Annotated in this window: 55 protein-coding genes (1 of these 55 running past the window's edge); 28 read left to right on the top strand and 27 right to left on the bottom strand. The window is 59.0% G+C overall.

The window, feature by feature from the left end; all coding sequences use genetic code 11:
* The 6 genes in view from PQR42_RS18605 to PQR42_RS18580 are tightly spaced (at most 45 nt apart) and all read left to right on the top strand, a layout consistent with a single transcriptional unit that may run on beyond the window.
* On the top strand, nt 1-1,374 hold the 3' portion of the coding sequence (locus PQR42_RS18605; RefSeq protein WP_408387138.1) for a feruloyl-CoA synthase. 507 nt of this gene lie to the left of the window's left edge; the window shows 1,374 of its 1,881 coding nt (coding positions 508-1,881); its start codon lies off the left edge, out of view; it ends in the stop codon at nt 1,372-1,374.
* A gap of 45 nt (nt 1,375-1,419) precedes the next feature.
* Nucleotides 1,420-2,559, top strand: coding sequence for an acyl-CoA dehydrogenase family protein (locus PQR42_RS18600; RefSeq protein WP_408208382.1), 1,140 nt, complete (start codon nt 1,420-1,422; stop codon nt 2,557-2,559).
* 30 nt (nt 2,560-2,589) lie between these two features.
* Nucleotides 2,590-3,774 carry a lipid-transfer protein gene (locus PQR42_RS18595; RefSeq protein ID WP_408208379.1) on the top strand — a complete coding sequence of 395 codons (1,185 nt, stop codon included), beginning with the start codon at nt 2,590-2,592 and terminating at the stop codon, nt 3,772-3,774.
* Between the two features lie 39 nt (nt 3,775-3,813).
* Nucleotides 3,814-4,254 (top strand): MaoC family dehydratase N-terminal domain-containing protein, encoded by a 441-nt coding sequence (locus PQR42_RS18590; RefSeq protein WP_408208376.1) that lies wholly within the window; start codon nt 3,814-3,816, stop codon nt 4,252-4,254.
* Nucleotides 4,255-4,266: 12 nt separating this feature from the next.
* Entirely contained in the window at nt 4,267-4,686 is a 420-nt protein-coding gene (locus PQR42_RS18585) for a MaoC family dehydratase (RefSeq protein ID WP_408387139.1), read from the top strand.
* Between the two features lie 23 nt (nt 4,687-4,709).
* On the top strand, nt 4,710-5,534 hold the full coding sequence (locus PQR42_RS18580; RefSeq protein WP_408387140.1) for an SDR family NAD(P)-dependent oxidoreductase: 825 nt from the start codon (nt 4,710-4,712) through the stop codon (nt 5,532-5,534).
* Between the two features lie 208 nt (nt 5,535-5,742).
* Here the strand turns inward: PQR42_RS18580 and PQR42_RS18575 are convergent, their stop codons facing one another.
* The 6 genes from PQR42_RS18575 to PQR42_RS18550 form a co-directional block, all read right to left on the bottom strand.
* The gene (locus tag PQR42_RS18575; protein ID WP_408387141.1) at nt 5,743-6,687 is read right to left on the bottom strand and encodes an electron transfer flavoprotein subunit alpha/FixB family protein; all 945 of its coding nucleotides are present in this window, start codon (nt 6,685-6,687) and stop codon (nt 5,743-5,745) included.
* A gap of 10 nt (nt 6,688-6,697) precedes the next feature.
* Nucleotides 6,698-7,447, bottom strand: a complete 750-nt coding sequence (locus tag PQR42_RS18570; protein WP_408387142.1) for an electron transfer flavoprotein subunit beta/FixA family protein — start codon at nt 7,445-7,447, stop codon at nt 6,698-6,700.
* Nucleotides 7,444-8,616 carry a CaiB/BaiF CoA transferase family protein gene (locus tag PQR42_RS18565; protein WP_408208362.1) on the bottom strand — a complete coding sequence of 391 codons (1,173 nt, stop codon included), beginning with the start codon at nt 8,614-8,616 and terminating at the stop codon, nt 7,444-7,446. Before PQR42_RS18565 ends, PQR42_RS18570 begins: the two co-directional genes overlap by 4 nt.
* Before the next feature lie 462 nt (nt 8,617-9,078).
* Nucleotides 9,079-11,652, bottom strand: a complete 2,574-nt coding sequence (locus PQR42_RS18560) for an ATP-binding response regulator (protein WP_408387143.1) — start codon at nt 11,650-11,652, stop codon at nt 9,079-9,081.
* A gap of 28 nt (nt 11,653-11,680) precedes the next feature.
* Nucleotides 11,681-12,652 carry a 3-oxoacyl-ACP synthase III family protein gene (locus tag PQR42_RS18555; protein ID WP_408208747.1) on the bottom strand — a complete coding sequence of 324 codons (972 nt, stop codon included), beginning with the start codon at nt 12,650-12,652 and terminating at the stop codon, nt 11,681-11,683.
* Nucleotides 12,653-13,013: 361 nt separating this feature from the next.
* Nucleotides 13,014-14,048: a PDDEXK nuclease domain-containing protein gene (locus PQR42_RS18550; RefSeq protein ID WP_408387144.1), complete on the bottom strand. Its 1,035-nt coding sequence runs from the start codon at nt 14,046-14,048 to the stop codon at nt 13,014-13,016.
* A 476-nt stretch (nt 14,049-14,524) separates the two neighbouring features.
* Between PQR42_RS18550 and PQR42_RS18545 the strand changes: the two genes are divergently transcribed.
* The 3 genes from PQR42_RS18545 (at nt 14,525) to PQR42_RS18535 (ending at nt 16,351) form a co-directional block, all read left to right on the top strand.
* A complete protein-coding gene (locus PQR42_RS18545; protein ID WP_408387145.1) occupies nt 14,525-15,466 on the top strand; it encodes a LysR family transcriptional regulator in 942 nt (313 codons plus the stop codon).
* A complete protein-coding gene (locus PQR42_RS18540; RefSeq protein ID WP_408493693.1) occupies nt 15,369-15,764 on the top strand; it encodes a helix-turn-helix domain-containing protein in 396 nt (131 codons plus the stop codon). The genes PQR42_RS18545 and PQR42_RS18540 overlap by 98 nt, the downstream gene beginning before the upstream one ends.
* Before the next feature lie 389 nt (nt 15,765-16,153).
* Nucleotides 16,154-16,351 carry a hypothetical protein gene (locus PQR42_RS18535; RefSeq protein ID WP_408387146.1) on the top strand — a complete coding sequence of 66 codons (198 nt, stop codon included), beginning with the start codon at nt 16,154-16,156 and terminating at the stop codon, nt 16,349-16,351.
* A 126-nt stretch (nt 16,352-16,477) separates the two neighbouring features.
* Here the strand turns inward: PQR42_RS18535 and PQR42_RS18530 are convergent, their stop codons facing one another.
* Nucleotides 16,478-16,663, bottom strand: a complete 186-nt coding sequence (locus PQR42_RS18530; RefSeq protein ID WP_408208344.1) for a hypothetical protein — start codon at nt 16,661-16,663, stop codon at nt 16,478-16,480.
* A gap of 810 nt (nt 16,664-17,473) precedes the next feature.
* Here PQR42_RS18530 and PQR42_RS18525 point away from each other — a divergent pair.
* The 3 genes from PQR42_RS18525 (at nt 17,474) to PQR42_RS18515 (ending at nt 20,816) form a co-directional block, all read left to right on the top strand.
* Nucleotides 17,474-18,544: a GlxA family transcriptional regulator gene (locus PQR42_RS18525; protein WP_408387147.1), complete on the top strand. Its 1,071-nt coding sequence runs from the start codon at nt 17,474-17,476 to the stop codon at nt 18,542-18,544.
* A gap of 534 nt (nt 18,545-19,078) precedes the next feature.
* Nucleotides 19,079-19,306 (top strand): hypothetical protein, encoded by a 228-nt coding sequence (locus PQR42_RS18520; protein WP_408208339.1) that lies wholly within the window; start codon nt 19,079-19,081, stop codon nt 19,304-19,306.
* Nucleotides 19,307-19,820: 514 nt separating this feature from the next.
* Nucleotides 19,821-20,816, top strand: a complete 996-nt coding sequence (locus PQR42_RS18515) for a GlxA family transcriptional regulator (protein WP_408387148.1) — start codon at nt 19,821-19,823, stop codon at nt 20,814-20,816.
* Nucleotides 20,817-20,856: 40 nt separating this feature from the next.
* Here the strand turns inward: PQR42_RS18515 and rfbD are convergent, their stop codons facing one another.
* The 12 genes from rfbD to PQR42_RS18455 all read right to left on the bottom strand — a co-directional run bounded on the left by rfbD (nt 20,857) and on the right by PQR42_RS18455 (nt 32,641).
* Nucleotides 20,857-21,777, bottom strand: a complete 921-nt coding sequence (gene rfbD / locus PQR42_RS18510; protein ID WP_408208333.1) for a dTDP-4-dehydrorhamnose reductase — start codon at nt 21,775-21,777, stop codon at nt 20,857-20,859.
* Complete coding sequence (rfbC, locus tag PQR42_RS18505; protein ID WP_408208330.1) at nt 21,777-22,325, bottom strand: dTDP-4-dehydrorhamnose 3,5-epimerase; 549 nt, start codon at nt 22,323-22,325, stop codon at nt 21,777-21,779. The genes rfbD and rfbC overlap by 1 nt, the downstream gene beginning before the upstream one ends.
* On the bottom strand, nt 22,322-23,209 hold the full coding sequence (gene rfbA, locus PQR42_RS18500; protein WP_408387149.1) for a glucose-1-phosphate thymidylyltransferase RfbA: 888 nt from the start codon (nt 23,207-23,209) through the stop codon (nt 22,322-22,324). Before rfbA ends, rfbC begins: the two co-directional genes overlap by 4 nt.
* 3 nt (nt 23,210-23,212) lie before the next feature.
* Complete coding sequence (gene rfbB, locus PQR42_RS18495; protein WP_408387150.1) at nt 23,213-24,274, bottom strand: dTDP-glucose 4,6-dehydratase; 1,062 nt, start codon at nt 24,272-24,274, stop codon at nt 23,213-23,215.
* 121 nt (nt 24,275-24,395) lie between these two features.
* Nucleotides 24,396-25,394 carry a helix-turn-helix domain-containing protein gene (locus PQR42_RS18490; RefSeq protein ID WP_408387151.1) on the bottom strand — a complete coding sequence of 333 codons (999 nt, stop codon included), beginning with the start codon at nt 25,392-25,394 and terminating at the stop codon, nt 24,396-24,398.
* A 219-nt stretch (nt 25,395-25,613) separates the two neighbouring features.
* The gene (locus tag PQR42_RS18485; protein ID WP_408208318.1) at nt 25,614-26,549 is read right to left on the bottom strand and encodes a KpsF/GutQ family sugar-phosphate isomerase; all 936 of its coding nucleotides are present in this window, start codon (nt 26,547-26,549) and stop codon (nt 25,614-25,616) included.
* Nucleotides 26,546-27,337: a 3-deoxy-manno-octulosonate cytidylyltransferase gene (kdsB, locus tag PQR42_RS18480; RefSeq protein ID WP_408208316.1), complete on the bottom strand. Its 792-nt coding sequence runs from the start codon at nt 27,335-27,337 to the stop codon at nt 26,546-26,548. Before kdsB ends, PQR42_RS18485 begins: the two co-directional genes overlap by 4 nt.
* Entirely contained in the window at nt 27,321-27,875 is a 555-nt protein-coding gene (locus PQR42_RS18475) for a KdsC family phosphatase (RefSeq protein ID WP_408387152.1), read from the bottom strand. The genes kdsB and PQR42_RS18475 overlap by 17 nt, the downstream gene beginning before the upstream one ends.
* On the bottom strand, nt 27,872-28,732 hold the full coding sequence (kdsA, locus tag PQR42_RS18470; protein WP_408208310.1) for a 3-deoxy-8-phosphooctulonate synthase: 861 nt from the start codon (nt 28,730-28,732) through the stop codon (nt 27,872-27,874). The genes PQR42_RS18475 and kdsA overlap by 4 nt, the downstream gene beginning before the upstream one ends.
* A gap of 112 nt (nt 28,733-28,844) precedes the next feature.
* On the bottom strand, nt 28,845-31,085 hold the full coding sequence (locus PQR42_RS18465; RefSeq protein WP_408208307.1) for a polysaccharide biosynthesis tyrosine autokinase: 2,241 nt from the start codon (nt 31,083-31,085) through the stop codon (nt 28,845-28,847).
* A gap of 42 nt (nt 31,086-31,127) precedes the next feature.
* A complete protein-coding gene (locus PQR42_RS18460) occupies nt 31,128-31,565 on the bottom strand; it encodes a low molecular weight protein-tyrosine-phosphatase (protein WP_408208304.1) in 438 nt (145 codons plus the stop codon).
* Between the two features lie 2 nt (nt 31,566-31,567).
* Nucleotides 31,568-32,641, bottom strand: a complete 1,074-nt coding sequence (locus tag PQR42_RS18455) for a polysaccharide biosynthesis/export family protein (protein ID WP_408208301.1) — start codon at nt 32,639-32,641, stop codon at nt 31,568-31,570.
* 570 nt (nt 32,642-33,211) lie between these two features.
* Between PQR42_RS18455 and PQR42_RS18450 the strand changes: the two genes are divergently transcribed.
* The 10 genes from PQR42_RS18450 to PQR42_RS18405 all read left to right on the top strand — a co-directional run bounded on the left by PQR42_RS18450 (nt 33,212) and on the right by PQR42_RS18405 (nt 45,409).
* Nucleotides 33,212-34,627, top strand: a complete 1,416-nt coding sequence (locus PQR42_RS18450) for an undecaprenyl-phosphate glucose phosphotransferase (protein ID WP_408208295.1) — start codon at nt 33,212-33,214, stop codon at nt 34,625-34,627.
* Between the two features lie 139 nt (nt 34,628-34,766).
* Entirely contained in the window at nt 34,767-35,906 is a 1,140-nt protein-coding gene (locus PQR42_RS18445; protein WP_408208292.1) for an NAD-dependent epimerase/dehydratase family protein, read from the top strand.
* Nucleotides 35,907-35,938: 32 nt separating this feature from the next.
* Complete coding sequence (locus tag PQR42_RS18440) at nt 35,939-36,805, top strand: glycosyltransferase family 2 protein (protein ID WP_408387154.1); 867 nt, start codon at nt 35,939-35,941, stop codon at nt 36,803-36,805.
* 48 nt (nt 36,806-36,853) lie between these two features.
* Nucleotides 36,854-38,134 (top strand): capsular polysaccharide export protein, LipB/KpsS family, encoded by a 1,281-nt coding sequence (locus PQR42_RS18435; protein WP_408387155.1) that lies wholly within the window; start codon nt 36,854-36,856, stop codon nt 38,132-38,134.
* 6 nt (nt 38,135-38,140) lie between these two features.
* On the top strand, nt 38,141-39,505 hold the full coding sequence (locus PQR42_RS18430) for a lipopolysaccharide biosynthesis protein (RefSeq protein ID WP_408387156.1): 1,365 nt from the start codon (nt 38,141-38,143) through the stop codon (nt 39,503-39,505).
* Nucleotides 39,506-39,509: 4 nt separating this feature from the next.
* Nucleotides 39,510-40,151, top strand: a complete 642-nt coding sequence (locus PQR42_RS18425) for an acyltransferase (RefSeq protein ID WP_408387157.1) — start codon at nt 39,510-39,512, stop codon at nt 40,149-40,151.
* The gene (locus PQR42_RS18420; RefSeq protein ID WP_408208277.1) at nt 40,144-41,325 is read left to right on the top strand and encodes a hypothetical protein; all 1,182 of its coding nucleotides are present in this window, start codon (nt 40,144-40,146) and stop codon (nt 41,323-41,325) included. The genes PQR42_RS18425 and PQR42_RS18420 overlap by 8 nt, the downstream gene beginning before the upstream one ends.
* Nucleotides 41,326-41,474: 149 nt before the next feature.
* The gene (locus PQR42_RS18415; protein ID WP_408387158.1) at nt 41,475-42,908 is read left to right on the top strand and encodes a mannose-1-phosphate guanylyltransferase/mannose-6-phosphate isomerase; all 1,434 of its coding nucleotides are present in this window, start codon (nt 41,475-41,477) and stop codon (nt 42,906-42,908) included.
* 188 nt (nt 42,909-43,096) lie between these two features.
* The gene (locus PQR42_RS18410; protein ID WP_408208271.1) at nt 43,097-43,876 is read left to right on the top strand and encodes a WecB/TagA/CpsF family glycosyltransferase; all 780 of its coding nucleotides are present in this window, start codon (nt 43,097-43,099) and stop codon (nt 43,874-43,876) included.
* Between the two features lie 132 nt (nt 43,877-44,008).
* Nucleotides 44,009-45,409, top strand: a complete 1,401-nt coding sequence (locus PQR42_RS18405; protein ID WP_408387159.1) for a glycosyl hydrolase family 28-related protein — start codon at nt 44,009-44,011, stop codon at nt 45,407-45,409.
* A gap of 171 nt (nt 45,410-45,580) precedes the next feature.
* On the opposite strand, the gene PQR42_RS18400 is transcribed toward PQR42_RS18405, so the two are convergent.
* The gene (locus PQR42_RS18400) at nt 45,581-45,754 is read right to left on the bottom strand and encodes a hypothetical protein (RefSeq protein WP_408387160.1); all 174 of its coding nucleotides are present in this window, start codon (nt 45,752-45,754) and stop codon (nt 45,581-45,583) included.
* 92 nt (nt 45,755-45,846) lie between these two features.
* Entirely contained in the window at nt 45,847-46,032 is a 186-nt protein-coding gene (locus PQR42_RS18395; RefSeq protein WP_408208261.1) for a hypothetical protein, read from the bottom strand.
* Nucleotides 46,033-46,569: 537 nt separating this feature from the next.
* Here PQR42_RS18395 and PQR42_RS18390 point away from each other — a divergent pair.
* From PQR42_RS18390 to PQR42_RS18370, 5 genes are all read left to right on the top strand, one after another.
* Nucleotides 46,570-47,562 (top strand): helix-turn-helix domain-containing protein, encoded by a 993-nt coding sequence (locus PQR42_RS18390; RefSeq protein ID WP_408208258.1) that lies wholly within the window; start codon nt 46,570-46,572, stop codon nt 47,560-47,562.
* A 430-nt stretch (nt 47,563-47,992) separates the two neighbouring features.
* Nucleotides 47,993-48,874 carry a UTP--glucose-1-phosphate uridylyltransferase GalU gene (galU, locus tag PQR42_RS18385; RefSeq protein ID WP_408387161.1) on the top strand — a complete coding sequence of 294 codons (882 nt, stop codon included), beginning with the start codon at nt 47,993-47,995 and terminating at the stop codon, nt 48,872-48,874.
* Between the two features lie 288 nt (nt 48,875-49,162).
* Nucleotides 49,163-49,471: a hypothetical protein gene (locus tag PQR42_RS18380; RefSeq protein ID WP_408387162.1), complete on the top strand. Its 309-nt coding sequence runs from the start codon at nt 49,163-49,165 to the stop codon at nt 49,469-49,471.
* Between the two features lie 77 nt (nt 49,472-49,548).
* Complete coding sequence (locus PQR42_RS18375; RefSeq protein WP_408387163.1) at nt 49,549-49,881, top strand: hypothetical protein; 333 nt, start codon at nt 49,549-49,551, stop codon at nt 49,879-49,881.
* A gap of 240 nt (nt 49,882-50,121) precedes the next feature.
* A complete protein-coding gene (locus tag PQR42_RS18370; RefSeq protein ID WP_408387164.1) occupies nt 50,122-50,475 on the top strand; it encodes a hypothetical protein in 354 nt (117 codons plus the stop codon).
* A 126-nt stretch (nt 50,476-50,601) separates the two neighbouring features.
* Here PQR42_RS18370 and PQR42_RS18365 read toward each other — a convergent pair whose 3' ends face one another.
* The 6 genes from PQR42_RS18365 to PQR42_RS18340 all read right to left on the bottom strand — a co-directional run bounded on the left by PQR42_RS18365 (nt 50,602) and on the right by PQR42_RS18340 (nt 56,813).
* A complete protein-coding gene (locus PQR42_RS18365) occupies nt 50,602-51,423 on the bottom strand; it encodes an alpha/beta fold hydrolase (protein ID WP_408387165.1) in 822 nt (273 codons plus the stop codon).
* A gap of 215 nt (nt 51,424-51,638) precedes the next feature.
* A complete protein-coding gene (locus tag PQR42_RS18360) occupies nt 51,639-52,034 on the bottom strand; it encodes a DUF3331 domain-containing protein (protein WP_408387166.1) in 396 nt (131 codons plus the stop codon).
* Nucleotides 52,035-52,092: 58 nt separating this feature from the next.
* Nucleotides 52,093-53,052, bottom strand: coding sequence for an AraC family transcriptional regulator (locus tag PQR42_RS18355; RefSeq protein WP_408387167.1), 960 nt, complete (start codon nt 53,050-53,052; stop codon nt 52,093-52,095).
* 290 nt (nt 53,053-53,342) lie between these two features.
* Nucleotides 53,343-54,017, bottom strand: a complete 675-nt coding sequence (locus tag PQR42_RS18350; protein WP_408493692.1) for a response regulator transcription factor — start codon at nt 54,015-54,017, stop codon at nt 53,343-53,345.
* Nucleotides 54,007-56,208 (bottom strand): sensor histidine kinase, encoded by a 2,202-nt coding sequence (locus PQR42_RS18345; RefSeq protein WP_408387169.1) that lies wholly within the window; start codon nt 56,206-56,208, stop codon nt 54,007-54,009. Before PQR42_RS18345 ends, PQR42_RS18350 begins: the two co-directional genes overlap by 11 nt.
* Nucleotides 56,209-56,429: 221 nt before the next feature.
* On the bottom strand, nt 56,430-56,813 hold the full coding sequence (locus PQR42_RS18340) for a response regulator transcription factor (protein WP_408387170.1): 384 nt from the start codon (nt 56,811-56,813) through the stop codon (nt 56,430-56,432).
* A 469-nt stretch (nt 56,814-57,282) separates the two neighbouring features.
* Between PQR42_RS18340 and PQR42_RS18335 the strand changes: the two genes are divergently transcribed.
* A complete protein-coding gene (locus PQR42_RS18335) occupies nt 57,283-57,537 on the top strand; it encodes an H-NS family nucleoid-associated regulatory protein (protein ID WP_408387171.1) in 255 nt (84 codons plus the stop codon).
* Nucleotides 57,538-57,671 lie beyond the last annotated feature (134 nt).

The following is a 57,671-nucleotide window of genomic DNA, read 5'->3' as shown; positions in this document are numbered from 1 at the left end:
GCGCTCGCGATCGCTGAACTGACCGCAACGCCGGTCATCGCTGTATGCAATCACCAACGCTCACAATGCGCATGGGCCGACCTGCTTGCCTGTGAGCTGACGCCGGCGCGCGCTGCCGCAGTGGCCGCCGCGCACGCGGCCATCCGCCACGACGACACCGTGCGCATCCTCTTCACATCGGGCTCGACTGGCACCCCGAAAGGCGTGCCGCTCGCCTACAGTAACTTCAGGGCGGTCGCCGCTTACTACGCCGACAATCTCGGCTGGCTGCAAGAATCGCAGCCGGTGTTTCTCGACTGGCTGCCCTGGCACCACGGCCTCGGCGGCGTCCTGAACATCGGCCGCTCGATACAATTCGGCGCGACTCACTATATCGACGACGGCCGGCCACTGCCTGGCCTGATCGAGCGCACCGTGCGTAATCTCCGTGAAGTCTCGCCGACCATCTTCACCAGCGTGCCCTCAGCATGGGCCGTGCTGGCGGGCGAACTCGAGCGCGACCCCGTGCTCGCCCAGAGCCTGTTCGCCAACGTGCAGTATTTCGGCTACGGCGGAGCAAGTCTGCCGACGGACGTATGGCATCGCATTCAGCGCGTAGCCGTCGACACGATCGGCAAGCGCATCGTGTTCTCGACGGGCCTTGCCTGCACCGAGACGAGTGGAATGGGCACTTACTGCGGCTGGCCCGCGACCGATCTCGGCAACATCGGCGGACCGGTGCCGGGCTCGGAGGTCAAGCTCCTGCCGCTCGAAGGCGGCGATGGCCGCTACGAAATCCGCATGCGCGGCGCAAATGTGTTTGCCGGCTACATCGGCAATCCCACACTGACCGCCGCCGCTTTCGACGACGAAGGTTACTTCCGGCTGGGCGACGCCGTGCGCCTCGCGAATCCCGACGATCCGGGCCAAGGCCTGCTGTTCGCCGGCCGGGTGGTCGAGGACTTCAAGTTGACGAGCGGCACCTGGGTGCGAACCGGCGCGGTGCGGCTCGGCTTGCTCGACCTGTGCGCCCCGCTGATCTCCGACGCCGTGATCTGCGGCCACGACCGCGACTTTCTCGCCGCGCTCGCGTGGCCGAATGTGGCCGCCTGCCGGCGTCTCGCCCCCGAGCTCGCCGAGCTCGACGCGGCGGCGCTGGTCGAGCATCCGGTCGTGGTCACCGCGCTGCGCGAACGGCTTGCCGGTCACCAGGGCGGCGGCGCCAGCCGGACCATCGAGCGCCTGATGCTGATGGCCGAACCGCCTTCGATCGACGCCAACGAGATCGCCGAAAAAGGTTACGTCAACCAGGCCGTGACCCGCGCGCGCCGCGCGCATCTAGTCGAGCAGCTTTACCACTCCGAACCTGCCGCGCATATCGCCTGCGCGGGATAACTCCACTCACGGACTCACGCCGCGTCCATTTTCAGGAATTTAGTTATGCAAATTACACGCACCGTTTTTCGTGACGATCATGAAATGCTGCGCACCACGGTGCGTCGCTTCCTGGAGCGGGAGTGCACGCCCAAGCAGGCCGAGTGGGACAAGGCCGGCCGTGTCGACCGCGAGACATGGTTGAAGGCGGGCCGCGAAGGTCTGCTGTGTCTCACGTTGGCCACGGAATATGGTGGCGGCGGCGGCGACTTCGGCCACGCGGCGGTCCTCAACGAGGAAGTGAATCGCGCCGGCTTGAGCGGTCTTGGCTTCGGCGTGCACTCCGACATCATCGCCCCGTACATTGCCCGCATCGGCAATGAAGAGCAGAAACAGAAATGGCTGCCCAAGACATGCACCGGCGAATCCATCCTCGCGATCGGCATGACGGAGCCGGGCACCGGCAGCGACCTGAAGGCAATCCGGACCACGGCCCTGCGCGACGGCGACGAGTACGTCATCAACGGCAGCAAGACCTTCATCAGCAACGGCCTGAACGCCGACCTCATCATTCTCGTTTGCAAGACCGATCCGAGTGCGGGCTCCAAGGGCGTGAGCCTGATCGTCGTCGAGGCGACGCGTGAGGGATTCCGCCGTGGCCGCAAGCTCGACAAAGTCGGAATGCACTCGCAGGACACCGCCGAGCTGTTCTTCGACAACGTGCGCGTGCCCGTGAGCAATCGCCTCGGTGAAGAGGGCAAGGGCTTCGCCTATCTGATGGGCGAACTGCCGCAGGAACGGCTCTCGATCGCCGTCGGCGCTGCTGCCAAACTGGAGGCCTGCCTCGAGCACACGATCAACTACGTCAAGGACCGCAGGGCGTTCAATCAGACCGTGTGGGACTTTCAGAACACCAAGTTCAAGCTGGCCGACATCAAGGCGCAAGCAACCGCCGTGCGTGTCCTCGTCGATCACTACCTCGCCGAACACGTGCGCCGGCGTCTCACGCTGGAAGAAGCTGCGATCGCCAAACTTTTCGCCACCGAATCGCTCGGCAAGGCGCTCGACGACATGGTGCAGCTGCACGGCGGCTACGGCTACATGCTGGAGTACCCGGTGGCCCGGGCGTTCGCCGACGCGCGCGTCACTCGTATCTATGGCGGCACGAGCGAGGTCATGCGTGACCTCATCTCCCGCAAGTTGTAATCCGAACATCCCATACCAAGGAGCAGTGATATGACTCGTCAAGTCTTCGTAGCCGGCGTCGGCATGATTCCGTTCAAGAAGCCGGGCACCAGCGATCCCTACGACGTGATGGGCGCGGGCGCCGTGCGCGAGGCGCTGGCCGATGCCGGCATCGATTACGCGGACGTTCAGCAAGCCTACGCCGGCTATGTGTACGGCGATTCGACCTGTGGTCAGAAGGCGCTTTATCACGTGGGCATGACCGGCATTCCTGTCATCAACGTGAACAACAACTGCGCGACGGGTTCGTCCGCGCTGTTCCTCGCGCGGCAGGCCGTGCAAAGCGGTGCGGTCGACTGTGCGCTCGCGGTGGGCTTCGAATTCATGCAGCCGGGCGCGCTGTCGTCGAAGTGGAGTGACCGTGCGCCGGCGCTCGAACGTGCGATCAATCTGGTCGACGAACTGGTGGACCGCACCGATCTGCCGAATGCGATTCGCCAGTTCAGCGGCGCCGGCCGCGCCCACATGGAGAAGTACGGCACCAAGCTCGCCACGTTCGCGAAGATTCGCGCGAAGGCGAGCCAGCATGCCGCGCGCAATCCGCTGGCGGTGTTCCGCACCGTCGTGACGCCGGAAGAAGTGCTCGCCTCGCCGATGATCTGGGAGGGCGTGCTGACGCGTCTGATGGCCTGCCCGCCGACTTGCGGCGCGGCGGCGGCTATCGTGGTGTCGGAGGAATTCGCCCGCAAGCGCGGCTTGCGCACCGACGTGCTGATCGCCGGCCAGTCCCTGACCACCGACCAGCCGAGCACCTACGACACGCGCGACATGATCCGCGTGGTCGGCTTCGACATGACGCGCGCCGGCGCTGCACTCGCCTATGAGCAGGCTGGCGTCGGTCCGGAAGACATCGACGTGATCGAACTGCACGACTGCTTCGCGCAGAACGAACTGCTGACCTACGAAGGGCTCGGTTTGTGCGGTGAAGGCGAAGCGGAAAAGCTCGTCAACGACGGTGACAACACCTATGGCGGAAAGTGGGTGGTCAACCCGTCGGGCGGCCTGCTGTCGAAGGGACATCCTTTGGGCGCCACCGGTCTCGCGCAGTGCTATGAGCTGACGCATCAATTGCGCGGCACGGCCGAGCAGCGCCAGGTCGAAGGCGCGAAGGTCGCGCTGGCACACAACCTGGGGCTCGGCGGCGCGTGCGTCACGACCGTATACAAGGCCGCTTGATGCACCGACTTATGTGCAGCTTCCGACGGAGTGTCCGACATGATCGATAAAAAACACATCGGCAAAGTCATTCCCGCGTTTCGCACGGTGGCCGAAGCGGGCCGGTTGCGCTTTTTCGCCCAGACAATCGGCGAAACCAATCCGGTCTACTTCGACGAATCCGCCGCGCGCGACGCGGGCCACCCTAACCTGCCGCTGCCGCCGACCTTCCTGTTTTCATTGGAGCTGGAACAGCCGGACAAAAGCTGGCGCGACGAGATCGGCATCCAGGTCGCCCGCATCCTGCACGGCGAGCAGTCGTTCACCTATCACCGGATGGCCTACGCCGGTGACGTGCTGCTGTTCGAATGCCACATCGCCGACATCTACGACAAGAAAGGTGGCGCACTCGATTTCGTGGTGCGCGAAACGCGCGTGACGAACCAGAAAGGCGAGCACGTGGCCGATCTGCGCAGCGTGCTGGTTCATCGCAATGGCTGAGGAGGAATACGAATGAGCACATTGAGCTTTGACGCCGTCAAGGTCGGCGACACGCTGCCGCCGCTGACGCTCGCGCCCATCGATCGCACCACGCTGGCGCTGTTTGCCGGCGCCTCGGGCGATCACAACGCGGTCCACATCGACCTCGACTTCGCGCGCCGCGCCCGCATGCCCGACGTATTCGCGCACGGCATGCTGTCGATGGCCTACCTCGGCCGTCTCTTGAGCGGCTGGGTCGACCAGCGGCAACTGCGTCAATTCGGCGTGCGCTTTGTCGGCATCACGCATCTCGGCCACCGGATCACGTGCAGTGGCCGCGTAGTCGAGAAGTTCGAGGCCGACGGCGAACGCCGCGTGAAAGTGGAAATTCAAACGGCGAATCAATACGGCGAACCGCGCGTGCTCGGCGACGCCGTGATCGCCCTGTCATGAGCATCAAACAAGGAGACGGAAACATGGGAAAGCTTGACGGCAAAGTGGCGCTCGTCACCGGATCGGGTCGCGGCATCGGCCGCGCGATCGCCGAGAAACTGGCGAGCGAAGGCGCACGCCTCGTCATCAACGACCTCGACGCCGACCCGGCGCACGAAACGGTCGAAGTCTTGAAGAAGATGGGCGCGGACGCCGTGGCCTGCGTCGGCAACGTGGGCGCGCCGGACTTCGCCGACCGTTTCATCAATACGGCGATGAGCACGTACAAGGGCATCGACATCATCGTCAACAATGCCGGTTACACGTGGGACGACGTGATCCAGAAGATGACCGACGAGCAGTGGTACGCGATCATCGATTGCCATATGACCGCGCCGTTTCGCATCCTGCGGGCCGCCTATCCGCACGTGAAGGCGCTCCACGCCGCCGACAAGGAAGCCGGCCGCGACGTGTATCGCAAGATCGTCAACATCTCGTCGACGTCCGCGCTCAATGGCAACGCGGGGCAAATGAATTACTCGTCGGCCAAGGCCGGCGTGATCGGCATGACCCGCGCGCTGAGCCGCGAATGGGGGCGCTTCAACGTCAACGTGAATTGCGTGGCGTTCGGTCTGATCCACACACGCATGACGACGGCCGACGCTCACGCGGGTGCGACTGTGAAGATCGAAGGACGCGATATTCGGGTGGGCCTCAATCCCGAGATGCTCAAGACGCACGCGCAGCGCAATCCGCTCGGACGCGGCGGCACGCCGGAAGAAGCGGCAGGCGGCGTGTACCTGTTCTGCTCGCCCGAGTCGAACTACATTACCGGGCAGACCATCGCAGTGGCCGGCAATCTGCAGTAATCCAAGGAGTCCCGGCGGTGAACCGGGACGCCACCTTCGCCGGCCTGCGTCGAAACGCACGCCGGCGTTTTTTCGGCTAGCGTGGCGAAGTTCAAGGTGAGCTTCGCGATGACGGGACGAACCCGTATTCGCTGGTGTCGTAGCAAATGCGAAGGGGTATCGCTACGTGATACATGCGATACCCCTTTTTTTACTGCGTTGAAACACCTCAGATGGCACTAACCAGCTGCGGCACCGCATCGAACAGATCGGCCTCAAGCCCATAATCCGCGATACTGAAGATCGGCGCCTCCGGATCCTTGTTGATCGCGACGATCACCTTCGAATCTTTCATGCCGGCCAGATGCTGAATCGCGCCCGAGATGCCACACGCCACATACAGTTGCGGCGCGACGATCTTGCCTGTCTGACCGACTTGCCAGTCGTTCGGCGCAAAGCCCGCATCGACCGCCGCGCGGCTCGCCCCAAGCGCCGCGCCGAGTTTGTCGGCGAGCGGCATGAGGACATCGGCGAATTTCTCGCTGCTGCCGAGCGCACGGCCGCCGCTCACGACGATCTGCGCGTCGCCGAGTTCCGGCCGGTCGCTTTTCGCCACCACGCGCTCGACGAAGCTGGACAAGCCGCTGTCCGCTACCGCATCGATCGTGTCGATCCGCGCCGCACCGCCTTCGGCCGCCACGGCATCGAATCCCGTCACACGCACGGTGAGCACCTTCACCGGATCGCTGCTTTGCACCGTCACCAAGGCATTGCCCGCGTAGATCGGACGCTGGAACGTGTCCGGGCTCAGCACACGGACGATATCGGAAACCTGCGCGACGTCGAGCAGCGCCGCGACGCGCGGCGCGACGTTCTTGCCTGCACTGGTGGCGGGAAACAGGATATGGCCGTAACCTGCGGCGAGCGCGACAACCTGAGCCGCGACGTTTTCCGCGAGGCCGTCGGCTAGATGTGGCGCGTCCGCATGCAGCACGCGCGTGACGCCTTTGATCGCGGCGGCGGCTCTTGCCGCGCCGGCCGCCTCCTGCCCGGCCACGAGCACATGAACCTCAGCGCCGCATTGCAGCGCCGCCGCTACCGTGTTCAGCGTGGCGGTTCGGATCGAACCGTGGTCGTGTTCAGCCACGACCAGCACTTGATTGGATGCACTCATATCGATTCCCTCAGATGACTTTGGCTTCGTTCTTGAGCTTCGCGACCAGCGCCGCGACGTCGGGCACCTTTATGCCCGCGCCGCGTCCGGCCGGCTCAGTCGTGCTGAGCGCCTTCAGACGCGGCGCGATATCCACGCCGAGTTGTTCCGGCGTGACGACATCCAGCGGCTTTTTCTTCGCCTTCATGATGTTGGGCAACGTCGCGTAGCGCGGCTCATTCAGGCGCAGGTCGCTCGTGACTACCGCCGGCAGCGTCAGCCGAAGCGTCTCCAGGCCGCCGTCGATTTCACGTGTGACGGTCGCGCAATTGTCAGCCAGCTCGATCCGGCTCGCGAATGTGGCCTGCGCAAAACTCGCGAGTGCCGCCAGCATCTGCCCGGTCTGGTTGCAGTCGTTATCGATGGCCTGCTTGCCGAGAATCACCAGTTGCGGTTGCTCCTTGTCGACCAGCGCCTTCAACAGTTTGGCAACGGCGAGCGGCTGTAACTCCGCATCGGTCTCGACCAGAATGCCGCGATCCGCGCCGATCGCCATTGCCGTGCGCAAGGTTTCCTGGCAAGCCTGGGTGCCGCACGATACCGCGATCACTTCGCTCACCACGCCCTTTTCCCGCAGGCGCACCGCTTCTTCGACGGCGATTTCATCGAACGGATTGATGCTCATCTTGACATTCGCCAGCTCGACGCCGGAGCCATCCGACTTGACTCGAACCTTGACGTTGAAATCCACCACGCGTTTCACCGCGACCAATACTTTCATTTGTTTGTCTCCGCCTCAGCTTGATAACCCAACCCATGTTCACGCATACGTTCTACGGCGGCTTCATCGAACCCCCAGTCGCGCAAGGCAGCGAGCCCATGCTCGCCGCGCTGCGGCGCCGGCTTCGCGATTGCCGACGGCGTCGCGGAAAAACGCGGCGCGGGCGCCGGCTGGACCACGCCCGCCACCTCGACAAAACTGCCGCGGGCGCGATGCTGTGGATGCGCAGGCGCTTCCGAGAAACTCAGCACCGGCGCGACACATGCATCGCTGCCTTCGAACACCGCACACCACTCGTCGCGCGAACGCGTGAGAAATGCCGCCGCGAATCGCTCGCGCAGCACGGGCCAGCCGCTGCGGTCATGCTGGGCCGGCAGCCCCGCATCCGCGAGGCCGAGCTTCGACAGCAATTCCGCATAGAAGCGCGACTCGACCGCGCCGACCGCCATGTACCCACCATCCCGTGTGCGATAGCTGTCGTACCAAGGCGTTCCGCCATCCAGCAGATTGCTGGCGCGCTCTTCCCGCCAGTTACCCGACGCAAGCAGCCCCCAGATCACCGAGCCCAATTGCGCCGCGCCTTCGATCATCGCGGCGTCGATCACCTGGCCTTCCCCGCCACGCTGGACGTTGAACAACGCCGCCACCACGCCCAACGCGAGCAGCATGCCGCCGCCGCCGTAGTCGCCCACGAGGTTTAGCGGCGGCACGGGCGGCCCGTCGGCGCGGCCGATGCCCGACAGCACGCCGGACAGCGCGATGTAGTTGAGATCGTGGCCTGCCCGCTCCGCGAGTGGCCCTGTTTGTCCCCAGCCCGTCATGCGGCCATACACGAGGCGTGGATTGCGAGCCAACGCGGCTTGCGGCCCAAGCCCAAGACGCTCCATCGTGCCGGGGCGAAAACCTTCGATCACGACATCGGCGCGCGACATCAGATCCAATGCGGCCGCGACCGCCTGCGGCTGCTTCAGATCGAGCGTGACCGAGCGACGCCCACGGCCCGTGACGTCCGCACGCTTGCCGTTCGTCTTCGGTCCCAGATCCTGAGGTGGAAGCGGCCGGTCGATACGCAATACGTCCGCGCCCATGTCGGCGAGCAACATGGCGCCAAACGGACCCGGACCGATGGCCTCGAATTCCAGCACGCGAATACCGCTCAAAACACCCATTGTTCCTCCACTCTCCGTTTTGCATGACGGCGCGCCTGGCACACCGCTGTTCGTCGGCATGAATTCTTCAATCGCCATTGCCTGAGTCGAAGTAAGCCAGAATGCGCGGCAAACCGGACCACCCCGCGCGGGTGGCGCCGCTGGTGAGCTAATGGCTAGTTAATGGCGCGCGGTGCGCCGGGCTTGCACACGACGACCGTGTGCACGGCCTCGCCCCACGTGTCGTGTGTCCAGCTTCATCGTGGTTCGAAGGCGAGTTGGCCGAAACGCTCGGACACGCTTCAGTCATGCTATAAGAATGCGCGAACTCGATGCCGGGCAAGCATTCGATCACTCGGCCCAGTTGCTCCGCCCTACCGAGCGGCGCTTAACGCCCGACCCGGTCACTACGATAACGACGGTTTTTCCCGACTCCACAAGCCGAATGCAAACCATTGACGCCGGGTAGCCCTACGACGCCCATCAATCGCTCAGCGCGTCCCCATGATCGCCACGCGCTTTGGCCAAAGCGAAATACGTCTGTAAGGCAGGGGCCGAGTCGTCGCTCAACGAGCAGATTCGCGCCAGCCAGTCGGCCTCCGCGGGCCACTCGCCTTCCACCACGCGCGGATAGATCTGCCGCACGAACTGATGCAGCGCCTTTGCGCCGATATTGCCGCTGATGCCGAGAAGAACGTGTAAGGCTCCGTGCGTCGATTCGAGGTCGCGTGCCGCCACGCTGGCAGCGAGTTGTGCCACAGTCGAACGGATTTGCTCGATGCCGTTGAGGAACGTCTGGTCCAGCAAATCGAGCGCCACCAGTTCTTCAAGGTGCTTCTCGTCGAGCAGCGGGCCATCCTTGACCGGCGCAGGCTTGCCGGCTTGCACCGCGGGCGTCCGCGCTGGCTCTGCTTTCGCCGGTACATGTGAGGCACGCTGCTGAGCAAACTGCCTCGCAAGGGAAGCATAGAGGGAGCCGATCTGCACGGGCTTGATCATGACCTCGTTCATGCCCGCCGCGAGGCAGGCCTGCACGGCTTTCATGTCGGATTGGCCGGTCAACGCGATGATAGGGATCTGGGCATACGCGTCGGCACGGGCGCGAATCAACGCCGTCGTTTCCACGCCGCCCATTCCCGGCATGTTCATGTCCGTGACGATGGCATCGATGACGACCTTCTCCTCCAACCTCGCCAGCACGGCCGGCCCATGTTCGGCCTCGACGACGCGTGCGCCGCATCGCTCCAGGTAACCTTTGGCAATCCGCCTGCTGTAGGTGTCGTCGTCCGCCACCAGAATCGTTTTGCCGGCGAACCCGTCGAATGGATGGCCGTGAACATGCCGATTGCCGCTTTCGAAGAGCGTCTGGAGCGCCGTGATCAGTTCCACCGCGCTGACGGATTTGCTGATCATGTCGTCCATGCCGGCGCGACGGGCGAGCACACGCGTCACATTGGCCGGCTCCGCCGTATGGGCGGCGATCAGCACGTTCCAGTTCGGGTATTGATGGTCGGCGCGGATTTTCTCGGCGGTGGTGTAGCCGTCCATGACCGGCATATTGATGTCCATCAGCACGAGGTCGTACGGCGTAGACTGTTGAAGCGCGCTCAACGCCACTTCGCCGTTTTCCGCCTCGCTCACGTCCGCGCCCACCTTCGACAGCGCGCGACGGCTTCGCGCTCGCTGAACGGCGTCGTCGTCCACGACGAGAATGTGCTTGCCGGTGAAAAACGGCGTGGCGCGCTCGAAAATCTTCTGCTCATGCTCTCCCACTTCTCTGCTGGAGACGACGGGGAATTGCAGCGTGAACTGGGTAAATTTCCCGACTTCCGAGCGGCAAGCGATCGTGCCGCCGAAGGCGCGCATCGCGCGCTGGCAATAGGCAAGGCCGAGCCCCGTACCCGCTGAATTACCCGCGGTCCGAAAAGGCTCGAACAGATGCGGCAGGAGGTCGGGCGCAATGCCGGGGCCGGTGTCATGAACCAGCACCGTTTGGCGGTCGACCGTCAGCGTAAGCGTCGCCAAGGGATGCGCGGCAATGTGATGGAGCGCGTTCTTGATCAGATTGAACAGCGTGAACAGATAGACGGTTTCGTCGACCTTGAAGATGAAATCTTCCAGCACCGCGAGTCGGACCTTGGCGCGCTCCTTCTGATCGCCGAAACCGTATTCGTCCAGCGCTTTACGCGTGGTGGCCGCCGCGCTCAGATAGGTGAAATGTTCCGAGCGGATGGGTTTCGCACTGACTTCGTCCAGCGTCATGGCGATAATGCGCAGACCCCGATCGATCGACAATTGGCCGTGCGCGAGATGCCGATAAAGCAACGCCGCCCTGTCATGCGACAAAGCCGGCGACGGGTTGACATCCGTCACCGCGGGCAGCGCCTCTTCCATGCGATCCAGTACGTGTCTCAGTTGGCTGAGAGGATTGCGCATTTCATGAGCGATCGAGCCGGCGAGCGCGCGAAACGCCACATTTTTCGCCTGCGCGACGATGCCCTTCAGGTTGCTGTAACTGAACGTAAGGCCGGCGAAAATGCCGAATGTAAAAACCGGCAGATACGTGTAGAGAAAGAGCTGCCCATCCACGTGGAGGGATTGCGGAATAACGATCCTGGCACACAGGACGGCAACACCAATACCCAGAATCAGATTGAGTGCTAACGCAACGAATGACGGAAAGATGGCGATCAGGAAAAACACCATGCCCAGCTCGGCCATTGACCAGAGCATCGAATAGTGACCGGCAATCAGGTAATAAGTGAAAAAGAACGGTAGCGTATAGGCTACCGTTACGAAGTAATACCACGGCAGGAAGCGCGCGGCCGAAGCGGGCCAGAAACGGCGCAAAAGCAGCAGCGCACAGGCGGCTGTGCCGAAAGCACGCATCAGCAGGCTTTCATTGGGCTGAGGATCGATGTACGTCCACCACAGCCAGTACAGCGGATGTCCGATCGTACCGATTACGCCAACAGCCAACACGCTGTAGTCCGACACCTTGGCCGAGTCATGAACCACTCGGTTGAGGTAACGGATGCTCCCTGAAATGGCTCTCATGTCGTGCTTTGTCTTTATTTATCCAGCCTCAGAATTTGAAGCTGCTGACGTTGAATGACATGCCGGCGCTGCCGACCCAGCACAGCACTCTGTCACCTCTCTTCAACTGCCCGCCGTCCTTTGCCAGTGAAATGGCAGCCGGGATCGAAGCCGAAACGAGGTTTCCGGTTTCCGGATAGATGTGATACATCTTGTCGTCGATCCCCACCTTGGCGCCATAACCTTGCCACGCCGCCTTGGAGGATGCGTGGGTAAAGACGATGTCGATGTCTTTCTTCGGAACAGGCAGTTTAGTCAATACCGCGGACAACTCGTCCGAATTCTTGTGAAGCTCATGGCCGAATGAAGTGAAACGCATGTCGCCGTTTTTCCCGATCCGCTCGGTCGGGTGGCAATACCCTTCGTAGCCGGGAATCGGGATGGTGCACAGGTCCGACACTTCCGGCTTCGCGCGGAAAGCGAAAGTGAAGTTATCCGGCTCTTTTGCGACGAGCAACGTAGCGGTCGCCGCCTCGCCTATCGTGAACGACGGCAAGGTATATTCAATCTGAGCCTGGTTCTTCAACGCAAAATTCCCCGGATAGAGTGGACCGCCTGCAAGCATATTGAACTCGGCATTCACAATCATAGCGTTTCTGTACTGACCCGACTTGAAAAGGCTGTCGATAATCGCCATGGCTCGAGTCCAGCTCATGCAGGCGTCGACCACATCGAAACATTCCGCATTGACGAAGCCAAGCGTGCTGGCCATCATGTGGCTGTTGCCGGGTTCGAGGAACCCTCTTCCAATACCGACATAAATAAACAGCTCGATATGTTCCGGCTTCAGATACGTTTCCGATAGCGCCTTGCGCGTCGCCATCGCGACATGATCGATAGGCGACTCGTGGCTTTCGCACCAGCGCCGGTTGACCAGTCCGCTTCTGTCGAGCAACGTCTTGATGGTGCGCATCCCCCTGTCGATGTCGCCCTCGTACTCCTTGGAATGGAATCGAATCATATCGATCACTTCCTCGTTCGTAACGATCCTGGAGGGCAAGCTGACTGCTACGTTCTTAATAAGCATAAAGAATCCATGAAAAAATATTAACGCGGTGGGTAGAAGTACGTTTTGCGCCTATGGCGGCGAGTATCTGGGACGCCCGATACCCGGCCTCGCGGCGCTGGTACATTAACGCGTCCACCGCGATTCATGAAAAAAGTCCCGTTCTGGCGTGTTGCCGACGGGGGTGGGGAACTGGGGAGGAGGCTCGGGGCGCCGAGAGGGGCGTTAGCGGGTCGTGCCCGGGAGGGGGCCTGGAGGTATGCGAGTGACAAAAGCTGGTTGGGCGCCAGCCAGGAAAAACGTCGGCACCTGGACTTCAGGTTTTTTGCTGCTCTTGCAGGCGCGCCCTTGCCGACGCGATCGATTGCTGCAGCTTGGCCTGCAACGCCTCACGCGGCGGTAACACGGTGAGGTATTCGGCAACATGGATGCCGCTTTTGTCGAGTTCGAGCAATTCGATCTGTTCCTGCTTCTTGCCGGCACACAGAATAATCCCAAGTGGGGGCTGCTCGTCGGGCTCCTGTTCGTACTTCGCGAGCCAGCGCAGATACAGTTCCATCTGACTCTTGTACTCGGCCTTGAAGGCGCCTAGTTTCAGTTCGATAGCCACGAGACGTTTGAGCTTGCGGTTGTAGAACAGCAGGTCGATGTAGAAATCGTCATGATCGATCTGTACGCGCTTCTGGCGCGCCACGAAAGTGAAACCGGCACCGAGCTCGAGGAGGAACTGCTCCATCTCCCTCAGGATGGCGTCCTCCAGATCCTTCTCCAGATAGCGGTCGTTAAGCCCGAGGAAATCCAGCACATAGGGGTCCTTGAGCAGCACGTCCGGCGACACGCGTTGTTCTTGCCGTAGCTGCGCAAGATCGTGTTGCACTGTTTCTGCGGGTTTCCGTGAAAGTGCACTTCGCTCGAACAACATCGAGTTGATCCGCTCTTGCAACTGCCGTGACGACCAGCGCTCGAGTCGGCATAGCTCGAGATAGAAATCACGCTTAAGGGGATCGTCGATATACAGTAGCGTCTTGAGATGGGTCCAGCTCAATTCTCTCCGCACCGCGGAGAGAATTCCTTCATCCGGAAAAACCTCGGCGGCGCGAACGCAATGGCGAAGCTGCTGGCCGCTCCAGCCACGACCATACTCAGCGGTCAGTCGGCGGGCAAGTGAAGCGACGACCTGTTGGCCGTACTCGGCGCGCGCACCGCGCAGCAACTCTGCGCGGATGCAACGGCCCACCTGCCAGTACAGCAGGGTCAGCTCGGCGTTCACTGCAGTGGCCACGCGCTCACGCGCCGACTCAATTAGCAGCCGGACCTCGTCCAACAGCGGCAAGGGCGTAAGGTCACTCATTCGGTCATACACGCAAGTAACGGACTATTGGAGTTTGCCATCGCTGACAACTCGAACGATGCGTGCCACTCTCGGGCCTGGCGAGCCGCGCCGCGATGTTGAATCGCTGGTCCCCGGCTTCGTCGTCCCGCCATGCAGAGAGTCGGCGTTACGCCGATGCCCACGAGCCGGACGCCGTCGGAACCTTTCCACATGTGCATTGGCTCCGGAGTGCCCGGAAAGCGGTTTCCTGCTTTCATCGTGATTCTCATGGTGCGGCGGCCAGACGTCTTCAACGGCGTGGATGGACAAGTTGCTGACCTGTGAGCGAAGATGCCAGGACGGGCGGCGTATCCACATCCTCGTCAAACTTCGCCGGCGGCGGCAATTGTGTCAGCGTCGGCGGTCGCGCTGTTCCATACATTGATGGATCGAGGGCGGTCGTTTGTCGAGCATCGCGCTGGGGTGCCGGGAAATTCATCGCAGGGAAAGGGTCAATGGACACGCTACAAATGATGCGAATATTTGTTCGCATTGCAGAAGAGGGCAGCTTCACGGAGGCAGCCCAACGTCTGAATATCACCAACGCCAACGCGTCGCGGTCGATCGCGCAACTTGAGGCGCATCTGCGCACGCGTCTGCTCAACCGCAGCACGCGCCGCGTCGCGCTCACCGAGGCCGGGCAACGCTATCTGGAGCGATGCGAGCGGATTCTCGCCTATGTCGATGAAGCCGAGGCCGAAGCCGCGGATGCGCAGGCTCGGCCGTCCGGAAAACTGCAGGTGCACGCGACGTCGAGCTTCGGTCAGATATACGTCTTACCGGCAATCTTGCGCTATCGGGAACACAATCCCGCGGTATCCGTCGAGCTGACGTTGTCGCAACACGTGCCAGACCTCCTCGACGAGGGCTACGACGTGTCGCTTCAATTGAGTATGTTCGATCTGCCCGATTCGGGGTTCGTATCGCATCGTCTCGGCGACGTGCACAGCGTGCTATGCGCAGCGCCGGCCTATCTAAGCGAGCGCGGCGTGCCACGCTCGGTACAGGAGCTGCGCGGGCATGCCTGCCTGCAAATCGTCTCGTCTGTGTTTCCGCGCGATCGCTGGCATCTGGAAGGACCCAATGGCCGGGAAACGTTTGAATTTCCCCCGGCAGACTTCCAGGTGAACGCTATCGAAGCGCTGAACGTTGCGCTGCGGGAGGGCGCTGGCATCGGCTCGCTGCCCATGGCGACGGCGTTGCCGGCGCTGCGCAGCGGTGCGCTGGTCCGTGTGCTGCCCGATTATCAGTTGCAGAAGCTGACCGCCTACGTACTGTACCCGTCGCGTCAGTACCTCGATGCGAAGATCAGGACCTTCGTCGATTTCCTTCGGGAATTCGTCCCGCAGGCGCTCGCGGCCGACAAGTCGGCATTGTCGATGTATTGCCAGCCGTGATCCGGTGCATCGGCAGGTCGCTCGTTCCGGGGCGCGGCTGTCGGTGATTTCGGTAGCTAGCTCGCAACTTCCCTCGCTCGCATGGTTCGCGCGCATTGCGCATCACCGCCGCTTTACCGAGGCCGCGGCTGAGATGGGCGTGTCGCGGGCGGCGCAGTCGCAGAATCTGAAGGCGCTCGAGCGGCAACTGGACGTCAAGCTGCTTTATCGGACTACTCGGGATGTCGCTCACCAAAGACGGACAGCGGCTGTTCGAGTCGCTGCGGCCGGCATGTCTGGACTGACTCTACCGGGATGAGCCCTTTTTCATGTCCTGTTCCGTCAAGAGTATGACCCCATCCGCCGCGTGCGTCCGCCGCCTGCTTCGAACGACTAAACTCGGCTTCGGTCTTTCGAGGGGGCGCTTCTCATAGGCGAACCCCACCCCTCGATCTTACAGCCTGCCGCTCCCTCGGGCGGCAGGCTCTTTTTCGTGGACCTCTTCAAATTCAGGCAATAAGGATGTCGTCGGGAACCACCGGTGTGACGGTTTGCGAAACACTGGGATATCGTCGCTCGTGACCTGGGAGGATCAGGCCAATGCATGTCGCCCCAGGTTCATCCACGATCGAGACTATTGTCCTCACCCGTGGGTCAAAGACGATCACAGTTCCAACTGGAAAACCGTGAGACGCTTTCGAGGAAAGCATGCAGCTACCGAACGTAGATAATTTCATCAAGGACTCGCAACACGGCGTCACCTACAACATTTGCGCCTACCGCAAGCTTTCCGTTCAAGAAATGACACGCGCGATGCAAGTCTTCATGCAACAACAGGGCGAGCGCCAACCGAAGCAAGGATCGGTCGTCAAGATCTTTTCCCTGGTCGGGCTTGGGGATCAGTAGCCGTGGTGAAGTCCTGGACGCCGCTTGACGGACGTTGGACACGCTCGCCATTGCGCGCGTGCCAACATGCTGCGGGTGGATTCGAGGCATGCTGCACGGCAAGATAGACAGTGTCGACGACGGCGTCTAATCGAACACTGACAGCAGATCGGCGATGTTCGTGTTAGGCAATCGCTTCGCGACCATGTCCCAGAAGATCACATCGCGCATCGCACTGGCATCTTCCGCCGTCTTCCACTCGCGCGCACCGACGATGGAATCGGCCGTTTCGCGAGCTGCGGATACGATTGTCTGAATGTCTTGTTTGTGCATGAATCCGTTAACGGTCGCGCGCAGAGCTTATTTAGCCCCACGCGCAATCGTTTGCTTAAAAATTTCTACCGTCTGCTCTCCCGCCTGGGACAATGCCTGCAGAAAGGTAATAGACCGCATACGCCAAAATCCCCCTGGCCGCCGGCTTCCGGCGTGACCGAGAAGTCGACTCGGCTCGCGAGTTGTCGCATTGAACTGGTGTGCAGATGCGCCGTGTCCCGGGACGCACCGTGCCCCAGCATCGTCGAAACCGGGACAAGGCGGCCGAGCAAAATTCTACCTCTTCCGGTGTGCCGCACCGTTTTGCGGCGGTTATCGGAAAACTTAAGTCCGAAAGGACCACACCGTTGGGCCGCATCACGAATGACCTGAGGCACATATTTTCCCAACATCGGCCATGGCGCTGTGTGGCAGCGCCCGACGCGGCGCAGCGAATGCGCCACCTTTGATCAACTTGTCGGGTATGCAATTCACCACAAGATATTTGGCCGCTATTGGACTATGCACCGTTATTGAGCACAATTACCCCAAAATCGATATAAATTGATAAAAGGATGCAGTATGCATCCCGTCCCAGTTTGTAGAGATATACGATAACCCTTTCTAAATCTTACCTTAATCATGGTTAGAATCAGACGCCCAAAGGCTGCTCGCCATTTCGCCGCTCAGCGTCCGTAACAGCCAATGTGTTGGTTAATTCGGACATGAAATACTGACAAGAGAATCACATGTATAGCATGCTCTAATAAGAAAAAAGACGGAGTCTTGGGGAGAAGTCTCTGCCGACCACACATTTCCGGGGAAAAATAAATGGATTTGGTACATTCTCTGCCGCGCAGTTCGCGGCACAGTGCCGTGCCGATGCAAACGAATGCGCTGACTCGCGTCGACATCGCGCTGTTCAACGGATTCGCATTGCCTACGGTCGCGGCACTCATCGAGATTTTCCAGAGGGCTAACTCGCTAGTAGACGCACCGCAATCGGGCCGCGCACGTTACGACGTCTCACTGCTTTCCGCTGCGGGCGGCCGCATCGCCAGTTCGTCATCGGTATTTGTCTGGACCGACGATGTCCAGTCGCATCGAGGCACGAATGAGACGCACCTGTTGTTCATTGCAGGCGGCGCGGGCGTGCAGCAAGCATGTCGCGACGAGCGGTTGAGCAACTGGCTGCGCCGCCGACATCCGTTCAGCGAGATCGTGCATCCGATCGCGGAAGGCCAACTGCTGCTCCAGGCAGCCGGGCTGCCCAGTCGCTACTGCCCCCTTCTTTATGGAGGTAGCGAAGCACACGGCCTGCATCCGGCGCGGTTGACAGAAGCGCCGGGTGCCGTATCGACGGCGCTACGTATCGTCGAAGAGGATCTCGGTGCCGATCTGGCACAACGGGTTGCCGAGTCGATTGCGCCGCAACCCAAGACGCCTTTCAGCTCGTCGATCACGCTAGACGTGACGCCGCAGATCAGCGAGAAGATCCTGGCGTCGGCACGCTGGCTGGAAGCGAACGTCGATCGTCCCATCTCGATCGACGACGCGGCGCAGGTCGCGGCAATGAGCGAGCGCAACTTCCTGCGCCGCTTCAAGAGCGAGATCGGCATGACGCCCTCCGACTACCTGCTTCGCGCACGTCTGAATATGAGTTGCCGGATGCTCGTTGAATCGCGTCTGCCAGTCGACAAGATCGCGCGTCGCTGCGGTATCGGCAGCGGCGGGCAGTTGTCGAAGCTGTTCAGAAAATATCTCGAGACGACGCCGACGGACTATCGGATGCGCAATCATGTGGCACAGCAGAAGCCCCGAGCACAAGTACCGGATCAACGGCGTGAGTTCGATCCGGGCGCTCTGACCGAAGTTGACTACGCGAATCAAGTCGAAGCGTAAAACAGAACCCGGCGGTACATCGCTGCCGCCGGGAAGATGAGCACGACCGGTCGCCACTCGAGTGCTACGTTCGACTGGATAACGGTTTTCACGACACGCCAATTCCATTCCAACAAACCGGCAAGTCGGTCGTGGCGTTGGAAAACGCGACGGCCAACTTCCGGGTAGTCGCTCGCGTTCCACACCATGGGTCAGCCACACGGGTCTATGCGCCCTCGAAATACCTGGATGATCAGACCGCAACGAGCCCATCTTATGTCATGTTCAGTCAACAACGTGACGCAATCCGCCGCTTGCGTCCGGTGTTTATTTCGAGCGAATAAACTTGGCGTCGGCCTTTCGAGGGGCGCTTCTCTCAGTCAACCCCGACCCCCTCGATTTTTCTAGCCTGCCGCTCCCTCGGGCGGCAGGTTCCTTTTTTTCTCCCTCATATTCAGGTTCCAGTCGCGTGTCCAACTACACGTTACGCATCGTCTCGCGAGACACCTGCATCAACGTCCTCGATTCATACGAATACTCCCGAACGGAGCACACATGGATGAGAAAGTGACTTTTGTGTACGAGTACACGGGTGGTTTTGGTACTTACCGTACTACCGGAAAAAGGCTCGCATATCATCTTCCCCTTGTTGGCGACAATGTAGTCATGAAGGTCGATGAACTGGGATTCGATGATGTTTTCAAAGTGAAGTCACGCCTCTTCGAGTACGACAAAGCTGGATCGTTGACTGTTACATTGACTTTATCTCATACCGTAACGTAGGAATACTATATATCTATAATAAATAGTATTCTTCGCAATGATGCGCCTGGATGCATGGTTCTGTAGCCCTCCCCACGCCTCCCAACCGACGAATCGCTGAGCTGATTGAGCTCAACCCGGTGCCGGCGGATACAGACAACACATGCGGGAAACTGACGGCGCGGGCCAGACATCGAGACCGGAAACCCGACGACAACGTTCAGTTATTTTCATAAGCGTGCGTTGGTGCTTCCGGAACTATCTTTGCTCGATATATTTTATCGCAACCACTCCGATAGATCGAATTTAATTCACACATGAAAATTCAATCGCACCTTTACCTTAAACACATCAATTATTCAACGGTTAATTCCCCGGCCCGCAAAACCACACCATGAATTTGGCAATTCTGGCCAACACCTTGGCAAATTCGGCCAGTCATTAATGCAGCGCAACAACGTTATGTAGCATTCGATCAAACAATTAAAAGCGGCTTAGAGACGGCCGGCAAGTCACTCATTTCCGGGAAAGTACGATGGAGTTTCTTTGCAACGTGAAGCATAAGAATGCACTTCAAGCACGCGCTTTGCCACAGACCGCCGGCGTAAACCACATCGGTATTGCATTGTTCAACGGATTTGCTCTACCAGATGTGGCGTCCATCATCGAGATATTCCAGTCGGCGAATGCCCTGAATGACGCAGGCGAGCCCCGCCGTACGCGCTACGAGGTCTCGCTGTTGTCGGCGTCCGGTGGACGTATCGCCAGTTCCTCCTCGGTGTTCGTGTGGACCGACAGTGTCGAATCGCACGGGCACGACGATGACTTCCGCGCGCTGTTCATTGCAGGCGGCACCGGCGCAACGAATGCGTTCCGCGACGATCGTCTGATTGTGTGGCTCCGGCAGGCGTTTCCGAGAAGCGGTATCGTCCATGCGATCGCTGAGGGACGCTTGATGCTCGAAGCGGCGGGTTTCTCAAACGCCCACGGTGCGCGTGTTGAGAAGGACGGCCACGCGCGAGGCGTATTCCCAACCCGACCGCTTGTCGACTCGCCAAGCCCGCTGCGAACCGCCTTGCGTATCGTTGGCGACGATCTCGGGCCGGAAGTCGCGCAACAGGTCGCCGATTGGGTTGCGCCGCAAGGCGAAACGCAGTTCAGCGCAATCCTGCGTACCAAAACGGCATCGCACATCAGCGACAAAATCCAGGCGTCCGCGCAATGGCTTGAGGCCAACGGCGCTCGTCCGATTTCGATCGACGATGCCGCACAGATCGCCGCGATGAGCGAACGGAATTTCCTGCGTCGCTTCAAGAGCGAAATGGGCGTAACCCCGTCGGAATACCTGCTTTACGTGCGGCTCGACATGAGCTGCCGCCTTCTCGCCAAAACAAGCTTGCCCGTCGACAAGATCGCACGTCGATGCGGCATTGGCAGCGGTGGACGGCTTGCCAAGCTGTTCCGGAAGCACCTGCTCACCACGCCGACGGAGTATCGAACCAGCAAGCAAGGTACCCGCAGAACATCCTGACGCGCGCCGGCAGCAAATCCACGGTTTCTTTCCAAACGCCTCAGCGAATCTGGAACGCTTGAGCGGTACGCTCAAACCGCTCATCTAGCGTTTGCGCAAGCGCGTCCCACCAATGGGGCCGCGCAAGTCCGAATCGTTCACTAAAGCGGTCGTTGTTAAGAGCCGAATTGCGCGGCCGCGCCGCACGCGTCGGAAACGCCTCGCTCGGTACGGCTTCGATATGTTTGACGCGTACCCGGCCTGACGGCGCGAGATTGCGTGCATAGTCGATGATCGCGGAAGCATAGCCGTGCCAACTGGTCACGCCTTGCGATGTCAAATGAAAGAGTCCGCTTTGGAAGCGTCCTTCCCGACGCTCGCGCATCGCTTGCGAAATAGCATGAGCGGTCACGTTGGCAAGCATCTTCGCCGAAGTCGGTGCGCCAACCTGGTCGTCGACGATCTTGAGCTCTTCACGCTCCCCGGCGAGCCGAAGCATCGTCAGCATGAAGTTTGCCCCGCGCGTCGCGTAGACCCAGGAGGTCCGGAAGATCAGATGATCGCATTCGGACGCAATGATCGCGAGCTCTCCGTCGCGCTTGGTCGCGCCGTACACGTTCAGCGGCGACGTCACGCAATCTTCCGAGTAAGGATCCGCCGACTTTCCGTCGAATACGTAATCAGTCGAGAAATGAACGAACAATGCACCCGCACGTTTTGCCGCGCGGGCTATCACGTCGACCGATTCGGTATTGACGAGCCGTGCGATTACGCAATCGTCTTCCGCCCTATCGACCGCCGTATAGGCCGCGGCGTTGACAACAACGTCCGGACGGTAAAACCTCATCAAGCCGTCAAGCAGCACCGGCTTGCTGAGATCCGCAAGCTCCCGGTCCCAATGAATCACCTCGCCGAGCGGCGAAAGCGAGCGTGCGAGCTCCCAGCCGAGTTGCCCGCGCACGCCTGTGACCGCGATTCTCATCAGTAAACCTCAGCCTCGTTGAAGCGGCTACCGGCGGCGTCTTTCGATGAAACGAACGGAACACCATTCAGTTCCCATTCGACGGCGATGTCCGGATCGTCCCAACGCAACGTACGTTCGTGTTCCGGGTGCCAGAATGCAGTGGCTTTATAAAGGAACTCAGCGACATCCGACAGTACGACAAAGCCGTGCGCAAATCCCGGCGGAATCCATAGCTGCCGCCTGTTCGACGCGGACAACCGCACGCCAACCCATCGCCCGAACGTGGACGACCAGCGCCGCAGATCGACCGCGACATCGAACACTTCACCCACGACAACCCGAACCAGCTTGCCTTGCGGATGCTGGATCTGGTAATGCAGGCCTCGCAGAACCCCTTGCGCCGAAATCGAATGATTGTCTTGCACGAACGTATAGCCGCGCGCCACTTTTTCTTCGAACTCGGCCTGATTGAATGTCTCGAGGAATGCACCGCGTGAGTCTCCAAACACGTGTGGCTCGATGAGCTTCACGTCGGGAATCGCGGTATGTCGAACTTGAATGGTCATGAGTGGATGGTCGAAATGAGAGACGACAGATATCGGCCGTAGTCAGTCTTTTGCAAAGGTGCAGCAAGGCGGCCCAGCTGCTCGGCGTCGATCCAGCCGCGCCGGAATGCGACTTCCTCGGGGCTTGCAACAAGCAAGCCCTGCCTCTGTTGTAGCGTCGCGATAAATGTCGCCGCATTGATCAGCGATTCGTGCGTGCCCGTATCGAACCAGGCAAAGCCTCTACCCAGCGTCTCCAGATGAAGTGCTTCGCGCTCCAGGTAGTGCCGATTCACATCCGTGATTTCCAACTCACCGCGTGCGGATGGCTCGATGTTCGCAGCAATATCGCAGACGTCGCCGTCATAGAAATAAAGGCCTGTAACGGCGAAATTCGAGCGCGGCTTCACGGGCTTTTCCTCGATCGTCAGCACCTTACCCCGCGTGTCGGTCTCCACCACGCCGTAACGTTGCGGGTCGTGCACGTGATACCCGAAAACGGTCGCGCCTTTGGTTCTTGAATGCGCATTGCCAAGATGCGTACCCAGGTCCGCGCCGTAGAAAATGTTGTCGCCCAGAATCAGCGCCGACGGCTTCCCATCGACGAATTCCCGGCCAAGTATGAACGCTTGAGCCAGCCCATCCGGTGACGGCTGCACCGCATACGTGATCTGCATACCCCATTGGCTGCCGTCGCCGAACATCGTCGCGAAGCGCGGTGTGTCATCCGGCGTCGAGATCAGCAGGACCTCGCGGATGCCCGACATCATCAGCGTGGACAGCGGATAGTAAATCATCGGCTTGTCGTAGATCGGCAGCATCTGCTTGGAAATAACGCGCGTGATCGGGTATAGCCGCGTACCAGACCCGCCGGCGAGAATAATGCCTTTACGGCTCGAGTCCATCGTTTACGCCCTCTCTAGTTCGCTTTCGGGTTTCCAGCGCCGATACGCGCCAGAGCGGATTTCTTCGAGCCATGCGCCGTTTTCAACGTACCACTGCACCGTCATCGCCAAGCCGCTCGCAAACGTCTCGCGCGGCACCCAGCCGAGCTCGCTACGCAGCTTCGTTGCATTGATCGCATAGCGCCGGTCGTGTCCCTTTCGATCCGAGACGAAAGTAATCTGGTCGCGATAACTACCGCTCCCGCGCGGCTTGATCGCATCGAGCAGATCGCAAATGAAATGAACGACCTCGACGTTGGTTTTCTCGTTATCGCCACCAATGTTATATGTCTCCCCCGGCACCCCACGGGCGAGAACCGTACGGATCGCCTCACAATGGTCGCGTACATACAGCCAGTCACGCACATTGCCACCATCGCCGTAGACCGGTAGTGCGTCGCCGCTCAATGCCCGTTGAATCATCAAAGGAATCAGCTTCTCCGGGAACTGGAAAGGCCCATAGTTGTTAGAACAGTTCGTGGTCAGCGTAGGCAATCCATAGGTGTGATGGTATGCGCGGACGATATGATCCGAACTGGCTTTAGATGCTGCATAGGGGCTGTTTGGCGCGTACGGTGTCGTCTCCGTAAATGCGGCATCGATGGCCGATAGCGATCCGTATACTTCGTCCGTTGACACATGCAGGAAGCGAAACGAATCACGTTCCACGCCGCTTAGTCGCTCCCAATACAGCCGCGCAACATCGAGCAGTTCACCGGTGCCCGTCACATTTGCATCGATAAACTCGCGTGGACGGTCGATCGAGCGATCCACGTGACTCTCCGCTGCAAAGTGCACCAGGGCACGCGGCCGATGTTGTTCAAAGATAGCGCTCATGGCTGCGCGATCGCCGATATCTCGGCATACGAACACATGACGAGGATCGTCGTGCAGCTCTCGCAGCGTGCCGTAATTACCGGCATATGTCAGTTTGTCGATATTGAGTATCGGCTCATCGTGGCAGGCAAGCCAGTCGATGACAAAATTTGCGCCGATAAAGCCGGCGCCTCCCGTTACGAAGATCATTTGAAGTTCTCTTGGATGACGGCTCTTACACTTTGCATCGTAAAGGGACGACTATTTTCCTATCGGCCATATAGTTGGCGCATTCAGACATTCGCCGGCCTCCTGCTTAAACCTCACCAATTCATTCAAAGCGATCTTGCGACTCCTCGAATCTATTTCCCCGGCGATTGGCATCGCGAAATTCGCTCGGCGTGAGCGAGAGGCGACGTCTGAATATTTTTGCAAGTCGCTCGCCACTGCCCATTCCGCAACGTCGCGCGATCGTATCGATCGGCAATCTGGTCCGCTTGAGTAAGCTGCACACGACACCCAATCGAATCTCGAGCAAATACTCTGACGGTGTCATTGACGTCTCCGCCCTGAAACGACGAAAAAACGTTCGTTCACTCATATTCGCGACCTCAGCCGCATGCGCAATTGAGATCGGGTGCATGTAGTTCTCTCGTAGCCAGTTCGCCCCCGCTCTAATCGGCGTCGTCCATTCCGCCGATGACGTGTCAACGGTTTGCGCGTCACCACTATTAGCCGACGTCCACAGACTCGCGTCTTTTCTCACAGCACTGCGCGACGAGGTGAGATAAACCAGAATCTGCGACTCGATCTGTTTTCGCGCATGCGCGTTGGCCAACGCCAACGCCGCGACAAACGAAACCCCTGCTTCCGTCATGGACGGCGCCAGTCTCGAGCGTGCCCGGGCACCACCCAATCGTCGCCCGCGTTGTGCAGCACTCGTTGGCGCCATCACGAATCGATACAACGAGCTATCGCTATCCCACACGACGACATCGGCACGCGCCACCAAGGCCGACACGAAACGCAACACGTCCGGGTCGTCGACCGCATCCAACCCGCACTGCGCACCGACCACAAACACCCCGTCAAATTTCTCCGATAAACGAGGTTCGATCGGATCCGTCCAGATCCGGATCGACAGCGAGTCAGCAACGTAGCCGCCTTCAATCGACAGTAACGACACTTTGAATATCAGGCCAAGTGGCGGCACGCCCTCCTGCACGGCGTCGTCGGCGTGAGTACCGCTAAAGATGTCCGCAAGCGCATCGACCTCCTTGATGGAGAACCCCGCGAATACGACTATCGCAATCTTTACTTCCGATTCCATGGAAGGTGCCGCGACGTTATCGGAGAATGCGCCTTTAGCTCTTGTGCGGTTTGTGTACGGGTGCATGTTCCTGTTTCCGCGACCAGCGCTGGCTTTGTCACATATCTTGACTGCCAATATTACTTACGGCGTGCTGTCGACAACGATCGCTGGCTCCCGGTGCCATGGATTTGTCCGAAATAACGCCAGCCTTGTGCCAACCGCGCCGAGCATGCACATTTACTTCTTGAAAACACCGACAATGTGATGGTGTTCGAGTACCAGTAGCGACGTAATCCGTCGTTCATCGAGCAATGCCAACGCGTCCTGCACGCGAGTCGCGGGTGACACCATCGTGGGTTCTCTGGACATGAAGTCTTGCGCGCATTTCTCGAATGCATGAGGACCGTGGACCTCGATCAAACGGCGAACGTCACCGTCGGTAATCAGGCCCCAGCCCGTTTCGTCCCGAATGATCGCAATCCCAAGACTGCCGCGCGTCATCTCGCTGACGATTTCCATGACCTTCGCATCGGGCCCGACGAACGGAAGCTTGTCGCGGACCATCTCATCGCCCACTGTGCTCAGCAGTCGCCGCCCAAGCGATCCTCCAGGATGAAAACGGGCAAAGCCCTCAGGCTTGAAATCGCGTGCCTCCATCAACGTCACGGCGAGCGCATCGCCCATTGCCAGCGTCGCAGTCGTCGAAGCGGTCGGCGCCAGTTGAAGTGGACACGCCTCTTTCTCGACACCGATATCCAGATGACAATGCGCCGCGCGGGCAAGCGTCGACTCACGATTACCCGTCATTGCGATCACGAAGTTGTGATTGTTTCGCAGAAATGGGAGCAGTTGCACCACCTCGTGGGTCTCGCCCGAATTTGAAATGGCGAGAAACACGTCGTCGCTGGTGACCATCCCGAGGTCACCGTGATACGCCTCGCCGGGATGCATGAAAAACGCCGGCGTGCCGGTGCTCGCGAAGGTCGCGGCGATCTTCTTACCTATGATTCCCGACTTGCCCATGCCGCATACAATCACACGGCCGCGCGTTTCGAGAATGCGCGCTATCGCTTGGGCATAGTCGTCGTTCAAAGCGAACGCGAGCGCGGCGACGGCGCTGGACTCCAAAGCGAAAACCCGCTTCGCCGACGAGATGTAGTCGTGGGACGTCATGATCTCCCCAATGCGTTCACAAAAAGTATTTCCCTTACTCGCGCGACATCCTCTTTCGTATCGACACCGGGCGGCGGCGGCTCCGGCCACTCAAATACGCGAATCGGCATACCTAGCCAGATCGCGCGCATCTGTTCCAGCCTTTCGAGCTCTTCAAGTTCGCATGAAGGTGTCTCCGTCAGCCGGCAAAGCGCCGAGCATTGATAGGCGTAGATACCGACATGACGCGAGTACGCGGACAACGGCCAGTCGTCCTGCGGAAGATCGCGGCAAAACGGAATCGCGGAACGTGAGAACACGATTGCCTGCCCCTGCGCGCCGACCATCAGTTTGACGACGTTTGGATCGGTCAAATGGGACACTTCGGTCAGAGGCACCGCAACAGTCGCCATGTCGAAAGACTGTGCTTTCGCGCAGAATTGCACGAACGAAGCGAGCAACGCCTGCGGAACGAGCGGCTCGTCGCCTTGCACATTGACGACCAGATCGTTTGGGCTCCAGCCCAATTCACGCGCGACCTGCGCACAGCGATCAGTTCCGGACTGGTGTTCGGGGTCGGTCATCCGGACGGGAATCCGGTACGCCTCCAGACTGCCGATAATCCGTTCGTCGTCGGTGGCCACCACAATGTCTACCGTCTCGGGCAATGCCGCTCGAACGGCTTCATAGACACGTACGATCATCGGTTCGCCCGCCAGATCAATGAGCGGCTTACCGGGCAAGCGAGTCGACCCAAAGCGTGCCGGAATCACTACGTGAATCGAAGCAAGGTCACTGGACGATCGCACTGCGCACCTCCCCGGTCAAAAACGATTGATAGATCTCATCCAGCGTCATCCCGTCGGCCAGCAACACGTTCTCGGCAACTTCGCGGGCGACACCGTGGCCGCCACGCGCGCGCGTGACATGGTCCGCATGACGCAATACAAGCACGTGTGCATCGCCGGGAGCGAACGCACGCCCCACACGCAACATCACCGGCAAATCAATCACGTCGTCACCGACGTAGACGATCTGCTCGTCCTGCAATCCCCGCTCCTGCTTGATCGCCTCGTACACAGACAACTTGTCGCGGCTGCCGGTAACGACCACGTCAAAACCGAGTTCTTTTACGCGACGCATCAGCGGCGCACTCGATCGACCCGACAACACGCCGGTCGCAATCCCGTATTCCCGCAACAGTCCGATCGCCAGGCCGTCGCGTACGCTAAAAGACTTGAGGTACTCGCCGTCGCCATTGAAATGCAGCGAGCCATCTGTCAGTACGCCGTCCACATCGAATAGAACCAGCCGGATTTTTCCCCCGTACTCTCTTGGCCTGCTCATTGAATATCCAGCGCCGGCAAGCTCTTGATCAGATCGTCAAGGTCCTTCATTTGCTGGAGAAACGGCTCGAGCACGGCAAGCGGAAGCGCGCTCGGACCATCACAGCGCGCGCGATCGGGATCTGCATGTGCTTCCAGAAAAAGTCCGCTCAGGCCGACCGCGAGACCGGCACGCGCAAGCTCGACGACCTGGCGGCGCCGGCCACCTGAAGCCGCGCCACCAGGATCGCGGTATTGCAGGCTATGCGTGACGTCAAAGATCGCCGGCGCTCCGTCCGATGCTTCGATCATCTGCCGAAAGCCGAGCATATCAACGACCAGATTGTCGTAGCCGAACGAACTACCGCGCTCGCAGAGAATGACGTTGTCGTTGCCGACTTCACGGCACTTGCCGACAATGTGCGCGACCTGCGAAGGGCTCATGAATTGCGGCTTCTTGATGTTGACCACACGGCCCGTCCTGGCAATAGCCACCACGAGGTCCGTCTGCCGCGCGAGAAATGCCGGCACCTGGAGCACGTCAATGACCTCCGCAAGACGTGCGGCCTGCTCGACCTCGTGTACATCGGTGATGACCGGCACGCCGAACTCACGTTTGACCGCTTCGAAAATCCTCAGACCTTCATCGATACCGACCCCACGGTAAGAGTGAATCGACGAACGATTCGCCTTGTCGAACGAAGCCTTGAAGACGAACGGAATGTCCAACTTCGTCGTTGTGTCGACATAGTGGCGGCAGGCATTCAGTGTGGAGTCGAGATCTTCGAGAACATTGATGCCGCCGAACAATACAAACGGCAGACGGTTCGAGACCGTTACCGCACCTGTGATTTCTACCGCACGATCGTTTGTCTTCATCGCTCACACCTACGCCAGAAAGAGTTAGAACAGTCGACCCTGACCGCTGTACCCGGAATATCCGAGCGCCGTGGTCTTCGGTCTTTAGTCTCATGCACTACACGCGTTGATGTTAGCTGCGCGTCTCGCTTCCGTATTCATAGGCTGCATAGCGATATGAGCCGTATTTGGAGCCATAGCCATACCGTGCATGCGCCAGATTCAGTCCGTTAAAGAGTACGCCATTTGCGTCGACGCCGTTTTGTGCAAGCCGCTTGACCGCCTCTGCGATCTCGCCTGCTTTCGTCACCGCCGCCCGGGCGACGAGGAACACGGTGCCGGCATTCGGCGCGAGAATTCCGGCGTCGGCAGCTGCGAGTGTAGGCGCCGTGTCAATCAACACGATGTCGTACATCTTCGACAGGTCTTCGATATACGACGCCACTCGGTCACCCAACAACAGCTCCGCGGGGTTTCGCGGCAGCGTCCCAGTCGAAACGAAGTCCAGTCGCGAGATTAGATCGCGCCGCACGACCTGATCGAATGTCGAGAGTCCTGACACCAGCTCTGAAAATCCGCTGCCGCGTTCAAGTCCGAATGATTGATGCAAATGGCCCTTGCGCAAGTCACCATCGATCAGCAGCACTTTCTTACCCCCAGCCGCGAGCACCGCCGCGAAATTCACCGACACGAACGACTTGCCGACAGCCGGCGCTGATCCTGTCAGCAGTACAACGTTGTTTCGCGCATTGACCATCGCAAACTGCAACGCAGTTCTTAAGCTGCGTAAGCTTTCGATAGCCGGATCGCTGGGCGAATCGGCTGCGAGGACGTGCGTACCCGCTTTCTTTGCGCTCGACGTCCTGCTTAGCTCCTGTTGACGCTTGCTCAACGGAATCGTCGCGTACACATGCAGCCCCGTGCGACGTTCCAACTCGGTCGGATCGCTAATGCCGCGGAACAGCATGTTGCGTACGAAGGCGAGCACCGCGCCTGCAAACAAGCCGACAACCAGCGATCCGGCCAGGACGATCACCTTTTTCGGCTTGACCGGCTTCTCAGGAACCGCTGCCGTGTCGACAAGCCGCACATTCCCCGTCTTACCCGCCTTGACGAGTTGCAATTGCTGAAAGTTGTTCAGGAGCGACGTGTATAGATCCGTATTGACCTGGACGTCGAGTTGCAACTGAACAATCTGCTGCTGTACGTCGGGCAACTGCTTGATTTTGGAGGATGCCGCGTCGCTGTATTGACGCAACGTCGCGATCTGCGCGTCGATGGTGCGGATCGCCGGATGGTGCCCATTGAAACGTGCCGCCAGCCCTTGGCGTTGCTCCTCGAGCTCAAGCAGCTTGGTCTTTGCATCGACGGACTGCTGCAACACCACCTTCGCTTCTTCAGTCAGATCGACGCTGCCGAGTTTGTTCCGCGCCGCCGTATACCGTTGCTGGGCCTGGTCGAGGCGCTGCTTGATAACCGGCAGTTGCGAGTTCAAAAACTCCAGAGACTGCGCAGCTTCGGCGGATTTTCGCTCGACGTTTTGCCGGATGTACTGCTCGCCAACCGCATTCAACTCGGCCGCCACGCGCACCGGGTCGGTATCGAGCAGACTCGCAATCAATACGCCCGATTGCTTCACCTTCTCCTCAACGTCGAGGTTAGTCTGCAAGTCGGTAATACTCTTCATCCGCGAATGGCGTCGAAGCACGAACTGCGTATCCGGCAGACCTCGAATGGATTTCACCCAGAGAAGGATCTTTCCGCAACACGACGGTACGGACTCGACCCGCCCCACCTGCCCGACAAACGGCTCAGAGAGATCGTCGCCAGTCAACCGGTAGTGTGTGGCGTCGATCACCGTCAGGCGGAATTTGTCGTCCTCGAGCGATACCGGTACGTCGAACTGACCCACATCGATATGCTCGTTTCCCCATGCATAACCACCCATGCCGAACAGGCCTGGCGTGGAAAGCTCCTGGTTGCGACGCGCTATCCAGTTCCCGATCAACGGAAAGTAGCGCGGCTGTGCGTCGATAAACAGTTTGAGATTGTCGACCGCCCGCGTAACGACAAGGCGCGACGCCAGAATCTGGCTTTCGGCAGCGGCCGTCGATTTCACGTCGAATAACGATGAAACATCGCCTAAAAGGCCCTTCTCCGCCGAGCTTTCCGGGCTGTCTTCGACCTGTATGAGGAGATCGGCCTCATAGACCGGATTACTCAGAAACGCGTAGAGCGTGCCGGCCACGACGAAGAAGGCCACGACAATGCCAATCAGCCAACGGCTTTCGATCAGCACGTCGAGGATCGTCACGAAATCCAGTTCTTCTTCGCTATCGGGTGCCCCCGTGGGAGGCAATTTAGTTTGCGTCATCAAATAGGTGCCAAGGTAGCGAGGGGACGAATGTCCGTTCGGTTAAGCCACAATTTTGAGTCGCTCGACCCAGTCTTCGATCGCGCGGTCAATCAAGGTGAGGCACGCCTGGAAATCTGAACGCTCGCCTCCGTAAGGGTCGAAAATATCCTGATCAATGAACTCGCCCAACCGAAATACTTTTCCACGCGTGGTCGGATAACGATCGACCACGCTCTGTTTTTGTTTTGCGTCCATCACGAAAATAACGTCTGACTGCGCGCATAAAGGCGCCGATAGTGGCCGTGCACGGTGATCGTCGATCATGATGTCGCGCTCGCGCATCAACTCGCGCGCGATCGCATCCGCAGGGTGGCCGATGAGCGCGCCCAGCCCTGCGGACTCCACCCGAACATTGCGCAGCCGTGTGCGCAAAAGCCCCACCGCCATCGGGCTTCGGCAGATGTTGCCGATACAGACCACGAGAACCGATTGGACCATGTTCAGTTACCCGATGCAGTTCGTTGCAGGTAATACGCTCCCGTCGCACTGCCCACCAGCGGTGTCACGACGCGGTACCACCTGATCACGCCTGGCGCGTCCACATACACGACGTCGTCCGGCTTCATTTCAAAACCTGCGGCAAGCACCATTCCGGTCGGCGATTTGCTGTCGAGGTGAAATATCTTCGGCAATCCATCGTCCGATTTCGCCCGCACCACATAGATTTCACTCGCGTCGCCGCTCAACTGACTGACACCGCCCGCATCGCCAAGCGCGTCGCTTAGCGTCAGGTGACCATTCGTCTTGAACACCACGGGCCCCGGCTTCACGACTTCGCCGGAGACCACGACCCGATGTTCCATCAAAGGCGGAACCCGGATCGCGTCCTGGTCACGGATCGCAATGTCCTTCGGATTGAGCCCACGCTTCAGCATCTCAGGAAGGTTGATCCAATGCGTGATGCCGCCGCGGGTCAGTTCGATTCTGCTCAGATCGCCCGTTGCCGCAACGCCATTTGCCAGGTTCAGCATTTCGGCGAGTGTCATCGGGACATCGGTGATCTGCTTTACACCCGGTTGGCGCACTTCGCCATCGATATAGGCTTTCTGACTGCGATACCCGACGACGCGCACCGTTACTTGCGGGTCGTTGAGGTTCTGCCTCAGGTGATCAATCAACTCTTGCTGCAGTTGCAGCTCGGTGAGTCCACTGGCCTTGATCTTCTTGACATAGGGAAACTGGACATATCCGTCCTTGCTAACGACAAAGCCAGGCAAGCTCTGCGCCGCCATGCCGACTGTAGCCGGAGAAGCGCCCGAGTCTGTACCGATCGCGTAACTCAGGTTAGGCATCACCAGTTCAGGGTGATCCCAAACGATGATCGACAGCACGTCCTGCGGCCCAATCCGGTAGACCGTGGGTGGCGCGATCAAGGATGCATAGCTGGTGTCGGCCGCCATGGCGGCCTTGCGTACTGAAGATTCCTGCTCGATCAGCTTGAACGTAATCGGAGTAATCACCGGCACCGATGAAGGATCCTCAGGATCGATTGGCTTATGTGGATCGAAACTCATCCCAGGCGCAAATGCGCAAGCACCAAGCGCAAACACCGAACACATGGACAAGCGTTGAATAAGTAATGCAAAGCGATTTCTCATTGGCAGTGTGCTAAGGCGGTGTGGATCTGCAGACTTCAAAATGACTGAATGAAAGAGCGGCGAACAATGGCCTGTTCGAACGCCCTTGAATGTCAGTCGCGCTTTACGGCTGTGAGACCGCATCGCACAGTCCGCCGTCGCTCTCTTGACGGCTTGTCTTACCGGGATCGGATATTACCGATGCTGCGTCGCGGCGAATCGCATTGACCGAAAACGGCATGCATTTGGCGAAATACGGAAAGTCCTGGGCGCCGCCCGCCGGCTTCGACGCCAGACCCGATGACTTCGCGCCCCATATGGCCGAATCGGACATCAAGTCCCCACGCCGCTTCCGGCCGTTCTCAAAGCACCTTGCATGCGAGCGTTGAGTCGATTCGGACGATTCATTGCCGTTTTCCGTCATCGGAATTTTCACCGCCAACCTCGTGGTTATGATGCAACGCAAAACCGGTTAGCGCCCGCAAACAAATCGCTAGGGGAATGCAAATGCAATCAGTCAAACCGCTTGGGTTTCATCCCGGCACACGCGCACCTGCCTTTCTTTTCGCCTTGCTGGATGCGTGTCTTGTATTGGCGGGCGCAGCAATCGCATATGTATTCCGTTTCGACGATTTCACTGCGTGGAGCGATCCCACGCTGCTTCTCGTGGCCTTCAACACGGCGATGACCGTTTTGCTATTTCCCACGCTCGGGATCTATCAATCGTGGCGCGGACGGAGTCCGCTGGAAATGGTGACACTCGTCACGATCGGATGGGTGGCCGTCTTCGTCCTGGGCCTCGTACTGGTCTTTACGACACATCAGGGCCACACTCTGTCGCGACTCTGGTGCGGGACGTGGCTCGTCACCACGCTTGCACTCCTTGTCGCCTTGCGGCTCGCAGAACATCAATTGTCGAAACAGCTATGGAGGCGCGGCATCAATGTGCAACCGGTCGCGATCGTCGGTGCAAATCCGCTCAGCCTTACGCTAATCGATCGCTTGCGTAAGAACGCTCAGTCTGGCTTCTATCCCGAGTGTGTATTCGATGAAGACCCCCTTGCCTCAACGTACGCTAGTGGACTTCCGGTTGTTGCTTCTCTCGACGGACTTGCCAATGCGGTTCGCACCCGAGGCATAAAAGAAATCTGGCTCGTTCTGCCATTGCGGGAAGAAGCCCGTGTTCACGCTGTATTGAACGCATTCCGCCATGATTTCGTGAACGTCCGCTTCATTCCGAACGTGCGTGACATCTCGCTTTTCAATCACTCGGTCTCAGAGGTCGTCGGACTATCCACGATCAATCTATTGGCATCGCCGTCCGCGGATCCACGTTTTGTATCCAAGCAGATTTTCGATCGCATGTTTGCGGCACTCGCATTACTCGGTTTATTGCCGCTGATGCTTGTCATCGGAATTCTTGTGAAGTTGTCGTCGCCAGGACCGGTTTTCTTCCGCCAATGGCGCAAGGGCGCGAACGGCAACGAATTTCAGATCTACAAGTTCCGGACGATGGTGGTCCATGCGGAAGATGCCGGCCAGTTGACTCAGGCCAAACGGCGCGATCCCCGTGTGACGCCGGTAGGTGCGCTGCTACGCAAGACCAGTCTTGATGAGTTGCCGCAGTTCATCAATGTCCTCAGAGGCGAGATGTCCGTGGTCGGTCCGCGCCCGCACGCGTTGCAACACGATGAGCTCTACAAGGACCTCGTACACGGTTACATGTTCCGCTACAGGATCAAACCTGGCATTACGGGCTGGGCGCAAATCAACGGCTATCGCGGCGAAACCGACAAGATCGAGAAGATGCAAGGACGAATCGCCTTCGATCTCTACTACATCGAGAACTGGACTTTCGGTCTTGATCTCAAGATCGTTCTGAAAACCTTCATCCATGGTTTCGGTGGTGCCCACGCGTACTGACATGCTCGCGTTTCTCACGTTCTACACGCGCATTCTGTAGCGGTTAGTAACCCAATTTTGTATCTCGCGTCCAGGATAGGCGCTGCGATTCACACCGAAAGCAGCCGCCTTTGACCTTTATCTCAATCTTCGAGCTCGCATGAATATCCTCATCACCGGTGGTGCCGGCTTTATCGGCAGTGCACTCGCGCGTACCCTCAACCGCCTCGGCGATACTGTCACCGTACTGGACAACCTGTCTCCGCAGATTCACGGGACTAATCCCGATGAATCACCCTTGTTCAAGTCGTTGCCTGAATCCGTGCGGTTCATCAACGGTGATGTACGTCGCCGTGAAGACTGGCGCGCCGCACTGGAAGGCCAGGAAGCCGTCATTCACCTGGCTGCGGAAACGGGTACCGGTCAATCCATGTACCAGATCGACCACTATGTCGAGACCAACATCCGTGGCACGTCGTTGATGCTCGATTTACTCGCCGAAGCGCGCGACGCGGGTCATGGCACCGTGCAACGGGTAATCGTCGCATCGTCCCGCTCGATCTACGGCGAAGGCAAATACCGCGGCCACGCCGGCTACGTGTATCCAGGCGCGCGGAAAGCCTCGGATATGCGTCTCGGACTGTATGATTGTCTTTGCCCCGAAACCGGCGAACGCCTCGAACTGGTCCCGACCGACGAGACCTCCAAGACCCATCCAAGCTCTGTCTATGGCGTCACGAAGCTGTTCCAGGAGCAACTGGTTCTGACCGTCTGCGAGACGCTCGGTATCGGCGCGATCGCACTCCGCTTTCAGAACGTATACGGACCAGGCCAGTCGCTGCGTAATCCGTACACCGGCATTCTATCGATCTTCTCCACGTTGCTGCTTCAGGGAAAAGACGTCAATATTTTCGAAGACGGTCTCGAAAGTCGCGACTTCGTCTATATCGATGACATCGTCGAATCCATTGTGCTCGCGCTCGATGCAACCAATACAGCGGGTGTCGCTTACAACGTCGGATCCGGTAAGGCGACGAGCGTGCTTCAGGTCGCGCAAACGCTGAAGCGCTTCTATGGCGCAACCGGCGCGCTCAATATCACGGGCAATTTCCGTCTTGGCGACATCCGCCATAACTATGCGGACCTGAAGAAGATTCGTAAAGAGCTCAATTTCGAGCCGAAGGTGTCGTTTGCAGAAGGTGCGATGCATTTCTGCAAGTGGGTCGAAGAACAAACCATCTCTGACGCCGGCTATGACCAATCGGTCGCCGAGATGCGCAGTCGCGGGTTGTTGAACTAAGCGCGCACTCTCACTCTTCAAGGAACCTCGCGATGAAAATTGGCATTGTGACCGTCCTTTTTAAGTCGAACCCTGTGATTGCAGGGTTTATTGCGAGCATGAACGCTCAGCGATTCACGGATTTTCATGTCCTGTGTATCGAGAACGACGTCGACAACCAGGGCTGCGAAGCCGCAATTCGTGCAGATCTGAAGGTCCCGTACACGTTCGTTCGCAACAAATCGAACGTGGGTGTCGCCGCGGCGAACAATCAGGGACTGGACTTTTTCCTTCCGGATGAAAGCTTCACGCATGTCCTCTTTCTGAATAACGACATCGAAGTCAACGCCGATTTCCTCCAGAAGCAAGTCGACATTCTGATTGCCAATCCGCGCGTTGACGCCCTTGCGCCAAAGAGTTTTTACTACGACACACCCGGTAAGCCATGGTACGCCGGCGGCAAATTGAGCTACCTGAAGGGCGGCTGTCGTCATTTCGGCCATAACAAACCTGATCGACTGACCAAGAATCTCCTGTATCCGGTCGACTATGCGCCAACTTGCTCGCTGATCGTCAAATCGCGGCCGTTAAAGGAGTCCGGAATCCGGATGTGGGAAGAGCTATTCGTCTACTACGACGACACGATCTTCTGCCTTGAATTGAAAAGGGCCGGGATCAAGATGTATTACACGCCAACCATTCATCTTCAGCACAAGATCAGCTCTTCGACGGGTGGCAGCCGCTCAGACTTCTCGCGTTATTACCTTACGCGCAACTGGCTTTACTGCGGACTGAAAACGCACAATCTAGCGGTCGCCGCTTCGGCGATCGTGTTGACCGTTTTTCATGCGGTGGCGCGTCACAAGATCGAACTTCGCGCATTGCGTGACGCGTTTCTGATGAAGCGGACTGTCGCATAACCACGTTCGACATCGTATCCGGCCGGCGCCTGGCTCGCTCACTACACTATGAAAACTAAAGTTGTCACGCTGGTTTATTACCATCCGATGGCGCGCTTCTTCTGTGCAATAGAGGATGCATGGAAGCAGTTGGACCCCAACGTGGAATTTCTTCATCTAGCCGTATTTCCGAGTGCATGGGCGTACTTCCGTCTGCACGGGCGTGCTACCAAGGCGCTGTCGTGGAAAGCATTCCTGACGATGTCCAAGGACCGTTCGACCGACCCGGACGTGGTATCGGCTCTGACCCGGTTCCACTCCTCCGATCCGGGTATGACCGATCCGCAACGCGATGCGCTTAACCGTCAGGCGCGGACGATGCTCGAAGTAAGCCGATCGGTTATCGAGCAGTTCGATCCGGACGTGGCCATCCTCAGTGGCGATACACGCTTGCCCGCCGAAGTGTTGATGCGCACACTGGCCGATTCGCGCGCAACGACGTGGTTTTTCGAGCAGGGACCGTATCGCACGACGCTACTGGATCGCGAGGGTGTCAACGCGAATTGTTCGTTCCGTACGGCTCTTGCCGATCTTCCTGCGACGGGTCCTGAGTTGGTCGTACCGAACCAGCGTCCGAGATGGAACAATCGTCTCTACTCAATGGTCGACAAGTTTATCGTTGCGCAGTCGCGGCTTACCGGATTGCTGCCGCCCGATCTCCGTCCGTATCGGCTCGAGAAGTGCCCGTCGTCGCGTTACAAGGCATTGGTGCGCCAATCGGACGCGGTGTCCGACCGGCGAAAGACGCTCCTTCTTGCAATGCAGGTGCCCGAAGACGCGAACAACATCTATCACAATCCACTTCAGCTGAGCGACGCCGGACTGATCGAGTTCGTGATGTCGGGTATCCCCAAGGGCTGGAAAGTCGTTGTCCGCGAACATCCGCTGTACCGGCGCAAATACAGCGCAGCATTCTATGCGCTGTTGGAGCGTCTGGAAGGCATCGAACTCAGCGGTCGGTCGCTATCCGAGGATATTGGCCGGACATGCATAACGGTCACGGTCAACTCTATGACGGGACTTGATGCTTTCGCGGCCGGCCACAGGGTCATCGTGCTCGGCGAATCGTTTTACGATCATCTTAGCGGAATCCTGCCGGCCCGGACGCCAGCCGAACTCGGACATTTGGTCGAACACCCATCCGACAGGTCAAAGCCCGCGCCAAACATGTTACTTGGCGCGTTGGTCGACCGGTACTTCTTCCCCGGACACTTCACTGACGTCGATCTCGGCTATACGCGCGGTATTGCGGCGCGCGTAATCGAGTCGCTCCGCGTCGAAGCTCGATAAACAGATATGACGCCAGCTGGACTTCCGCGGTCACCGACCATCGTCAGACGTATTGCGTCGAGTTTCATCTTCAGGCTCTCGGGCGCGGTAACGAATTTCTCGTTCGTCATCTTTCTCGGCCGTTACCTCGGCGCGTCGCAGACGGGGCTCTACATGATCGGCATGGGGTTTCTGTCGGTGCTGTCGACATTCTGCCGTCTCGGTCTCGAACAGATCGTCATTCGCGACGGCGGTCCGATGGTACGCGATCGTCAATGGGTGCAGCTACGCCGCTTGTACCGTCAAACCATGTTGCTCGCCGCGGTTGCGAGTCTTGCCCTCACGCTTACGGTCATTCTTCTATCCAGACCCTTGGCGATCTACGTCTTTCACAAGCAGGAACTCGCGCCCGTACTAGTGTGGTTCGCAGTGGCGTTGCTACCTACGTCGATCGCCATGATGCACGTACCGTTTCTGCAAATCATCGGAAAGCCAGAGAGAAGCATTGCCGTTTTCAGCGTTTGGGTACCGCTCCTCTCGTTCCTTTCACTGTTCTGCGTGCCGCCGTCGAGCGCGGTGACGGCGGCATATATCTTCGTCGGCGCATCGGTCGTCAACCTCGCTATTGCGCATGTTCCCTTCAGTACGTTCATGCGTAATGCCGCGGGCCGCTCCGGCTCAACCGGCCCAGTATGGAATATCCGCTTGCTTCGACCAGCACTACCGCTGCTGATCGGTAACACCTGCCAGATGGCGCTGCTATGGATCGCCGTCTTTGCAGTGGGAATCCACTCGTCCCCCTCGGACGTAGGCGGGTATTCGGTCGCCCAGCGCGTTGCACTGACGCTATCGGGGTTTCTGGTTCCGCCTATCGACGCGCTAGTCGGTCCCAAACTCTCCATGATGCGCGGTACTTCCAGCAAGCGCGATATCGAGTGGATCGTTCAACGAGTGTCGGCCGCGCTGCTGATCCTCGTGTCGGGTCTCTTCGTCATATTGGCCATATCGGGTCATCAACTGTTGCGATTGTTCGGCAATGACTTTGGGGCAGGTTACGGCCCACTCCTGTTCCTAAGCGCGGGGCAGTTGGCCGTGGTCGCAAGCGGTTCGATACGTCCCTTACTGGTGGTTCATGGACTCGAGAGAGTCATCCGCAATGCGATGGTAATCGCGACCCTGGCGTGCATAGCCCTTGCCGCGATTCTCGTGCCAGCGCTTGGCGGTACTGGCGCGGCACTCGCTACCGCTCTTGCACTGGCAGGCGAAAAGCTCGCGGAGGGATTCGTGGCCTGGAAGGTTCTCGGCATCTGCGTCTATCCGTCGCTGTCGTTCTACCGGCGTGAGATCACCACCCTCCTGAAGCCCCACGCCAAACGCACACAAACGGAATAGCCACGTGAATATAGGCATCTTCTTCAAGATCCGCAATCGTCTCAGGACGTCACTTCAGAGCCTGGCGTATCCACTTTTCTTCGCGCGCTTCGGGGCACGTTCCCGCATTCTCAGGCCAATCCGGATCGACGGATCGGACAACATCATGATTGGCGCCGACGTCTTCATCAACAACTTCGCATGGATCGAGACGATTCACGCATTCTCCGTGCAACCCAGGCTTGATATCCGGGACCGCGCTTACATCGGTAACAGCGCACATATTATTACGACCCACTCGATCGAGATCGGATGCGACGTACTGATCGCCGATCGCGTCTATATCGCCGACTATATGCACGGATATGAGGACATCCACAGACCGGTCAAGGCGCAAGACCTGATTCAGCGTCAGCCAGTCAGCATCGGCGACGGCTCGTGGATTGGCGAGAACGTCGTGATACTCGGAGCAAAAATTGGCCGCAACTGCGTGATCGGCGCTAACGCCGTAGTTTCCAGCGATATCCCCGACTTCTGCGTCGCCGTCGGCGCACCTGCCCGCGTGGTTCGACACTGGGATCAGGATCGTAGGCAGTGGGTAAAGGGTGCGCCTTCCGCGCGTAATCCCCGTCAAGCCAGCGTCACAACCGAAATCAATCATGCTTAATGTCCTCTTCCGACGCGATATCCGCGCCTCGCTGCTGCTGACCGCGATCCTGCTCGTCAGTGGCGGTTGGATAGTCGTAGTTCGCGTTGGCAATTCCGCAATGATCGCCGCAATCGCGGTCGTTCTGTTCTGCAGCTTTCTGGTATCGGTGCGCTTTCCTCGAGCAATCCGTGGGAGCTACGGAATCCTGGTTATCGCGATTTTTGTCGCCAGCTACGCGCAGGACTTTCAGATCGACGACAAGGAGCTCTTTGTCATTTTGAAAGCGCTAATTGCGGGCGTCTCATGCATCTATTTCAAGCGAACACGCCGCGACTTTCGCGAGCTTTTTGTCGACGTGATGTACTACATGGCAATCGTCTCGCTAGTCCTCTACCCGCTCGCCTACGTCGCACCCGGCATCGCACGCCATATCGATGACGAATACAGCACCGTCTTCGGCCTTCTCTATGTCCGTTCGACCGATCTGCAGCGCTTCAATCACTACCGTAATCAGGGCATCTTCTGGGAAGCCGGTGTGTACGGCGTAATGCTGACGATGGCTTTCGCATACAACTTCCTGAAGTACAAAAAGCGACCCAACTGGGTATTTCTTCTGGCGGCTCTCTCGACTCAATCCATGGGCGCCTTATCGGTCTTGATGCCATTCGCCGCCTATTGCTACATGCATCAGCGCCAGCCAAGACTCGCGAATCTCGCGGCGATCATGTTGGGTGTGGTGGTGGCACTCGTACTGGCTGCCCCCGGCGCGATCGACGACGCATTCTCGACCCTGTTCGGCCGTTCGCTACAAGGCGACTCGAGTATCACCGTTCGAATCAACGACATGACACTCGGTGCGCGCGCCGCCGCAGACAGCCTGCTGCTCGGCCGTCCAAGCGGTGATATGGACGCCTATAACGCCCTCGCTCTGGACGAGTATGGGTACATCAAGGAAAACGACGCCGGCATATCGAATTCGATTACCAGCATGATCTACAAATACGGCGTACCCGTCACGGTCATCTATTGCTGGGTTCTTTGGCTCCGGGTGCGTAGAGATTTCGGAGGCATGGCGCCACTTGTTTTTGCCGTTTTTGCAGGCTTGCTGATGATCGAACCACTCGGATTGTCGATCTTCATCTTCATGCTTCTCGCCTACCGGGACTATCCGTCGGTAGCCGGCCGGCAATAGGTCCGACGTGTCTCCCGAGCGCCATTTTCAATGCGTTTCTAGCGGGTTACCCGGATCTGCCAAAAGTATGTCGAATTAAGACGCACGACGCACAACCCATAGGTTGCTCAGTAGAGTCACAACGATCGAGGCATACAGGATAGAAACACATGAGCATTTTCCCAGTTGTTCTATGCGGCGGCAGTGGAACGCGGTTGTGGCCGATGTCTCGTGGTGGTCAACCGAAACAGTTCCTTACGCTCGCGGGCGAGCACTCACTGTTGCAGACTACGCTGAAACGCGTCGACGCTCTCGACAACACCAGACCGCCGGTTCTGGTTTCGAATGCGGAGTACCGCTTTCAGCTTGTCGATCAGTTAAAGGAAATCGCTCTGGACGTCTCCGCGATCATTCTTGAACCCGTCTCGAGAAACACGGCGGCAGCGATTGCTGCCGCAGCATATTTCGCCATTCAGGATGATCCGAAAGCGCTGTTGCTCGTACTGCCGTCTGATCACGTCATTCAAAACATAGACGCGTTTCACAATGCAGTCGAAACCGGCATAACCCTGGCGCGCGACGGACGACTCGTCACATTCGGCGTGGTGCCGACTGCGCCGCATACCGGGTTCGGATACATCCGCAAGGGTGCGTCTTTGGCAAACAAGGAACAGGAGGCGTATAACGTTAGCGCTTTCGTCGAGAAGCCCGACACCGCGCTCGCTGTCGAGCTGCTAGCCAGTGGCGAATACTTGTGGAACAGCGGCATTTTCCTGTTTGGCGCAGTCGCCTACCTGAACGAACTGGAACGATACGAACCAGACGTCGCCCGTCTCGCGGATCAGGCATATAAGGACGCACGTCCCGATCTGCAATTTCTTAGGCTCGGCAGCGATGCGTTCACCGAATGCCCAAGCATCTCGGTGGACTATGCGGTTCTCGAGCGTACGGATCGCGCGGCAGTCATCTCTGTGGACAATCTCGGCTGGAGCGATATCGGATCATGGACTGCACTGCATGAGATCGCGCCACAAGACGAGCAGCGTAACGCACTCATAGGCGATGTGCTGCAAGATTCCGTGTCGAATTCTTATATCCGCGCCGAGCACCGCATGGTCGCCGCAATTGGCGTCAGCGACCTGGTGATCGTCGAAACGGCAGACGCTGTGCTCGTCGCACATCGCGATCGCGCCAAGAACGTAAAAACTATCGTCGACAGTCTCAATGCATCAGGACGGCGTGAGTCCGTTACGCATCGGCGCGTGACGCGCCCGTGGGGCTCGTATGAATCCATCGACCAGGGCGAGCGCTTCCAGGTCAAACGGATAGTCGTAAATCCCGGCGCCCAATTGAGTCTTCAACTGCACCATCATCGGGCCGAGCATTGGATCGTAGTCAAGGGCACTGCGCTGGTTACGAACGGCGACCGTGAGGACCTGCTGACGGAAAACCAGTCCACATATATCCCCGTTGGCGTATCGCACCGTTTGTTCAATCCGGGAAAGATCCCACTTGAACTGATCGAAGTTCAGTCCGGAGCGTATCTCGGCGAGGATGACATCGTTCGGCTTGAGGACCGCTATGGCAGAACCGGCACCGCATAGCGCCTAAGCGCTGCTCCCGCACGTTTCGACAGCGGCGGCCCAGCGCGTTTCACCACACCGATCTTGCGCGCGTCAGGCCGGATCAAGGCTGACGCAACAAGATTCTCACGTACTTAGTTATCCAAAGTCTCCGACTGAATCGTCATGCGGAGCGCTTCGTCACGCCGTATCGATCTGAGGCATGTTAAATGACCACGAAATGCACGATGTTCGGGATAGAGGTGGACGCCATTTCAATGGACACGGCTGCGGAGACGTTGGCGCGGTGGCTTGAATCGCCGCGCGCAAGATGTCGTTACGTCGTCACGCCGAACGTGGACCATGTCGTCAAGCTCCGAAATTCCCCGGCATTCCAGGCCGCGTATGCAGGCGCGTCGATGGTGCTCGCAGACGGCAAGCCGCTCGTGTTCGCATCTCGGATGATGGGTCGCGCATTGAAGGAAACGGTGCCCGGCAGCGATCTCGTACCACGTCTCTTTCATCAGGCGCCGTCAATGCATCAGCCCATGCGCGTGTTTCTGCTTGGCGCTGGCCCCGGCGTTGCGGAGCGAGCGGCACGGATCATTGCGCAACGCTGGTTGAATGTTCTGGTAGTCGGTACGTACAGCCCTCCTTTCGGATTCGAGACACTACCGTCCGAATGCGATCGCATTCTCGACGAAATCGCCGCAGCCGAGGCGGATCTGTTGATCGTCGGACTCGGCGCGCCCAAACAGGAACTGTGGGTGCATGAATACAGTGCGCGAATCAGCGCAAAGGTGGCGATTTGCGCGGGTGCGACGATCGACTTCATTGCAGGCGAAAAAGCGCGTGCGCCCGTCTGGATGCGCAGGACCGGCCTCGAATGGTTGCACCGGATCGTCTCCGAGCCCCGGCGTCTGTTGCGCCGCTATGCGCACGACGCTGTGGTATTCCCTACGGTTCTGGTCAGGGAACTCGTTAGTAACGCAGTTGCACGCAATAAATGATTCACGAACGAGAGCCATACAGTGACTAACCGACGACAGGCAATCAAGGGCGCCCTCGCAGGCACGATTCTCAGCGCGGCGGCGGCCGTCAACGGTCAAACGAAACCGGCCGCGTCAGCTGCGGACACGGAAATGCCGAAAGACATGCCATCAGGCGCGGGAAACGCTCAATCTGTCACGTTCAAGGCGTCGGCGCCGACGAGTATCGTCCGGACGGTGGCCGAAGAGTTGAACGATGCTGATATCAATCCCAAGCGATTTGGTGCAAAGGGTGATGGTCGCACGGATGACAGCGTCGCGATCCAGTCCGCGATCGATCTGCTCGAGGCACGTGGCGGCGGCGTGGTTCGCTTTCCTGCTGGGCGTTATCGCTGCAATGTCATCCTGAAGAACGGCGTGTCACTAGTATCGAGTAGCACGATGTTCGGTTATCTTCCCGGCCATATTTCCGGCGTAACGCTGGTACAGGCAGATCAAGGCTTCGTGGTCGATACGCCGCCGACACTCGTGCGCGGGATCGGCATCAGCGGCATTAATTTTGAAGGGCGCGGCGCAAATTTCCATGGTGGCGGGGTTCGCTTTCAACTGGTCAAATGGGCGGCTATACGACGTTGCACCGCCAACAATTTTGCCGACCAAGGTTTTCAGCACCTCGCAGGATTTGGCGTCGTTTTTGAGGATATTCTGACGACAAACGTCTTGCTCAATCGCCAGCGCGACCGGATCTCCGGATGCATCGAAGTATTTGGCACCGATGATTTCCTCAACCGCATCGAAGCCAACCCTTCTCTGATCGCAGGCCGGGGCGTGGTGACGTCGGATCTTTTTCTGTGCGGGATTGTCGTTGGCGGGGCAAATAATTTCCTGTCGAACTGCATTGGTGAAGATGCCGAACGCGGCATCTACATTGCACCATTGCGAGGATCACAACACCGCATTTCGCAGTGCCGGGCCGACTCCAATATCGGCCACGGCTTCTATGTCGATGGCAGCGCAATATGGAGCACATGCTTCGGCTACAACAATAGTTCCGCCGAGGTCGGCACCTACAGCGGCTTCTATATGTCGTCAAAGTCGCGTTCGAACGTGCTGACCTCATGTCGCTCCGAGGGTCGAAAGGAGCGTCTTCAGAAGTATGGTTTCGAGGATTACGTCAGCGAATCCGATCCGGATGCGCGCAATCAATACTTCGCATGCGCGGGAAGCTTCAATCAGGCTGGGTTATTCCTGGTCCAGAATCACGAAGGGTCGAGCGTGTCAGGTGCGCCGCTCACCAGCAAGCCTCCGGGTGGGACGCGGATCGTCAATGTCACCGGATCGAGTCTCGTCGTGCTTGATAACTACATGACACCCACAGAAATCTCGTATTTCTCCGGCGCCGCCGACGGTCAAACGATTCGGGTACTGGGGAATGCAAATGTGACGGTCGTTCACGGATCGGGCATCGTGACGCGTTCATCCAAGGACGTTGTTCTGACGGCGGCCACGATCTATGCGTTCACCAAATACGCCGACAAGTGGTATATGAATTGAGTGGAGACGACAGTGGTCCGCGCGACATGTGCTTCAGCTTCATGCTGGAGGAGTTTCATACTGGTCAGCGCAGTCCCACCACTCATATCCGTTGAATATGGCGTGGCCAGTAAGCCAGCGCGAGACGGCGTCATGCATTTCAGAATCTCGCTTCCGTCCGGAATTTGCAGCTCAAGCCGAGCGAGTCCAAAGCCGGCGACCGTCGCCGATACTCTGCACCACGTCAGCGTACGCATAAGCGCGGCGCAACCACGCCTTCAATCGCTCGTCGAAATCACCTTTCAATGTTGTGCCGCCCAGCACGAACAGCGCACGCACATCCGGGATGTAGCGGATTTCGGCCACATCGGTCCACGCCAATATTCCGGTCGATGATCGCACCGCTCCGCCGTGGCGCATCCCCACAGGAACTGCCTTATCGCCTGCCTCGCGACGTGCTATTTCAGAATCGACAGTAGATCGGCGACGCTTATGTCGGGCAATTTCTTGGCAAGCATGTCCCAGAAGATCAAATCGTGCATGGCGCTTGCATCCTCGGCCGTCGCCCACTCACGCGCGCCGACTATGGCATCGGCCGTTTCGGAAGCGGCGTTAATGATTGTCTGAATTTCTTCTATACGCATGAACGCGTTATCGGCTACGTTCAGGGCTTATTTAGCCCTGCGCGCTGAGAATATGGAAAACCGCCGCAAAATTTCTGTTTGAATCAGTTTAGGCGGGCGAACAGGCAGTGGCAGATACATGATAACGGGAGTTCCTATCGGAAATTACCCAGGAAAGCCCTACCTTGAAAAGATCGAATCGAGTGACGTCTCGTAAGGCTTAGTGGTGCAATGATCGGCGTTTTGTGGGCTTTCTTTGTAGCGCGCCCCTGCATAAACCATTTTTTAGAAGGCGTTATACATTCCGTCTCATTTCCCATGGAATTTTATCTCGAGAATCATAAATTCATGCTAATCGGATTGCAGATGCGTTCGAGAGCGGATTTTCCCCGCGACTGCGGAATTTTTTACAGGCCAGGTCGTGAAGAGCCAACGTATTGGCCAAATCAGACATGTAATAATGACGCTAGAATCATTTGTATAGCATGCAAGGATAAGAAAAAAGCAGAGAGTCTAGGGAAGGGGCTTTGAAGGCCAAAACATTCCGGGGAAAAGCAAATGGAGCTGGTACATACCCTGCCGCGCTGCCCGCAAAGTGCCGTGCGGGCGCAAACGGGTGAGAAGACTCGCGTCGAGATAGCGTTGTTCAATGGGTTTGCGTTGCCAAAAGTCGCCGCAATTATCGAGATCTTCCAGAAAGCAAACGCATTCGGCGCATCACAGCAATTGCGTCGCGCGCGCTATGACGTCTCATTACTGTCGGCTGCGGGCGGCCGTATCGCGAGCTCGTCGTCAGTATTCGTCTGGACTGAGAGTGTCGACTCGCACCATGTCACGAATGACAGACATCTGCTGTTTATCGCAGGTGGCGCGGGCGTACCACATGCTTGCCGCGATGAACGCCTTGGCAATTGGCTGCGCCGCAGGCACCCATTTAGCGAGATCGTTCATCCAATCGCCGAGGGCAGGCTGCTACTGGAAGCAGCAAAGCTTCCCAGCCGCTACTGTCCCCTCTTATATGGCGACAATGAAACGCGCGACTACTATCAAGTACGAGCGCTGAGCGAAGCTCCGACTGAGGTTGCCACAGCACTGCGTATCGTCGAAGAGGATATGGGATCGGAAGTGGCGCGTCACGTTGCTGACTCAGTCGCTCCTCAGCAGGATATGCCTTGGGACATGTCCATTTCCCGCAGTGGGGCGCCCCAGGTCAGCGAAAAGATCATGGCGTCGGCACGCTGGTTGGAGGCAAACGTCGACCGGCCTGTTTCTATCGATGCGGCCGCGAAGGTGGCGGCGATGAGCGAGCGCAACTTCCTGCGCCGCTTCAAGAGCGAGATCGGGATGACACCCTCCGACTATTTGCTTCGCGCTCGTCTTAACATGAGTTGCCGGATGCTCGTCGAGTCACGCTTACCCGTCGATAAGATTGCGCGGCGCTGCGGCATTGGCAGTGGCGGCCAGTTGGCCAAGCTGTTCAGGAAATATCTTGCGACGACACCCACCGATTACCGCATGGGCCGGGAGGCGTGTTCGACGGAGCAATCCTGAGCGAGCGTCTCGGCTAAGCCCTATCGACGGAGAACGCCGCGATTCCTTTCGCCGCCCGTTCCTTGTGAACTTTCCGCGAAGAGATTATTTGACGGGTTTCGCCAAAGAAATCCGTACATGACATCGTCATACCCTGATTGGGTCGCAACGGGGGCCTTGCTGCTGTCCCCGATGCTGCAGACGCGCGCGCTATAGGCGGCGCGCCGCGGTGCTCCCACCAAGCCTTCACGTATTCGGTTTAGCCAATAGAGGTGCCTCTTCCGCCATCTCGCATCAATCGCCGGTTTCCGCTCTTATGCTTGCGCTCGACCACCCAGAGTGATCCGCCAGACAATGCGCAGGCGCTATCCGATCAACCTCGCTTTGGGCCCGTCTTTTTTGGAAAACAGGCTGCTCTTTGGCGTCTCTATCGCGAACACCCGGACAACTCATGCTCAAAGTTACCAAGGCAATATTTCCGGTGGCGGGTCTTGGCACCAGGTTTCTCCCTGCCACCAAAGCAAGTCCGAAGGAAATGCTGCCGGTCGTTGACAAGCCACTGATTCAGTATGCGGTCGAAGAGGCAATGGCAGCCGGCATCACCGAAATGATCTTCGTCACGGGCCGCAGCAAGCGCGCGATCGAGGACCACTTCGATAAGTCATACGAAATCGAGGCGGAACTCGAGGCGCGCGGCAAGGACAAGCTGCTGGAACTCGTGCGCAGCATCAAGCCGAGCCATGTGGACTGTTTCTACGTGCGTCAGCCGGAAGCGCTGGGCCTGGGCCACGCGGTGATGTGCGCCGAGAAGCTGGTGGGCGACAACCCGTTCGCCGTGATTCTCGCGGACGACTTGCTGTACGGCACGCCGCCCGTCATGACGCAGATGATCGAGGTGTTCGACCACTATCACAGCTCGGTGATCGGCGTCGAAGAGATTCCCGCTCAGGAAACCAAGTCGTACGGTATTGTCGACGGCAAGGGATGGGAAGACTCGATCATCAAGATGTCGGGCATCATCGAGAAGCCGGAGCCGAGCGTGGCGCCGTCGAATCTCGGCGTGGTGGGCCGCTATGTGCTGAAGCCGCGCATCTTCGAACATTTGCGTGCGCTGAAGCCGGGCGCAGGCGGCGAACTGCAACTGACGGACGCGATCCAATCGCTCCTCGCCGACGAACAGGTGCTGGCGTACAAGTATCACGGCACGCGCTTCGACTGCGGCAGCAAGCTGGGTTATCTGAAGGCGACGGTCGAGTTTGCGCTGCGCCATCCGGAGGTGGCCGCCGATTTCGAAGAGTACTTGCTTGCGCGCTCGCCGGTGCTCGCCGGCTGACAGACCGGCCATCGCAGATACGGCCGACACGACCACGGATCTTGCGAAGCAGGAAGCGTGCAATCGTTTGACGGGCGATGACGCTTGACTATATCGGCCAAGATTGTGGTTCATTCAGCCGCGCTTTCATTGCGCCAGTACGGCTTCGATAGTATCAAAACCTGTCGACTCGTTCTTCAATGTCGAAGAACGATTGCCTCAAGCCGTTGGCCGTTTTTTTGATCGCAAAAGTTCGAACGAGTGGCCTTCAATTTCAGGCGGTTTAATCTAGCGGGTGCGCAAGAAGTTATGAGCGAGTTTATTCCAGAGTATCTGGTCCGAGAACAGGCAGCCGTGGGTACGCTCGTATTGTTCGCCATTCTGCGCATTGTCTCCGCCGCTGTCGCCTTCGAGAAGGGCTGGCGCATATCCGTCGTGCAAGCCTATTGCGTTGTGATCGCGGTGCTTTACTGCCTACCCCAGTTATTTGATCTGTTCGTGCACCTGTATGGAATGCGGGCTGCGGCTGCGGCCGCGGAACTCGAAGGTAAGGCAGCGGGCTCTGCGATTGCACTCTTTTTCGCGCCCATTCTGAGTCACAAGCTCGGCTACGAATAGTTACCCTTCGCGTCACAATCCCTCGTAGGCTCTTTGACGAATCGCGATCAATCTGATCGCAGCCCCCGGCTGGGACCATGACCGCTTCGAAGCTATCAAGCGGCAATGTCTGGAGACTCCCGGGATCGTCATCGCAAGTCGACAAGCCCGACTACCGGCTGTATGACATCCAGCGCGCCGTACTGCCGACAAAGCTGCCATTGCCTGAGTTCCATCGTGAACTGGTGCGCACGCAGCAGGTACCCAACCGCAAGCACCTTGTCCGGCATCCACTGCGCGGCGCGGCAAGCGAAGCGGCACATCTGGTGATGCGTGCACAAACGAACTCTGTGCGAACGCTGGCACGTCATCCTCCTCGAAATAGGCGTCGAGTCAGCTGCGCGATGAGCCAGCCTAAGCTTTTTCCTTAAAACCAAATCGACTGGAAACTCCGACAGACGGTGGCGAAGCCTCGTTGCTTGCCGTTTCGAATCGAAGCGTCGATCCAAATCCTGCATTTTGAAACTATCGATGCATGCAGGTGCGATTAGACAAAGCAACGTGCCGGCGCGAAAGAAAGTACCAGTCCACACGACGATACTCGATCGCATGTCCAATCCCATCCTTGCGCGCCCTGCATCTATTCCGGAGCGCACTGCGGAGAACGCACGATGAACGCGATCAGATTTCAGTGGTTCCGAACCGGCTACGTTGCCGCAGCCGCTTGCCTGACGATCGGTGCATCGTGCACGCTGCAGGGACCCGGCCTGATGCGGGCGTTCATAACTGTCGGGACCGACGTGCAGCTGCCACTCGAACGCATTGCCACGGATAACCCGAAGCCCGCGCAAGTCACCAACGTTTCAGAGCCGCTGCACACCCCCGCCTCGCAATCCGCGCACGCGCAATCGTCGGTTCATTCGTGGAACGAGGGCAGCAGCCACCGCACGGACGCCAATGCGCGCGCGCCACGTCCTACGCCCGGCTATCTGCGGACGATCACGGATTTCAAGTACTGGACGTAATGGCGCTGCGAGTCGGCGTCGAGGGCGCGGATTGAAGCGCAGCATCCGCCGTGCGGCAAGAACACAATCGCTCGATGAAAAAACTGGCGATACTCGTGGAGAGCACCGCCAGCCTTCATCTGTGCTCTACGACTGCAGGAATTCCAGCAAATCCGCATTCACCTGGTCCGCATGCGTCGTGCACATGCCGTGCGGCGCGCCTGCATAGGTTATCAGCTTCGCAGTCGGCATGATCTTCGCGGACAGCACACCGGAATCGTCGAGCGGAACGATCTGATCGTCGTCGCCCTGAAGCACCAAAGCGGGCACGGTGACTTTCTTCAGGTCCTCGGTGAAGTCGGTTTCGGAGAACGCCTTGATGCAATCGTAAGCGCCCTTGATCGACACTTGCATACCGGCCAACCAGAACCAGTCGATCGTGCCTTGCGACACCTTCGCATCCGGCCGGTTGAAGCCGAAGAATGGCAGCGCCAGATCCTTGAAGAATTGCGCGCGGTTCTTCGCGACGCCTTCACGAGTGCCGTCGAACACCGACATCGGCAAACCACCGGGATTGGCTTCCGTCTTCAGCATGATGGGCGGCACCGCCGACACCAGCACCGCTTTTGCAACGCGCTTCGTGCCGTGCCGGCCGATATAGCGCGCCACTTCGCCGCCACCCGTTGAATGGCCGACCAGCGTCGCTTCCTGCAGATCCAGAGCTTCGATCAGTTGCGCGAGGTCGTCGGCGTACGTGTTCATGTCGTTGCCGTTCCACGGCTGGCTCGAACGCCCGTGGCCGCGGCGGTCATGCGCAATCACGCGATAGCCGCGTTCGGCAAGGAACATCATCTGCGCGTCCCACGCGTCGGCATTCAACGGCCAACCATGCGAGAACACGACCGGCTGGCCCGTGCCCCAGTCCTTGTAGTAAAGCTGCGTGCCGTCTTGTGTAGTGAAAGTCGCCATGGCTGATGATCCTTTTCAAATGAGGGGAATGCTGCTTCGGTGAAATCCTTGCGTGATACAAGGTGTCCAAAGCATTATTCGTCTGGATCGAATGCAAGCCTTTCCTCGTCGCCCTGAAGTTTCGACATCGCACGGCACGCGAGGTGAGCCCGGCGGCAACGCCAGTGAGCACGATGACGGCCAACCAGCGCAAGCCGTGCGAGAAAGAAGCGAGATCAGGTTTTTGTTGCGTCGTTAAGAACGGACGTCAGGATCATTGCGCCGGCATTGCGCGGCGCAGGCCGGCAGGGACGCGGCCTGTACACCGCGTCGCCGCGACGAATCGGGCGCCCGCTCATCGCGCAGACGCCCTCGGTGCGAGCCCGCGACGCGCACCACACCTGGTCGCCATAGCAGCAGCGCGTCGAGTCGCGCCAGGAGATCGTCGCCGTCGAAGCCGTCGGCCGGTCCAGCAAGCTCACTGTGACGCAGTGAAGCGCCGTGTCGTCCACGTGACGCGCCGGGTTGCCTTCATTCAGCCCACTGCCGCGGTCTTTCGACCCGCTCGCGGGCATGGACAACAGGCCAATGGTTTGCATCCACGGATCGATGAAATTTGCGTTTGCCAGCATGTCGCGACTCCGATTGAAGAGTTACCTGATTGAATGGCTTTGGATTGACTGAACCTGCTTATCGAGCGCCATTCGCTTTCATCCTCCAGCAGTAAGGCGTCTCGCCGACAAAGCGTTTGAACACAGTGGTGAAATGCGCTTGCGAGCGAAAACCGCAGCTCAGCGCGACATCGAAGACGTTGTGCTTCGAACTCAGCAACAGATGCTGTGCGTGTTCGATCCGGCGGCGCAGCAGGTATTCATGCGGACGCAAGCCCGTCGCGCGCCGGAATTGCGCGGCGAAATGCATGCGGGTAAGGCCGGCGCTCGCGGCAATGTCGGCGAGGCCAATCGTCTCGGACAGATGCGCGTCGATGTACTCGATCACGCGGTTCATGCGCCACTGCGGCAGCGCGGCCGCTTCGCGGTTCTGCGCATTCGATGCGGCGAATTGATGGGCGACAATGCGTGACACGATGGCGAGGCTGACGCTTTCAGTAAAGACCTTGCCCAACGCGGCGTCGCTGGTCTGTGAAACGACTAGCGCCTGACCAAGCCTATCGAGTGCGGCGTCGCGGACCAGCTTCGGGTCGCCAAGCACGATGTCGCCCGCATGCGGACGCTGGAACAGATCTTCGTAGCACTCCGCAAGAACTTGCTGTGACACGAACAGATGCAGCACGTCGACGGACGACTCGAACACTGCGCTGACGGACACGGCGGGCGCCGTGACCTGAACCACACCCGCCGTCACCCGCCCTTGCATGAGCCTGCGGCCCGCGTGATTGAAGGTCAGCGACACGCATTTCAGCGCCAGGCCGATGCAGTGATCGGACTCGTTACCGTGACTGACGACTTCGAGCGGCGTGGTGATGTGGCGCGTCCAGCGCGAGACCTGCACATTGCCCTGCTGCCGGCACGACTCCGCCCGATACGCGCGCGGGCTGCGCCATTGATGCTCGGCGTCGATTGAGCTGGCAATGCGTTGCGGCGCGATGTCGGCACCGGGTTCAGGATACGAGAGCAGCGAGCTGGTCATGACATGTCCGTCCGATAGAGTGATCTGCCTGCGGTCGAGACACCTGCACCGCGATGACTCAAAGTTAACCAAACGGAGCTCACGCGCCTAGCCGTACATACGGTTGCCTACGACGTCAAATGGGTGGGTCAACCTATATGAAGGTTTAATAAGGGCGGGAAATGCGCAGATGAAATAGCCGCGCGACGGCACCCGGTTACGTACGGAGGCGTCGCATTGAGAGGGATTCGAGCGAGAAACGAACGACGATGCGATTTTGGCCGTTCGCACGGCAAAGATGCCCGCGCGGTTCAGCCGCGCTGAACGCGCGGCGGCGTAGTGGTGCCTGGTGGCGATTTGACGCCGAGGGCTTCCGCCTTCAGCACGAAATCGGCAAGCGAGCGCGACTCCATCTTCTTCATGGCCTGACCGCGGTGGATCTTCACCGTGATTTCACTCAGCTTCATTTCGGCGGCAATCTGCTTGTTCATCAAGCCGCTCGCGACAAAGGCCATCACTTCGCGCTCGCGCGGCGTGAGCGATGCATAGCGGCGGCGCAGATCGGCGACCGAACGTTCCGCTTCGCGCCGTTCTTCGTCCTTGCCGAGGGCGGTTGCCACGGCGTCCAGCATGTCCTGGTCGCGAAACGGCTTCGCGAGAAAGTCCATCGCGCCGGCCTTCATTGCCTTGACCGACATGGCAATATCGCCATGCGCGGTCATGAAGATAATCGGCACACGCACTTCGCCCGCCGCAATCTGTTCCTGCACCGCGAGGCCGCTCTGCCCTTTGAGCCGCACATCCAGAATCAGACAGCTCGGCACATCCGGCATCTGGAACGCAAGAAATTCATCTGCGGACGCGAACAGTTCAATCTGCAAGCCCACTGAGCGCAGCAACATACCGACCGCTTCACGCATCGACTTATCGTCGTCGACGACATAGACAATCGAGTTACTCGCGGTGTTGCCCGTTTCACTGCTCATGACAGGTTCCCTCATCGAGCGGCAGAATGAACTGCAGCACTGCACCCTTTCCCTCTTGCGACTCAGCCCAGATCCGGCCACCGTGCGCCTCGACAATCGAACGGCAGATCGACAATCCCATTCCCATGCCTTCCGCCTTCGTTGTAAAGAATGCGTTGAAAAGCCGCCCGGCGTTCTCTTCGCTGATGCCCGTGCCGGAGTCTTCCACGATCACCTGTGCGTGCCGCGCATCGAAACGGCGCGTGCGGATGCGCAATTCCCGCGGCCGACCCGTGATGCCCGACATCGCCTGCACGCCGTTCATCACGAGGTTGATGATGACCTGCTGCAACTGCACACGGTCGGCACACACCTGCGGTGGCGGACATGCGTAATCGGCATCCACTTCGACACGGTGCCCATCCAGTTCGCGTCGCACCAGTTCGATGGATTCTCTCACTATAGCGTTCAGATCGAGTATCGCCTGACTCGGGTCGCGCTTTTGCGCCATCGCCCTGATCTGGCGGATCACATCGCTCGCGCGCCTGGCGTCGCGAATCATCTGGTTAATGGACTGCCCGACTTCGTTCAGATCGATCTGCGGACGGTTCATCCAGCGCAGGGCGGCGTCGCCGCACGTGACGATCGCCGCAAGCGGCTGCGTGACCTCGTGCGCGATCGACGCGGCCAGCTCGCCGAGCATCGTCACGCGCGTCACGTGCGCGAGCTCGGCCGTCGAACGGTCGAGCGCTTCCTGCGCCACCCGCCCTTCCGTCACGTCCATCAGCGCGCCGACGTACTCGGAATGCGCCGACTGCGACGCTGCAAGATGCGCGACGTAGTGCACATATTTGACGCTTCCATCGGGCATCGCGAGGCGATGTTCGACGTCGACGAGCGGCGCGCCCGCCAGGCTCTGCTGATAAGCGTGCCTGACGAGCGCGATGTCTTCGGGATGCGAGCGCTCCAGGATCAGCCGGAAACTGGGCGTGACGTGCTTCGCATAGTCGAAGATCTGATACGTTTCGTCGGACCACCACATAGCGCCGTCGGGCAATTTCGTCGCAATGCTGCCGGTGCGGCTCAGGCGCTGCGCGTCGGACAGGAACGCTTCGCTGCGCTCGAGTGCCTGCTCTGCCTGCTTGCGTTCTTCGATATCGGTATTCACGCCGTACCAGCGCAAAATGTTGCCGGTGCTATCCCGCAGCGGTTCCGCGCCGATATGCATCCATCGGTACACGCCATCGCTGCGCCGGATGCGCGAGACGTTTTCAAACGGCACGCCCGTGGCAATCGCTTCGTTCCAGGCATGCTGCGCCGCAGGGTAGTCGTCGGGATGAACGATCGAGCGCCAGATATCGCCATCATTGTCGGCAAGTGTCACGCCCAGTTCGTTCCAGCGCCGGTTGATGAAGCTCAGTCGCCCGTCGCTCGACGAACTCCACACCATGCCCGGAATCGCATCGATCGTCGCGCGCAATTCGTCCTTCTGGCGCTGCAATTCGCCTTCCATCTGCTTGCGCACGGTGATGTCGTTGTTGGTGGCGAGCACGGCGCGCGGCTTGCCCTTCGCATCGCGCCACAGCGCCCAGCGGCTCGAAATGATGACGGTGGCGCCGTCATTGCGCACGCGCTGCAATTCGCCTTGCCAGCGGCCCGAACGCAACATCTCGCTGCGAATCTCGTCGAGTGAGACTGACGAGTGGGTCTGCGTCAACTCATGAATCGGCTGGCCGATTGCCTGCTGCGCGGTCCATCCGTAGAGTGCTTCCGCGCCGTGATTCCAGAACGTGATCAGATCGTTCATGTCGTACACGACGATTGCGTCATGCGTCAGATCGAGCAACTGCAATTGCTCTTGCAGCGTCGCGGTGTTCTTCTGATTGCGCAACGCCAGCACCGACGTCGTGGCGATGGCCAGCAGGCTGACGGCACAGCGCGCCATCGCGCCGCCCGAGTAGTGCTCGTCATGTGACATCGCAAACGCAATCACCGTGAGCGCCACGCAGCTCCATGCGGTGAGGATCGCCGCAGACCGCGAGCCTGTCGATGCGACGAGCAGCACCACGACCACATACAGCACGGCAATCGCGATATCGAGTGGCGTGAGCGCGTCGATCAGGAAGACGGCCAGGGCGATGGCGGCCGCGAGAACGGACAGCACGCGCGCGTCATGCCGCAGCGGTTCGCCAGCACGTGAGCGGAATATCATGACGACGATTGGGCGCGCCGCGCGGGGAGGCGGGAGACTAGACGGCGCGATGTTGGCATAGGCGTTCCAGGCAAACGTTCGTTGACGAGCACCGGAACCCTGTCTCGTGCCGCAAGAACGGCACATCAAAGTCAGACATGCAGGACGCCGACTCATAATCCGATACTTATTTTATCCGAATTTCTCAATATCCAGCTGTTAAGGCCCGCTGCGTGCGAGCTTCAATGAGGCTCGCCGCCTTCGGCCTGGAGCGTTTCGAGGCAACGCGACACGGCCGCGCCATCGACAGGCTTGCTCAGCACGCACATCGCTCCGCCGTCCAGCGCCTGGCGGCGCACCGTTTCCGATGCGAAGGCGGAGATAAAGATGATCGGCAGCGTCATCCCGCCGTCGAGCAGGCGCCGCTGCATCTCGAGCCCGGTCATGCCCGGCATCTGGACGTCGGAGATGATGCACGCGACATCGCCGATCTGACCGGACGCGAGGAAATCTTCAGCGGACGCATAGAGCCGGACGTCCCAACCCAGTGAACGAACCAGGCTCGATGTGGCGATGCGGACGGATTCGTCGTCGTCGATGATGGAAACTATCCGATGGGTATGCAAGCGACTATCCTCTGCCATACATGCGGTTACGACGGCACGTTGTTGTCTTGCCCGCCGTTCAGGTGTTTCCATCTTATGGACAAAACCCTGCCGCGAAAATCATATGTGTGTATAGGGGAAGGCCGGGGAAGTCGGCATCAAGCTCGCACGTCGGCTTCGCGCGGCGCACCCGTCGAGTGCCGGCCGCTGCCCGTCGTGCGTATTGGAAGTCGCGCGAGCCTTCACTAACCGATGCTTTGGGCAAAGCCGCTAGATTGGCGACATCGATAACGCATTCGCCCGACAAGATCGTCATGCACGACGCAACCCAACTTCTTTGCGCGCAACCTCGCTGGCGCGCCGATCATCATTTGCTCTTTCACGCGCCTGGTTCGCATTGAAGGGCGAGCGTGCCTCGCCGAGAAGATCGAAACGTCGGTAGCCCACTCTTTTTGATCCGCACAATAGAATTCACGCCCAGGAGCGCCTCATGTCGACAATCATTGAACGTCTTGAAGGAGAAGCGCGCGAGCGCGTGATCTGTTGGCTCAGGCGTCGCATGATGGAATGCGAGATCACGATCGAAGCGCTAGAACATGCGCTCAATCGCGATGTCGAGGATGAGCGGATGATTCGCTATCGCGATGCATACGGCAACGCGTGGACGGGTCTCGGCGAGATGCCCGAGTGGCTGCGCCGCGCAGTGGCGGCGGGCCAGAGTATCGATCACTTCCGCTGTGGCTGAGCGTCCCGCTTTGCGCTGCCCGGCCACCGAACAGCTACTCGCCGCGATCAACGGAGCGTTTCTATTACCGCAATCTGACACGTGCCCTGGCAATCAACGCTGACGTCGACGAATCGTGCTTCTTCTCATCGACG

Origin of the sequence: Paraburkholderia sediminicola (assembly GCF_046027355.1) — a bacterium.
Taxonomy (GTDB): domain Bacteria; phylum Pseudomonadota; class Gammaproteobacteria; order Burkholderiales; family Burkholderiaceae; genus Paraburkholderia; species Paraburkholderia sediminicola_B.
Note: the sequence above shows the minus strand (reverse complement) of the source record. Positions and strands in the feature narration are given on the sequence as shown.

Coding starts and splice junctions, on each gene's coding strand:
- PQR42_RS18600 (WP_408208382.1), top strand. CDS start 1,420: ATGCAAATTACACGCACCGTTTTTCGTGACGATCATGAAATGCTGCGC.
- PQR42_RS18595 (WP_408208379.1), top strand. CDS start 2,590: ATGACTCGTCAAGTCTTCGTAGCCGGCGTCGGCATGATTCCGTTCAAG.
- PQR42_RS18590 (WP_408208376.1), top strand. CDS start 3,814: ATGATCGATAAAAAACACATCGGCAAAGTCATTCCCGCGTTTCGCACG.
- PQR42_RS18585 (WP_408387139.1), top strand. CDS start 4,267: ATGAGCACATTGAGCTTTGACGCCGTCAAGGTCGGCGACACGCTGCCG.
- PQR42_RS18580 (WP_408387140.1), top strand. CDS start 4,710: ATGGGAAAGCTTGACGGCAAAGTGGCGCTCGTCACCGGATCGGGTCGC.
- PQR42_RS18575 (WP_408387141.1), bottom strand. CDS start 6,687: ATGAGTGCATCCAATCAAGTGCTGGTCGTGGCTGAACACGACCACGGT.
- PQR42_RS18570 (WP_408387142.1), bottom strand. CDS start 7,447: ATGAAAGTATTGGTCGCGGTGAAACGCGTGGTGGATTTCAACGTCAAG.
- PQR42_RS18565 (WP_408208362.1), bottom strand. CDS start 8,616: ATGGGTGTTTTGAGCGGTATTCGCGTGCTGGAATTCGAGGCCATCGGT.
- PQR42_RS18560 (WP_408387143.1), bottom strand. CDS start 11,652: ATGAGAGCCATTTCAGGGAGCATCCGTTACCTCAACCGAGTGGTTCAT.
- PQR42_RS18555 (WP_408208747.1), bottom strand. CDS start 12,652: ATGATTCGATTCCATTCCAAGGAGTACGAGGGCGACATCGACAGGGGG.
- PQR42_RS18550 (WP_408387144.1), bottom strand. CDS start 14,048: ATGAGTGACCTTACGCCCTTGCCGCTGTTGGACGAGGTCCGGCTGCTA.
- PQR42_RS18545 (WP_408387145.1), top strand. CDS start 14,525: ATGGACACGCTACAAATGATGCGAATATTTGTTCGCATTGCAGAAGAG.
- PQR42_RS18540 (WP_408493693.1), top strand. CDS start 15,369: ATGCGAAGATCAGGACCTTCGTCGATTTCCTTCGGGAATTCGTCCCGC.
- PQR42_RS18535 (WP_408387146.1), top strand. CDS start 16,154: ATGCAGCTACCGAACGTAGATAATTTCATCAAGGACTCGCAACACGGC.
- PQR42_RS18530 (WP_408208344.1), bottom strand. CDS start 16,663: ATGCACAAACAAGACATTCAGACAATCGTATCCGCAGCTCGCGAAACG.
- PQR42_RS18525 (WP_408387147.1), top strand. CDS start 17,474: ATGGATTTGGTACATTCTCTGCCGCGCAGTTCGCGGCACAGTGCCGTG.
- PQR42_RS18520 (WP_408208339.1), top strand. CDS start 19,079: ATGGATGAGAAAGTGACTTTTGTGTACGAGTACACGGGTGGTTTTGGT.
- PQR42_RS18515 (WP_408387148.1), top strand. CDS start 19,821: ATGGAGTTTCTTTGCAACGTGAAGCATAAGAATGCACTTCAAGCACGC.
- rfbD (WP_408208333.1), bottom strand. CDS start 21,777: ATGAGAATCGCGGTCACAGGCGTGCGCGGGCAACTCGGCTGGGAGCTC.
- rfbC (WP_408208330.1), bottom strand. CDS start 22,325: ATGACCATTCAAGTTCGACATACCGCGATTCCCGACGTGAAGCTCATC.
- rfbA (WP_408387149.1), bottom strand. CDS start 23,209: ATGGACTCGAGCCGTAAAGGCATTATTCTCGCCGGCGGGTCTGGTACG.
- rfbB (WP_408387150.1), bottom strand. CDS start 24,274: ATGATCTTCGTAACGGGAGGCGCCGGCTTTATCGGCGCAAATTTTGTC.
- PQR42_RS18490 (WP_408387151.1), bottom strand. CDS start 25,394: ATGGAATCGGAAGTAAAGATTGCGATAGTCGTATTCGCGGGGTTCTCC.
- PQR42_RS18485 (WP_408208318.1), bottom strand. CDS start 26,549: ATGACGTCCCACGACTACATCTCGTCGGCGAAGCGGGTTTTCGCTTTG.
- PQR42_RS18475 (WP_408387152.1), bottom strand. CDS start 27,875: ATGAGCAGGCCAAGAGAGTACGGGGGAAAAATCCGGCTGGTTCTATTC.
- kdsA (WP_408208310.1), bottom strand. CDS start 28,732: ATGAAGACAAACGATCGTGCGGTAGAAATCACAGGTGCGGTAACGGTC.
- PQR42_RS18465 (WP_408208307.1), bottom strand. CDS start 31,085: ATGACGCAAACTAAATTGCCTCCCACGGGGGCACCCGATAGCGAAGAA.
- PQR42_RS18460 (WP_408208304.1), bottom strand. CDS start 31,565: ATGGTCCAATCGGTTCTCGTGGTCTGTATCGGCAACATCTGCCGAAGC.
- PQR42_RS18455 (WP_408208301.1), bottom strand. CDS start 32,641: ATGAGTTTCGATCCACATAAGCCAATCGATCCTGAGGATCCTTCATCG.
- PQR42_RS18450 (WP_408208295.1), top strand. CDS start 33,212: ATGCAATCAGTCAAACCGCTTGGGTTTCATCCCGGCACACGCGCACCT.
- PQR42_RS18445 (WP_408208292.1), top strand. CDS start 34,767: ATGAATATCCTCATCACCGGTGGTGCCGGCTTTATCGGCAGTGCACTC.
- PQR42_RS18440 (WP_408387154.1), top strand. CDS start 35,939: ATGAAAATTGGCATTGTGACCGTCCTTTTTAAGTCGAACCCTGTGATT.
- PQR42_RS18435 (WP_408387155.1), top strand. CDS start 36,854: ATGAAAACTAAAGTTGTCACGCTGGTTTATTACCATCCGATGGCGCGC.
- PQR42_RS18430 (WP_408387156.1), top strand. CDS start 38,141: ATGACGCCAGCTGGACTTCCGCGGTCACCGACCATCGTCAGACGTATT.
- PQR42_RS18420 (WP_408208277.1), top strand. CDS start 40,144: ATGCTTAATGTCCTCTTCCGACGCGATATCCGCGCCTCGCTGCTGCTG.
- PQR42_RS18415 (WP_408387158.1), top strand. CDS start 41,475: ATGAGCATTTTCCCAGTTGTTCTATGCGGCGGCAGTGGAACGCGGTTG.
- PQR42_RS18410 (WP_408208271.1), top strand. CDS start 43,097: ATGACCACGAAATGCACGATGTTCGGGATAGAGGTGGACGCCATTTCA.
- PQR42_RS18405 (WP_408387159.1), top strand. CDS start 44,009: ATGCCGAAAGACATGCCATCAGGCGCGGGAAACGCTCAATCTGTCACG.
- PQR42_RS18395 (WP_408208261.1), bottom strand. CDS start 46,032: ATGCGTATAGAAGAAATTCAGACAATCATTAACGCCGCTTCCGAAACG.
- PQR42_RS18390 (WP_408208258.1), top strand. CDS start 46,570: ATGGAGCTGGTACATACCCTGCCGCGCTGCCCGCAAAGTGCCGTGCGG.
- galU (WP_408387161.1), top strand. CDS start 47,993: ATGCTCAAAGTTACCAAGGCAATATTTCCGGTGGCGGGTCTTGGCACC.
- PQR42_RS18380 (WP_408387162.1), top strand. CDS start 49,163: ATGAGCGAGTTTATTCCAGAGTATCTGGTCCGAGAACAGGCAGCCGTG.
- PQR42_RS18375 (WP_408387163.1), top strand. CDS start 49,549: ATGACCGCTTCGAAGCTATCAAGCGGCAATGTCTGGAGACTCCCGGGA.
- PQR42_RS18370 (WP_408387164.1), top strand. CDS start 50,122: ATGAACGCGATCAGATTTCAGTGGTTCCGAACCGGCTACGTTGCCGCA.
- PQR42_RS18365 (WP_408387165.1), bottom strand. CDS start 51,423: ATGGCGACTTTCACTACACAAGACGGCACGCAGCTTTACTACAAGGAC.
- PQR42_RS18360 (WP_408387166.1), bottom strand. CDS start 52,034: ATGCTGGCAAACGCAAATTTCATCGATCCGTGGATGCAAACCATTGGC.
- PQR42_RS18355 (WP_408387167.1), bottom strand. CDS start 53,052: ATGACCAGCTCGCTGCTCTCGTATCCTGAACCCGGTGCCGACATCGCG.
- PQR42_RS18350 (WP_408493692.1), bottom strand. CDS start 54,017: ATGAGCAGTGAAACGGGCAACACCGCGAGTAACTCGATTGTCTATGTC.
- PQR42_RS18345 (WP_408387169.1), bottom strand. CDS start 56,208: ATGATATTCCGCTCACGTGCTGGCGAACCGCTGCGGCATGACGCGCGC.
- PQR42_RS18335 (WP_408387171.1), top strand. CDS start 57,283: ATGTCGACAATCATTGAACGTCTTGAAGGAGAAGCGCGCGAGCGCGTG.